This window comes from Mogibacterium timidum ATCC 33093, assembly GCF_000525775.1.
Taxonomy (GTDB): Bacteria; Bacillota; Clostridia; order Peptostreptococcales; family Anaerovoracaceae; genus Mogibacterium; species Mogibacterium timidum.
Genome location: NZ_JALU01000010.1, coordinates 1 through 57,671 on the forward strand (window position 1 = coordinate 1; position 57,671 = coordinate 57,671).

Consider the following 57,671-nt stretch of genomic DNA (forward strand, 5'->3'; position numbering starts at 1 on the left):
AAAGTCGCATGCACGGTGTGAAGTGGGGGAAAATCCGGAGATAACATCAAAGGATTACCTATCACTATCCGGTGCTAAGAGCCAGGGTATTAAGCAGCTTATGGCTGGAGGAGGTATCGTTCTTATCGGACTTAAGCTCATTCCACTACTTGCCAATGTACTCAATTAAGAAGAAAAGGAGAGCTTAGATGTTTGGAATATTCGACAAGATAGAAGAATTCTTTAAGGAGCTTCTACTGGGCGGTATCCAAGCAAACTTAGAGTCCATGTTTCTTGATATCAACGACAAAGTTGGTGCGGTTGCAACAGATGTAGGCAAAACGCCTATGGGGTGGAACGGAGATGTATTTGCCTTTATCAAAAGCATTAACGATTCCGTCATTATTCCCATAGCAGGGCTAATCATCACAGCAGTCCTTTGTATTGAGCTTATCAACATGGTAATGCAAAAGAACAATATGCACGATGTTGTATTCTATAAGAGAAGTTATTCCAATATAGAATAACCTCAAATATAAAATACAAATTATCAAGCCTACTTACGATTATTAAAACTTAATGGATTAAAGAGTTTTTGCAAACTATTTTTTTCTTTTTCTAAAATTGACACCGGAGTTTTTAATGATAGGAGATTTTTTGAATAATTTTCTTAATAACTCCTTTTCATCTTCAGATAACCTTTTATATTTTAGCTGAAAGGAATTACAGAAAATCTCAATGAATTTGTCCATGTTATTTCCGGAAGAAATCATAATCTGACGAATTTTCTGTAATGATAAGGCAGTATCATCTTCAGGAATACTGTCAATATCCTGTTCATGATTTTTACGAATATCTTTTATAATACTATCCCATGTTTTATGGGTAATATGACAAAAGAAGTCCTCTTCACCTACTTGAGCAGCCGATAGAGTTCTTAAAGTATGGTCATTAGATACATTAGGATTTTGGTTTATGATTTCAGCCCTTACAGTTTCAAGAGAAGAATTTAAGTCATTAAATCGTTTAGTAGCAACACCGTCAACAAAAATCTCCGTATCAGCCATAAGCTCCTTAAACTTATCATGTGTAGCAATTTCACAAAGTAAACGGTTATTGATAGAACCACTTAGTAATAAATCAATCATATTATCACTCAAGTGTAGATTAGTTAAATCTGTATTTGAGTGATTTTTGTTTTCTGTAAGACAAAGCAAGTAATCAGTGGATACCTTATAAAATTGTGCAAGTGTAACTAAATTCCCATGATTTATTTCTTTATAATCATCATTTTCATAGTTACCTAAAGCAGATTTTGAAATGCCTGTTAGTTTAGCCAATTCCTCTAAATTTAGATTATGTGCAACTCTTAAATCTTTTAAGCGCTCCTGTAAGGTTATTTTACACTTCATAATAGATAACCTCCTTGATACAAAATATTCTTATAAATATTATACCATACCATTTCCACAATTATGGAAAAGTGGGAACAAAATGAAATATTCCAAGATTTAGGACATACGGGAAGAATAGCAAAAATACAATATCATACAGACATAAAGAAAATTGTTCTTTGACAATTGAATGAGCGGTCTGTAAGGATATGTATCTATGGGGAAGTAGGCGATGACTTTCTAAACTTTAGAAGAGAGCCTGCCAATTAGAAGAAAACGTCGCTATGAGATTCGGGGATAGGAACTATATCAGGTGTAACCGACAATTATTTAATGTTATACAAGTATTACTTGTATATTGTCAAACTATATGGTATAATTCAAACAAAAAAAGGGGTTTTAATTATAATGGCAAATAGAATTGCAGAATTAAGGATAGCTAAAGGTATAAGTCAAAAATGTTTGGCGGAGATGATTGGGGTATCTCAACAATTCATTAGTAGTGTAGAGAGAGGGGGAGCAACACCCTCCTTGAAGTTAGCGTGTAAAATAAAGAAACTTTTAGAAGTTAGTTTGGATGATCTTTTTATATGCGAATAACTTAAATGACTTCTGAATAGTTATTATTGCTTGCATTATTTATATAAGAGTTCCGGCACATTTGTTTTGCTAGTCGCCAACAGTGTTAAATTAAAATGTGCCGGATGTTATTTGTAAAATGAAATGAATCAAAAATCTATGAGAGGGGCGACTTGAAAATGAGTGAATATATATTACGTACTGAGGGATTATCAAAAGAATATGATGGGCATTTAGCCGTTAATGATTTAGATTTAAATTTATGTAAAGGAGATATTTATGGTCTAATAGGTAAAAATGGAGCGGGGAAAAGCACCTTGCTTAAAATGATTTCCGGGTTATCGAAACCAACTTGTGGGACGATTACTTTAAATGGCGATTTATTGCAGGGAAATAATATCAATGCTCGAATTGGAACTTTAATAGAAAGACCGGGTTTAATCTCTAATATGAGTGCCTATGACAATTTAAAAATGAAAAAAATTTTTGTAAATGAAAAAAATTTTAATGATATAAATGAATTACTTAAATTGGTTGGTTTATATAGTGAAAGAAATAAATTGGTAAAGTCTTTTTCAGTTGGAATGAAACAACGTTTAGGAATAGCAATGGCATTGGTTGGAAAGCCAAATTTAATGATATTAGATGAACCTATAAATGGGTTAGATCCTCAAGGAATTGTTGACATAAGAAATTTAATTATCAAACTCAATGTTGAAATGGGAATAAGTATGATTATTTCTAGTCATATGCTGAGTGAGTTATCAAAAGTGGCTACGAAATATGGAATAATAAACAGTGGAAAACTTATTAAAGAATTTACAAATGAAGAATTGCAAAATGAGTGTAAGAGATTAGATGTAGATATTGAGAGTTATTTTTTGAAGATTACAGGAGGACAGGATAATGTTTAATTTTATAAAAATGGATTTTTATAGAATGACTAAAAACCGTATGTTTTGGGTATGTCTTCTTGCGACTATAGTTATAATGTTCTCCTCTGTGTTATTAACTAAATCTGATATAAATTACTATGAACAGAATCCAAAATTATTAGAAGCTGTTGAGGAACAAATGTCAGGTACTGAGGATTGGGGTGTTTATATCGGTAGCACATTGCCAGAATGGTGTAAAGGGGAACGTGTTGCTACAGATATTTTAATAGTTAATAATATACAGAGCAAGTTGCTATTGATATTTTTGGTTGTTTTCTTGGTAGGTTATATAACTGCTGAGACTAAGTCGGGATTTTTGCAGCATATTGCAACAACGAAAGAAAATCGTAGAAAAATAATGCTTTCAAGTATGATTATGGCTTTGATTTTTACAGTTTTACAGTTTATATGTGCAGTAGCAAGTATAGTAATCACATCGAATTTTGCATTTGGATATTTAAATATTATTAATTTTGATAAGCTAATTGCATTTTTAGTCATGGAAATTTTATTGCAAGTTTCATTTGCAAGTTTTATCCTTATGTTGATAATTGTAACAAGAAATAGAATAGTCAGTGTTGTAATAGGGCTTTTATCTAGTGCAGGTTTGTTACAAGTTATAGACCCTCTTGTTCAGACTATTATAAGCAGAACAAGAGACTTCAGCATTATGCCATATTCAATTGTTGGCAATATAGGGACAGTTTCTATAAACAGCACAACGGAAGTTTTTATTAGGGCTATAGTTATTATGTTAATGTCATTATGCATCTATTTGTTGATTAGTGTCTATTGGTTTGAAAAGAAGGATATTGAAACGTAGAGGTGAAAAATTATAAATTTTAGTTAGCGATACTTATAATTTTCATCAGAATATTATATAAAAGAATAAGAGTGGTAAGAAAGTAACGGGGACGAAGGTTGTCTCCGTTTTTATATATTATATTTGAATGATGAAAGAAAGGAGAATTTAAAAGTGAAGAAATTAGAAAAAGTAATGGAACAAATAGAGAAAGAAGCAGATAGAATTGAAAAAGCACAAAACAGAAAGAAACTTCTTACTCAAAAGAAAAACCAATTAAAAAGAAAAGCTGAGACGCAAAGAAAAATTCAAAAGGGTGGAGTATTTGAAGTCTTTGAAAGAGAAATTACGGGTAGGCAAGAAAATACAAATAATGATTTAATCTATGCCTTTTTAGACTATGTTTTATCAGATAACAGAAACAGAGAAAAGTTAAAGGAACTTACGGAAATTCATCTTAAAGATAAAGAGATTGATGTAGAAGAAATTAATAATTCTGATGATAAAAATGACAGTGTAGATAATCTAAAAGAAGAAAACTTAAATGAAGATATGGAAGCTGATTTTTTAGAAAGTGAAGATTAAAAATAAGGATTAGACAGGCGGCTTTTATGAAAAGCAAATATGAGAATTGATGGTGCAAAGTGGAGAGAAATTTTAACACTTTGCATTTTTGTTGATTATCATAATCTACAAAAAACAAAGTCCACAGGGGTTTAAGGGGGAGTAGCCCCCTTGAATAACAAAAATGCTTTAGCGTTTTCGTTTCCTTAGCGGAGCGTATAGCTTTCTGCAAGAACGCAAAGCACCGAATGTAGTCGGTGTATCTTTGCGCCCTTTGAAAAAGGGAGCGAAGATACCTATCATCATAAAGATACTAAAATATGAAAATTAAATATTAAATAAAGAAAAGCAGATAGAAAAATTTTAAGAAAAATCTATCTGCTTTTCTTATGCCTAAAAATATAAAAATCATAAATGGAAAGGAGCGAAAAGAATGGAAATCAAAAGTTTACATACCCATGTAGATATAGTTTCAAGGTCAAAAGGGCATAGCGTAATTGCAAAGGCTGCATATAATGCAAGAGATAAATTAAGAGATGAATACTATGTAAAAGTCCATGATTACTCTAAAAAAGATGACCTTTTTTTTTCAAAAATATTCTTGCCGGAACATATCCCAAAAGAGTTTTCCAATAGAGAGTATCTATGGAATAGCGTGGAGAAAATAGAAAAAAGTAAAAACTCACAGCTTGCAAGAAACTTACTCTTTGCACTTCCAAGAGAATTAAACGAAGAAGATAGGATAAAACTCATCAGTGAGTTCATAGAAGAAAACTTTACCTCTAAAGGGATGATAGCAGATTGTAATATTCATAATCCTACAGCCAGTGATAATGAAGAACAGCCACACGCCCATATCCTACTTACCCTTAGAGAAATTGACGAACAAGGAAAATGGAAACCTAAAAGTAGAAAAGAATATATCCTTGATGAAAATGGAGAAAAGATAAAGCTAAAAAGTGGAAACTATAAATCAAGAAAAGTAAATCTAAATGATTGGAACGAACCTGACAAAGCAAAAGAATGGAGAGAGAATTTTTCAAAGAAAGCAAATGAGTATTTAGAAAAAAATAACATAGATAAAAGAATAGATCCACGCACCTTTGAAGAACAAGGAAGAGAAGAACTACCACAAATTCATTTAGGGACAAGTAGTTATCAGATGGAGAAAAAAGGTATACAGACAGAAAGAGGAAATCATAATAGAAAAATCATAGCCTTAAATAAAGAGTTCAAAAAATTAAAAGAAGAAATTGCAGAAATAGGCAGTTGGATTTTAAGTTTGGTAAATATGGTAAAGGGACTGTTGAAAGGATTTTCTAAAGAAAAACAGGAAGAATATAACCTAACTCCAGACCTTTTTAATGTCTATTCCTATCTTGAAACCTACTATAACATTCAAAAAGAACTATCTAAAAATTTAAGTTATGACAGTAGAATGAGAAAGGAACATTTTGACTCTAAAAAGTATGTCAAAGCTCTATCCTATATGAGCAGTAATAATCTAAAGACAAGCATAGATATACAGTGTAAAAAAGATGAAGTATTGACAAAGCTGAAAGAAAATAAGGAAAGCATAGCGGATTGTAACAAGCAAATTAAAAATATAGAAACTATAATCAAACAGGCTAAAATAATGAGAGAACATAAAACTGTCTATGATAGATACAAAGGAGCTGATAATTCTATCTTCAGTAAAATAGCAGGAGCAAGTAAAGAAGAATATTACAATTCCCATAAAGAAGAAATTGATAAATATATTAGAGCAAAATCTATTCTAAAAAAATTAAGTGGAAGTGAAAAGATAGAAACAAAAAAATGGGAGAAAGAAAAAAGAGAGTTACAGACTGATATAAATCATCTCACTTTCAACCAAAAATTTATAAAAGAGGAAATCTCTCAAATAAACCATATCAAATATGTAGTAGGTGAAGTAAATAAAGACTTTGGAATAGATATAAATATTGAGATAGAAATAGCCTATAAAAAAGCTATTGCAAGAGGAGAAAAACCAAGCGTAAAAATGGCACTTGAGGAATTTCAAAGACAGATTAAAAAAGAGGATAGGCAAAAAGCATGGGCTAAGGAGCATTATAAAAAGAAAGACCATATCCATAAGGAAACTGAGAGATAGAAAATAAGTGATATTTTTGGTATAATTATATCAATTAAACTAAATTTGTAATGATAAAATGGGTTTATAGGCTGTAAGCTGAAGATAATGATAAATACATGATCAACGGGCTGTTGACTTAAAAGAATATATTGGAGGTGCATTTTGTGGCAGAACAAAATAAAGAAATTGTAGTTATAGATGAAACTACAATTAAAAGTAAGATTTACTATATAAGAAATCAAAAGGTTATGCTCGATTTTGAACTTGCTGAAATTTATGGGTATACGACGACAAGATTTAACGAACAAGTAAAAAATAATTCGGAGAAATTTGATGATGATTTTATGTTTCAGTTGACGAAGTCAGAGTTTGAAAACTTGATATCGAAAAAATCGACATCAAGTTGGGGCGGGCGTAGAAAACTACCTTATGCTTTTACAGAACAGGGAATATATATGCTTATGACTGTATTAAGGGGAGAGCTTGCAGTTAAACAGAGCAAGGCTTTAATACGAATGTTTAAGCAGATGAAAGACTTTATTATTGAAAATCAGGATTTTATCGGTTCAAAGGAATTAGTACAAATTGCTATTCAAACCAACCAAAACACAAATGATATTGCAGAAATAAAATCTCAAATGGCTACCAAAGAAGATTTGAAAAAGGTAATGGATAATTTTATAGACCCGGAAACATATAAACATTTCCTTTTGATGAACGGAGATAAGATAGAAGCTGATGTTGCCCATACGAAAATATATAAATTAGCAAAGAAAAGTATTTATGTTATAGATAACTATATAGGGCTTAAAACACTTGAACTTTTAAGAGCTGCAAGAGATAAAACTCAAATTATAGTCTTTAGTGATAATGTTAAAAATAAGGATATGCTTACAAAAAATATTTTAGATGATTTTAGAAAAAATTATCCTAATATAGACCTGAAGCTAAAGATAGCCGGTAAAAAGTATCACGATAGATACATTGCCATAGACTATGGAACAGAAAATGAAGCCATTTATCTTTGCGGAGCTTCATCAAAGGATGCAGGAAATAAGGTATCAAGCATTACCAAGATAGAAGAATCTTCTAAAGATATGTACCATGATATGTTTAGCAAGATGTTGAATAATAAAGACTTAAAAATTTAATATATAATTATGAAAAAATCATAACAATATGCAAGGCGGTAGAAGTGAAAATCTATCGTCTTTTTTAATTGAAGAAAGGTAGGAATAAATGGCAGAAAACCGAAGATATTATTGGTTAAAATTGAAAGAAGATTTTTTTACAGATAAGAGGATAAAAAGATTAAGGAGAATATCCGGAGGAGATACTTATACAATTATCTATCTTAAATTATTGTTATTAAGCCTAAAAGATAGTGGAAAGCTATATTATGACGGAGTGGAAACAGACTTTATAAAGGAACTTGCCTTAACCATTGATGAAAAGGAAGATGATGTAATGGTTACAGTAAATTACCTTATAGCACAGAATTTAATGGAAATAATTGTAGAAAATGATGAATATTTTCTAACAGAAATTCCAAGTCTTATAGGTTCAGAAACAGCTTCTACAAGGCGTTCAAGAAAATCAAGGGAACAAAAAATGTTGCAATGCAACACTACTGCAACGCTTATGCAACAAAACTGCAACACAGAGATAGAGAAAGAGATAGATATAGAGTTAGAGAAAGAGGGAGAGAGGAAAAAGCGACCCCTACCCCATAGTTTTTATGGAGAATATAAAAATATCCGATTAACCGATGAAGAATATAAAAAGCTACAAGATAAGCTGCAAGCTAATACCGATATAATGATTGAAAAACTGTCAAGGTATATCAAGAGTAAAGGGACAGACTATAAAGACCATTATGTAACAATCCTTAATTGGTATGAACAGGACAAAGAAAAACTAACACAGAAAAATATTCAAAATAAAATTTCTAAAACCTATTCAACCAACTATGAGGATAGCGACAGCCTATAAATATCATATAACGAGGTGGAAAGGTGTTTTTAGAGCATTAAAGCTAAAAGAGGTATCAGAGTATACCCAATATAAAAAATAAGCCTTAAAACGCATTCCACCACTTAACAGGAAAAAGGAGAATGAAAGTTATGAATAACAGAGATAATCAAAATATGATAACTACAAAAATAGAGGGTATGGATTTTACCTACAACAAAGAAACTCACTATGAAAAAGACGGACATATCTATTGCAAGGCTTGTAATGAAAGAATAGATGGCAAGCCTATTCCGATGTTAGACAAGCTGATGATTATTAGAATATCTTGCAAATGTGATAGAGATAGACAGGAAAAAGAAAAATTAAGGGAAAAGCAGATTGAACAGGATAAACTTAGAAAAAACTGCTTTATATCCAAAAATCAAATAGCCTATACCTTTGAAAATGCTGATGAAGATACCGATAAAGAAATCATCAAAAAGGCTAAAAACTATGTAAAGCATTTTGAAGAAATGAGAAAGGACAATGTAGGCTTGCTTTTATATGGAAATGTAGGTAGTGGCAAGACCTATATAGCTTGCATGGTAGCAAATGCCATAATCACAGAGTATTCCTATACAGTTAAAATGAGAAATTTTGCACAGATACTAAACGACCTACAAAAAGGCGGCTTTAACCTTGATAGAAACGAATATATCGAGCAGATAACAAATCCTACCCTACTAATCCTTGATGATTTTGGAATAGAGAGAAATACAGAATATGCCTTAGAACAGATTTACAATGTGATAAATGCAAGGTATTTAAAGGCAAGACCAACCATTATAACCACAAACCTTAACTTTAAGGATATAGAAAAAGAACAGGAATATATAATGCTTGGCAGAATTTATTCAAGAATAATAGAAATGTGCTTACCTCTTAGGGTAACGGGACTTGATAGAAGAAAAATACAAAGCAAAGAAAAGTTGAAGAAAGCACAAAACTTAATAGATGAGTAAAGGCGATTGGAAAAGTAGAAATTCTAATCGCTTTTTTATTACAAGGAAAGGAGAATTTATGAATACTATACAAACAGAAAGCACAGATAATAAAAAGACTAAAGTAATTCAAAAAGAAATTGGAAATACAAAATACACCGTTAATATCTTCTGTAAGAAAAATGGAAAAGAGCTGAAAGATAAGATGAAATCAATCATTAAGCAGGAAGTTATAAAAAATAACGACAATTAACGGTGGAAAAAATTATGAAAAAGGAGTATAATACAAATATCGTAGGTAGGCTTGATAGACAGGAGGAAAAAATGTCTATTCAAGCTAACAGAAAAACAGCTCTTTATTGTCGTTTATCAAGAGATGATGAACTTCAAGGAGAAAGCAATTCCATTACAAACCAAAAGAAGATTTTAAGCCAGTTTGCCAAGCAGAATGGCTTTTTTCAGTGTGAATTTTTCATTGATGACGGTTATTCCGGAACGAATTTTGACAGACCTGAGTTTCAAAATATGATAACAAGGGTTGCAAACGGAGAAATAGGAACGGTAATTGTAAAAGACCTATCAAGATTTGGAAGAAATCATCTTCATGTAGGTATCTATACAACGGAGTTTTTTCCAAAGTATAATGTAAGGTTTATTGCCATAAATGATAATGTAGATACCTTTACTACCGATATGGAAACAGATATAAGTATTCCAATTAAAAATATTATCAATGAAATCTATGCAGTAGATACCAGTAGGAAGATTAAGGCGGTATATAGGGCAAAAGGACTTGAGGGAAAGCATACAGGAAGCCATGCCATTTACGGATATAAGAAAGACCCAGATAACAAAGATAAGTGGATTATTGATGAAGAAGCTGCAAAGGTTGTAAAGCGAATTTACTCTTTAGTAGTAAGCGGACTTGGACCCTATCAAATAGCAGATTTATTGTACAAAGAAAAGGTATATTCACCCTCTTATTATATGGCTATGAATGGTTATGGAAATCGTATCAATAAGGAATTTGACACTCCTTATCGTTGGTGGGGAACAAGTATTTCGTGTATTGTAAGGCGTGAAGAATATTTAGGTCATACTGTAAATTTTAAGACCATAAAACCAAGTTTTAAGGATAAGAGAAGATATACCAATAAAAAAGAAAATCGGGCTATTTTTGAAAATACTCATGAAGCCATTGTAGATAAAGAAACATGGGATATTGCCAATTCACTTCTAAATACGACAAGAAGGCAGTCAAGAGAAGGAACGGTAAATCCACTTACAGGTAAGCTGTTTTGTGGAGATTGTGGAGAAAAACTATATAATTCAAGAGGGATAAATTATAAGGATACAGGGCATTATAAAAAAGATGTCAGGTATGATAATTATATATGCTCAACCTATCAGAAACATAGAAATGAATGTTCCGCACATTATATCAGAACAGAAGTAGTCAGGGAGCTTATTTTAGAAGCCTTAAAAGATATTAGTAAATATATTGAGAATAATGAGGAAGAATTTAAAAATATCGTTATATCAGCAAGACTTGAAGAAAGGGAGAAAAGTCAAAAGGAAAATATAAAGAAATTAAAGGCGGATAAAAATAGGCTTGCTGTGATAGATAGGCTGTTTGTAAAACTGTATGAAGATAATGCAAGTGGCAGAATAAACGATGAAACCTTTAATAAGATAGCTGTTCAATATACAGAGGAGCAAAAGACACTAAATACTGAAATAGTTGAACTTGAGGAAGTAACGGAGAAGCTACAATCTGTTAGTGATAATACAGAACAGTTTATAAAGATCATAAAAAGTTTTACTGATTTTTCTATACTTACAACCTCAATGATAAATCAATTGATAGATAAAATAGTAATCTACCAAAAGCAAAAACTAAAAAGATATAAGTTTACCCAAAGAATAGATATTTACTTTAACTTTATCGGTAAGTTTGAGATAGGAAAAGATGATGAAATAAAGGAAGATACTTATATAGAAAAAACAGAGGATAAAAAGTATATTCATAAAGACAGCAGATTTTTACCAATAACAGAATATCTGAAAGGGCAAGATAGAGAAATAGAGCTTGATTTTTCAAAGGTGGAAGAACTTATAGGCAGAAAACTTTGTAAATCAGCAAGGAAATATCCAAGCTATTGGTATGCAAGTGAAGATAGACCTATGGGAAATTCTATTTATAATGCGGGATATGATATTGTAAAGGTAGATGTAAAAAAAGAAACAATAAGGCTGATAAACTATGATAAATAAAATATAGATGAGATTAGAGGTAACTACTACAAAATGGTGGTTATCTCTTTTTTTATTTGTAAATATTTGAAAAACTTTGTTGACAAATATCAACCGATACAGATACCTTTGAATTTTTCAAGTACATCATCAAGATGTGGATTGCTGTATGGTTAGTATCCCATGCCTTTGAGTTTTCAATGGCAGTTTTTGATGTGGCACAGCACATGGTAAATAAGGCGGCAGGGGTGATAAATACCTCTGCCACCGTTTCCGGAGATCAGATAGTGGCAATGATGGATACCCTAAAAGAAAAGGGACTTGGAGAACTTGTCATGATTCTCTTTGAAACCTCACTCATCAAGGTTGCTATACAGGTAATATCCGTTGTGATCATGCTTGTAGTTTACGGAAGAATGTTTGAGATTTATGTTTACTCATCGGTTTCAGCCATTCCATTTGCCACAATGGGAAACAAGGAGTGGGGACAGATTGGAACAAACTACATCAAAGGATTATTTGCACTTGGACTACAGGGACTCTTTTTAATGGTTTGTCTTGGAATATACGCAGTATTAGTTAAGACAATTAAGATAACAGATATACACACAAGTACCATGACGATACTTGGCTATGCGGTTTTGCTGGGGTTAATGATGCTAAAGAGCGGAACACTGGCCAAAAGCGTATTAAATGCACACTAAAAAAGAAAGGAAAGATAGTATGAATAAAAGAAAAACAGTATTTACAACAGTAGTAATTGGAGCAGGTATTATGGCGATAATTGATAGAATCAGACTTCATAACAAGGTAGAAGAATTGGAAGAAAGGACACAGGACATTGGTCGCTGCCATAATGATTTTTGCTTAATGCAGCAAAGATATAACAAGAATACAGATGAACAGCTTGCGACTATTCAGGAAGAAATCGGATCTGTATATGAACACTTTGAGGAGCTGTCAAAGGACAAAGAAGATGGGAGGTAAGTTATGGCGTATGTACCAATACCCAAGGACTTAAAGAAGGTAAAGACAAAGGTAGCCTTTAACCTTACAAAAAGGCAGCTCATAGGATTTACCATTGCAGGACTTGTTGGAATACCTGTCTATTTATTTATGAGAAAGGTAGTACCAAACGATATAGCCGTTATATTTCTCATTGTGTCCACACTTCCTATCTTTTTCATCACACTATTTGAAAAGGACGGACTGACCTTTGAGAAATATTTTAAGCACATCTACCTTCATAAGTTTTATCAGCCAAAAAAGAGAGTGAGAAAGGAGGTTTACCTTGAACAAGAAAAGAAAAATTCAGCAAATAAAACTCATGCAAAACGAAAAGGCATTGAGAAGTCAAAAGCGGGACTTAAAGAAAAGTAATTGCAAGTCAAAAAAAGATAAGGGAGGAATCCTTGACCTTATCTTTAAGAAAGAACCGAAAAGATATACGGTAGAAGATACCATTCCCTATCTAAGGCTTTTAAAAAGCGGAATATGCCAGCTTGATGAAAGGCACTTCAGTAAAAGTATAGCCTTTCAGGACATTAACTATCAGCTTGCCTTAGATGAGGATAGAGACCTTATTTTCAATCAGTTTGCAAACTTTCTAAATTCCTTTGATCCGAGCATAGCGATTCAGTTTTCCTACATCAATCAACTTGGACGAAACGAGGAAATGAAATCGGCAATTCAAATACCGGATAAAAAAGACGGTTTTGACGATATACGCCTTGAGTTTCGAGAAATGCTTAAAAGCCAGATTGTAAAGGGAAATAACGGACTTAAAAAATCAAAGTATGTAACCTTTACAGTGGAAGCGGATAATTTAGAACAGGCAACATCAAAACTTGAAAGACTGGAGATAGATATATTATCTAATCTAAAGAGCATGGGTGTGAGAGCAGAAAGCCTAAACGGAGAAGAAAGGCTAAAGATACTTCATGATGTTTTAAATCCGAATAAGACCTTTGAATTTTCCTACAAAGACCTAAAGAAAAGAGAAAGCACAAAGACATATATTGTGCCTGATGAGTTTAACTTTACACCGAGTAGATACTTTAAGTTTGGCAAATTCATTGGAGCAACAAGTCATTTTCAAATCCTTGCCAGTGAGCTTTCAGATAGGATGTTATCCGAGTTTTTGGATATTGACGATAACATCAATATTTCATTTCATATTAGGGCAATCGACCAATCGGAAGCCATTAAGATGGTAAAACGAAAAAACACTGATATTGATAAGATGAAGATTGAGGAAAATAAGAAGGCGGTAAGAAGCGGTTATGATATGGACATTCTTCCATCGGACTTAATTACCTATGGTGAGGATGTAAAGAGCCTCTTAAAAGACTTGCAGACAAGAGATGAGCGAATGTTTGTAGTAAGTATCGTCTTTATGAATTTTGCAAGGACAGTGCAAAAGCTTGATAACACGATTGCTCAAATAAGCTCTATTGCAAATAAGCATAACTGTAAGCTGAAAAGACTTGACCATACGCAGGAACAAGGTTTAGTGAGCGTGCTGCCTCTTGGTGTAAATAAGATTGAGATAGATAGAGGACTAACAAGTTCCTCAACAGCAGTATTTATGCCATTTACCACAGAGGAGCTTTTTATCAATTCAAGTAATAGTCTTTACTACGGACTAAATGCCCTAAGCCATAACCTGATTATGGCAGATAGAAAGAAATTAAAGAACCCAAACGGTCTAATCCTCGGAACTCCGGGCAGCGGTAAATCCTTTAGTGCCAAAAGAGAAATGGCAAATGCGATTTTAGTAACAGATGATGATGTGATTATCTGCGATCCGGAGGGCGAGTATGGAAACCTCGTAAGGCAGTTTAAGGGAGAAGTCATTAAGGTCAGCAGTAAGTCAAAGGATTACCTGAATCCCCTTGATATAAACATGAACTACGGTGATGGGGATGCACCGCTGAAAGACAAGGCAAACTTTATCATGAGTATGCTTGAGCTTGTAGTAGGCGGTAGTGGTCTTACAGCAGAAGAAAAGTCCGTTATAGATAGATGCCTGCCAAAGATTTATGAAAAGTATTTTGAAAATCCGACTCCTGATAATATGCCAATACTCCAAGATCTATACGATATGTTAAAAGGGCAGGAAGAAAAGGTCGGTAAGAAGCTGGCAACAGAGATGGAAATCTATGTATCAGGTTCTCTTAATGTCTTTAATCACAGGTCAAATGTGGATTTAAATAAGAAGCTGCTTTGTTTTGATATTAAAGAACTTGGAAGTCAATTAAAGAAAATAGGAATGCTTGTCATTCAGGATCAGGTGTGGAACAAGGTATCCCAAAACAGAGGAAACAAAGCGACAAGATACTATATCGACGAGTTTCATTTACTTTTAAAAGATGAGCAGACAGCATCGTATTCGGTTGAGATTTGGAAGCGCTTTAGAAAATGGGGAGGTATCCCGACAGGTATCACGCAAAATGTCAAAGACCTACTTATGAGTAAGGAGATAGAAAATATCTTTGATAATACGGACTTTGTCTTAATGCTAAATCAGGCTTCGGGAGATAGAGAAATCTTAGCAAGGAAACTTAAAATCTCACTTCCACAGCTCAGATATGTTACTAATTCAAATGAAGGTGAGGGACTACTTTTCTTTGGAAATACCATTGTGCCTTTCATTGATAAGTTTCCGAAAGATACAATTCTTTATCAGAAGATGACTACCAAGCCTGAAGAAGTGAGGTAGCTTATGGATAGGAAGCTGAAAAAGGATTTTAGGGAAAGGCATAAGGCAAGTCTTGAAAGAGAGATGCTTCATAGTAAAACAGATACGATACCTGAAGAAAGTAAACTAAAGCATAACGATGATTACAGAGAAAAAATCATCCATGACAAAGACAGATTTCAGGACAAGGTTCATGAGAAGATAAGCAAGGTAAGATCTGAAAATGAGCAGATAGAGGGGGCTTCTAAAAGAAATGCAAAGTATAGGGTTTCCGATAAAGTCAGCGTAAATTCTTTAAATGAAACAGGGAAAACCGATTATGATACTGAGGTAAAGAACGGGAAAATCTATGATCCTTTGGGGCAAGACCTTGATAATGATGGAATCATAGACAGGTACGATAATGACTTTAGGGACAGCGACGACTTTGAATCGACCTATGATGTAGATGACAATCTCCATAAAAAAGATGAGTTTATTGGAAGTTCCTCTAAAAATCATAAGGCTCAAAAGAGCAGGTATAAGAGGAAAAACTACACCGATAGCCTTTATACAAGAAAAAAAGAAGATGTGCCAAAGGAAAATAAATCTGAAGGTAAAAAGACAGGGAAAGATACTATAAGCGAAAAAGAACATAGCAGTCTTTCAAAAGACCAAAAGAAAAAGGTCAAAAAGGATATGGTAAAGGTATCTGCCCTGTCAGGACTTGCCAAAGGAAGTGAAACCGTAAGAGATTACCTTTCTCATGGAAGTGATGAAAATAAAGGGGTAGAAGCAGGAGAAAAGACGGCGGATGCAAGCTCGAAACTCATTCATGGCATAAAGAAATATTCTGATAAGAAAAGAGCTAAAAGAGGCTATGACCTTACAAATAAGAACTATAAAATCAGAAAGCGTAAGTCAAAGTTGGAATTTCGTGATGCTAAAAAGGAACTGAAAAAGACGGATGAGTATAAAAGAGCAAGTGCATATAAAAGATTTCAAAAGAAAAATCAGGTAAAGGCAGCAATTTCTCGTGAGAATAAGTCAAGGCTTAGAGATCGAATTAAAGAGGGACTTATCGGAACACTGAAAAGTTCAAAGGATATGATTATCCGAAAAGCAAAAGGACTAATGCTTATTTTCATAGGTATCATTATCTTAGGGACTTTTGTGATTAACTTTGCAGGAACGGGAATGACAGGCTTTATGAATTCTACAAGCTCTGTGCTTACAACAAGCTATTTATCAAAGCCAAATGTCCTAAGTGAAATCAATCAGAAATTTTCAGATATGGAGGGTGAGCTTCAAAGTGAAGTTGACCATGTGAAAGAAAATTATCCCGGATATGATGAATATATCTTAAATAATACAGAATACATCGGTCATAATGTCCATGAGCTTTTATCCTACATTACATCAAGGTGTGGAGAGGTAAAGAGTGTATCGGAAGTAGAATCCATATTAAAAGAATTATTTGAGTCCATGTATGACCTTGAGTATAGGGAAGAAATTGAAATCAGATACAGGACGGTTACAAAAACCTATACCGATGAAGATGGCAATGAATATACCGAAAGCCACGAAGAACCTTATGAGTATAAAAAACTCATCGTAACGCTTAATAAAAAAGAGATGGACAGTATTATCCGAAAGGTCTTTGCAAACTATCCCGATAATCTAAAGCACTATGAAGCCTTGTTCCTTGCACAAGGCAATATGGGAGAAGCCTTTGGTAATTCTGACCTTATCAGTGCAAATGGAGGTATCGGCGGTGGAAAAGAGTATGAGGCATCTACGGAAGTACAAAAGAAGATTGTTAATGCTGCATACATTACGCCATCTCCGGGTGCAGGCTGGTGTGCCATGTGGGTATCACAGGTCTATCAAAATGCAGGACTTGGATATATAGGCGGGAATGCCTGTGATATGTACCGAAACTATACCTTTACATCAGACAGGTCAAAGCTCAAGGTCGGAATGCTTGTGGCAGTTGAAAGCAGCAGTAGCGGAAGCAGTGCAGGGCTTACCTATGGTCATGTAGGTATTTACATTGGAGATGGAAAAGTGATTGATAACATCGGTCGAATAAGAGTAACTACCTTAGATGATTGGATAGCAACATTTTGTAAGCACCATCCCGTAGGATTCGGTTTTCCGCCAAATGTAAAGAAATAGGAGGTAACAATTTGAAAAAGGAACTTACAACAGTAAAAAACAGAATAAAGAAGTTAAAGGATAAAAAGGCTCTGATTGATGAAGAATTGGAGCCTTTATTCATTCGTGAAGAAGAGCTTGAAAATGAAGAAATCATTGCCATTTGCAGAAAGAATAACATCACAATCAGCGATTTGATGGCAAAGGTAAACAGACAAAAAGCAGAAATGAAAAAGGAGAAAACAAATGAAAACCAGTTTGAAAAAGAATAATAAGTTTTGGACGGTAGCACTTGCGGTAATTGTAAGTATTAGTTGTATTTTAGGTCTTTGGACGGTTGTTTATGCACAGGAGCAAAAATCTGAAGCTCCAACAAAAAACGAAGCTGTTCAAACGGAAGTTGAAGTAAATGTAAGGTATATCTTTGAAGATGAAAAGGTCTTTAAGGAAGAAAAGATAAAGGCTGAGAAAGGACAACCTATTGATAGCGGAGATCTTCCAATGCTCCCAGATGATATGAAATTCATTGATGAATTTCTGTTTTATGAGGTAAAGGGAGATGGAAAAGATGAGATTATCCGTAAGATAGCAAAGATAGAGGTTAAGAATAAGGAAACGCAGACGGAAGAAGAAAAGCCAAAGCAGGATAAATGCACTCAGACGGAAGATAAGGGAACGCAGACAGAGCTTTCTAAAGACGATATTTCAAAAATAGAAAAAGAGGCAAAAGAGCTTCAGGATAAACTTGATAAGTTAAATTGCGAACTTAAGGACAAAGACAAATTAAGTGATAAGCAAAAGAATAAAATTAAAGACCTTGAAGATGAAATTGATAGCCTGAAAGAAAAAATGAAGAAAGATAAGGGAAATAAGGACTTATCAGAAGATATGAAAAAGGAAATAGATAAGCTGACGGAAAAGGTGAAAGAGCTTGAGAAAAAGGCAACTGAAACAAATAAAGCTCCTGTAACATCACAATCAGTTACACCGATTAGTCCTATTTCCGGAATTAAGACAAGTTCAGGTATTTCTCCTCAAACACCACAGACTTCTGTAAGTAGTACCGGTAAAGGCTCATCGGATTCGGTAAGCTCAGGTAATACTACAAAGGATACCGGTAAAGGCAAAACGGAAGTAAAGGAGAAAGAAAAGGAAGTTCGCTATCCCAATAAGTTAACGGCAAAAGCTCCTGCGAATAACAGTCAGGATTCATCAATGGGGTCTGCAAGTAAGAGTGTAAACACCAACAAGGGAGTAGCTTCATCTCCGTCAAAGGCGAGAGCATCCGTTACGGAGAATAAAGATAATGCAAATAAGGAGTATCCGATTCATCATGGAGATAGCAGCGATAACAAAGAAACGGATCAGTATTCGGCAGATGCAAGGCAGTTTATTACCTTTCAAACGAAAAACGGTAAGACTTTTCATTTAATCATCAATCATGATGAAGATAGTGAGAATGTAATGCTTCTTACGGAAGTATCTGAAGATGATTTGCTTAACATGGTGGAGAAAAAAGAAGCACCAAAGCAGGAAGTAGTAAAAGAAGAACCTGTTAAGGAAGAAGTAAAGCCTGAGAAGAAGAACGAAAAGAGTAATTTAGGAACCTATATTATTTTGCTTCTTGTAGTAGGTGGTGCATTAGGAGCAGGCTACTATTTTAAGGTTGTGAAAAAGAAAGAAGATAAAGAACTTGAAGCCTTAGAGGAGGAAGATGATGATTTCTTTTCTGAATCTGAAAGCGAGGAAGAAATAAATGATGCAGATGAAGTAGAAGATGAAGAATAAACGCACCTAAAAACATATTATTTTGGGTGCAAAGTTAGGGCGGGAGAGTAACATCTTTCGCCCTATTTTGATTTATAACAGGAGGAAAACATAGATGAAGTTAGTTATTGCAGAAAAGCCGAGTGTTGCAATCTCCATTGCAAAGGTTATTGGAGCAAATAAAAAGAAAGACGGATATTATGAAGGAAACGGATATAGGGTGAGCTGGTGCGTTGGACACCTAATTCAAATGGCAAATCCGGATGCTTATGATGAAAAGTACGCCAAGTGGAATATGGCTGATTTACCGATTATTCCGAGCGACTACAAGTATGAAGTAGCAAAGGCAACCAAGAAGCAGTTTAACATTCTTAAAAAGCTGATGAATGATAAGGAGGTTGATACGGTTATCAATGCGTGCGATGCAGGGCGTGAGGGAGAAAGTATTTTTAGACTTGTATATAATCAAGTGAATTGTAAAAAGAAGATGAAACGCCTTTGGATTTCTTCTATGGAAGATAGTGCGATTAAAGAGGGTTTTGATAACCTAACAGACGGAAAAGACTATGATAATCTCTTTGAATCGGCACAGGCAAGAGCTATTGCGGATTGGTTAGTCGGAATTAATATTAGTAGGCTCTACTCTTGTCTGTATCAGCAAAATTACAGTGTTGGCAGAGTGCAGACACCTACCCTTGCCATGATTGTAAAAAGAGATGATGAGATAGCAAATTATCAGAAAGAAAAATATTACACAGTAGAGCTTTCTATGAATGGATTTACACTCTCCACAGACAGAATTGATGATGAAGTTGCTGCTGAACAGCTCTTAAATTTAGTAGGCGATAAGATTGAAATAACCAATATTATTCAAAAAGAGAAAATAACAAAGCCCGATTTGCCTTTTGACTTGACAACACTTCAAAGGGAGTGCAATAAATATTTTGGATATAGTGCCAAGCAGACACTTGACTATGCTCAAAGCCTGTATGAAAAGAAACTGATTACTTATCCAAGAACGGACAGCAGGTGTTTAACAGAGGATATGATTACAAGTACCATCAATAACATTTTGGGCAAAAATGACTTTGATACAGGGCGCATCAAGACGGTATTTAACTCTAAAAAGGTTACGGATCACCACGCTATTATTCCGACAATCAGTTCATTAAAGGAAGATGTTTCTAAGCTTCCTCTAAGCGAAGCTAAAGTTTACTTTCTTATATCCGATAAATTTCACGCAAGTGTAGGTTATCCACTCATTGAAAATACAACAAAGATTGTAGCTTCATTTGACGGTTTTGAATTTACAAGTTCAGGCAAGGTAATTAAGGATGAAGGCTTTAGCAAATACCTTAAAGAATACAAATCAAAAAAGAGTGAAGATGCTGTATTGCCCGATGTAAGTGTTGGTGATGTTTTGAGCGTTGAAAATAAAGAGGTTAAAGAAAAATTTACCCAACCTCCGAAACACTTTACTGAGGTTATATTCTATGAAGTGTAGATTAGAAAAATAAAAAGGGGGAAAAGTCAATGGCTACAAACAAAAAGATAACTGCCCTCTACGAAAGACTTTCTCGTGATGATGAAATGGTAGGGGACAGTAATTCAATTATAAACCAAAAGAAAATGCTTGAAGATTATGCTAATAAAAATGGCTATACCAATATCTTGCATTTTACCGATGACGGATATTCAGGAGGCTCATTTGAAAGACCGGCTTGGAAGAAACTCATTGAGGGAGTGGAAAATAACATCATAGATACTGTGATAGTTAAGGATATGAGTCGTGTCGGTCGTGATTATCTTCAGGTAGGCTTTTATACCGAAGTGATGTTCAGAGAAAAGGGAGTACACTTTATAGCTGTCGCAAATAGTGTTGATAGCAATAAAACAGAAAGTGCCGAATTTGCTCCATTTCTAAATATTATGAATGAATGGTACATCAGAGATACCAGTAAAAAGATAAAGAGCGTATTAAAGTCAAGAGGATTGGAGGGAGGACATCATACATCAAACCATGCTATCTATGGCTATCGTAAAGATAAAGACAATCCAAGCAAATGGATTATTGATGAAGAAGCTGCTGAAGTAGTAAGACGCATATTTCAGATGAGTTTAGAGGGAAACGGTCCGTATCAAATAGCCAAGATTCTAACAGAAGAAAAAGTTGAAAGACCGTCATATTATCTTGCTCAAAGAGGAATGGGAAACCATATATCTAACTATAACTCAACAGAGCCATATCTTTGGAGAGGAACAACCATAAGCAATATTCTAAGTAGACCTGAGTATATGGGACATACTGTGAACTTTCGTACCTACAAAGAGTCCTACAAAAGTCATAAAAGCAAGAAAACACCCAAAGACGAATGGATAATCTTTGAAAACACACAAGAAGCCATTATTGATGAAGAAACCTTTAATACAGTTCAAAAACTTAGAAAGACCATTAGAAGAACAGATAGCGTAGGGATAGCAAATCCATTAACCGGACTTGTTTTTTGTGCAGATTGTGGAGCTAAAATGTATAACCATCGTGGAAAAGCAGGATTTAAGAGGGATTGGTTAGGAAGAAAAACAGATAAAAGGCGTCCTCTAAAAGATGAATATATTTGTTCAACCTATAACTTGGCAAGAGGAAATTTTGAAGAAAAATGCTCATCACACTATATCCGAAGTGAAGTTATCAATAAATTAGTTTTAGATACCATAAAGGAAGTAAGTGAATATGTAAAATTGAATGAAGAAGAATTTATTAAAAAAGTATATTCAACATCAAAGGAGCAACAGGAAAAAACATCAAAGCTATTAAAGAAAAGATTAGCAAAAGAAGAAAAAAGAATATCTGAAATAAATAGTTTAATCCGAAAGCTATATGAAGATAATGTAAGCGGAAAACTTTCTAATAAGCATTTTGATATGATGTTAAAAGATTTTGAAACAGAACAAACAGCATTAGAAAAATCAATAGAGCAAACAAAAGACACATTAAGAGATTTTGAAGAAGACAGTATCAGAGCCGACAAGTTTATCGCACTTGTAAAGAAATATACTGACTTTAGCGAACTCACAACCCAAATGATCAATGAATTTGTCGATAAGATAGTAGTTCACGAGGGGAAATGGGAGAATTGTGAGAGGATACAGGAAGTTGAAATATACCTAAATTTTATTGGTAAGTTTGAAATGCCGAAGAAAGAGCCTACAAAAGAAGAACTTGAGGAACTCGAAAAACTAAGGAAAAAGAGAGAAAAGAAGCGTGAGTACAATTATAGGTATATGAAAAAGGTAAAGGATAGAATTGAAGCAGAGGGAATATGTGAAGAGATGCAAGGCAAGAGAGTAACTCAAATAGGAGAAACTTAAAAAGATGAAAAAGAGCGGAATACAACTAAGTGAGTATAAGGGTATTAACTTAATAGTTAATATTTGATTTGAGTAAAAAAAGATTCGAATATTTTCGAAATAGAATTGACATATTTTGCTTGTGGTAGTACAATCTATTTAGAAATATATCGAAATAGTTTTTGGAGTTATTTAAAAAATTAGAAGAGGTAATTTTAGTGGGATTTCCGAATACATTTAAGGCATTAGCAGATCCCGTAAGGCGTGATATTTTACTTTCCTTAAAGCAAAAATCACTTACAGCGGGAGAGATTGCTGAGAAATATGATTTATCTAATTCAACCATTTCTTATCATTTATCCTTGCTAAAGAAAGCGGAGTTAGTAACGGAGAGGAAGTATAAGAATTTCATATATTATGACATAAATATATCTGTATTTGAAGAATTGATAATTTGGTTGTCGCAGTTTCAAGGGGTGGAAAATGAAGAATAAAAAATGGTATGTGGTAATTATACTGATTAGTTTTTCAGGAAGTATATATCTACTAACTAATGGAAACGGAGGAATTAGTTTCTATAAGTTGTTTATATTACCAATGATAATCTCAGTATTTAGTATAGTTTTAGGTATTATATCTGGCAGACTTGCAGAAAAAGATAGGTTACCGCATAAATTAGTATTGCCTATTGCGATGAGCGTTCCTGTGCTATTCGCCATATCACAATATGGGAAGTATATTCTTAATCAATCGAATGAAAACTATACTCAGAAAATAATTCATGTATTAGTAGCTTTAATTATTATCGCAGTTGGAAATTATTTGCCTAAAACAAAGCCAAGTCGGTTTGTAGGTCTAAAATTTTTCTGGCTTTTAGATAAACCTGTACTATGGTTTAAAGTGCATAGGTTGGCAGGTTATTTGTGGATTTTATCTGGCGTTTTGATGCTCTCTCTTGGAGTTTCAAATAAATGGTTTTGGATAGTGAGTTACGTAATGTTGCTATATGTTATTCCGTTGATATATTCCATTGTGTTATTAAAAAAAGAAAAGGAGAAAAAAATGAAATCATCAAAGATTAAGCACCTAATTATCAGTAGTATTTTATGCTTAGCCACAGTTGGCATTTTCTTGGTATTTGGCAAAAATTTACCAGATGTAGTACCGGTACACTGGGATTCATCTGGAAATGTTAATGGTACGATTGCTAAAAATTATTTAACTTACGGAGCCCCATTTGCATATTTACTTATTAACTTTATTGCATTTGCGAAGTTTCAAGGAAGTGAAAAAGCAACATGGAAATACTATCTTGTACCATTAAGTGTAATAGCAATTAGTTTCTTGGTAATATTTTTAGCTTTGAGATAAGAACATAGTGCAGAGTAAAATAGCTCCAGACAGATTATTCTGCTGGGGCTATTTTTAGGAGGAATTATGCTGAAAATAAGTAATTTTTCGAAAACCTATAGTAATGGTCATGTTGCAATTGCTAACTTAAATTTAACAGTAGAAGCGGGTGATATATATGCTTTTATTGGCTCTAATGGTTCAGGTAAGACATCAACTATAAAGGCTATCGTGGGAATCCATGATTTTGATGGTGAAATCATTGTTAATGGTAAAAAAGTAAACAGAAAAAATGAAATTTATAAAAAAGATATCGCTTATATACCGGATAATCCGGATGTATATGAAAACTTGACAGGATTTCAATATGCCAATTTTGTATCTGATTTATACGAGGTCGAAAAAAATATAAGAGAAGAAAAGTTAGAGTATTTCTCAAACTTGTTTGAAATGAAATCCTTTCTAAACAATAGAATTTCATCCTATTCACATGGGATGAAACAAAAAATTGTAATTATCTCAGCATTGATTCATTCCCCTAAGTTATTAGTAATGGATGAGCCTTTTGTGGGATTAGATCCTAAATCATCATATTTGCTAAAAGAAGAAATGAGAAAATTAGCGAGAAATGGTGGAGCAATTTTCTTTTCAACACATGTTTTAGAAGTTGCAGAAAAGTTGTGTAATAAGATTGCCATGATAGATAATGGACATTTGATTGTTGAAGGGGAAACAACAGAAATATTAAAAAATTCTGATGGATTAGAGCAATATTTTATGGAGATGATTAAAAAATGAAAAATACTATCATACTTGTAAAAAATCAAGTTATTAATCTCCTTAATATCGGAAACGAAGAGAGAAATAAAAAAGAAACATTGATATATACTTCATTAAGTTTATTTTCTGTATTTTTGTTGGTTTGTTTGTATAATTTTTTTTCAATAAAATCGATTATAGAAATGGGTTTATATAAGTATGCTGTATCATATGGGGTCTCCATATCATTTTTCTTTGTGGTTTTAGCAACGATTTTTAAAAGTAATTCTATTTTCTTTTATAACAAAGACTTTGAAATGCTTAGTTCTTTCCCGGTAAAAAAATCTGAAATCATTGCAAGTAAGTTTTTTATACTATATTTAATAGATTTAATTATATGCGAAAGCATATTGTTACCGGATGTGATGTTATTAGTATTTAAACAATACATCTCAATTGAACTATTTTTTATTTTTTTAGTAACAAGCATAATTATCCCTATCATCCCTATGTGTGTAGCTTCTGGTTTAGCGATTTTAATCGAGATGTTAGGTAGTTTATGTAAAAGAAAAAATATTGTGAATATCATATTATCATTCTTGCTTTTCATGGGATATTTTATAGCTATATCAATGAATCGTGGGGCGAAATATTCAGCATTAGAAAAAATTATTGAGAATAAGCTTATAAAAATATTTCCTTTAGCAAAGTTATTTTATATAGGAGAAAGTTTATACATTGGAATTGCTATTTTCGTGTTAGCTTCAGCTGTAATATTCGGTTTGTATTGTACTTTGACGATGAAAAATTATGATAAAATACACCTGTTTCTAAATAGAAGTTCTCAAGGGAAAAGAGATGCTAACTTAACTATTAAGATAAAGACACCATTTAGAGCATTGTTTGAAAAAGAATTGAGACGGTATTTAGGCTCAAGCAGTTATGTAATAAATACTTCTTTGGGAATTATGGTTTTGTGTTTTGTATCGTGTGGATGTATTCTATTTGGAATTTCTAATATAGAAAATCTGTTTGGAATAAGCTCATTGGAATTGATCCTTACTCAATACGGATCATTGGTTATTGCTTCGTTTCTAATAATGTCTTGCACTACATCATCCTCTATATCGTTGGAAGGCAACAACCTATGGATATTGCAATCATCACCAGTGTCTATTGTAAAAGTTGTAAACAGCAAAATAGCAGTAAATATTTTAATACACTTTATAGGATATTTTTTCGCAGTTACAATGATTTTCTTGAAAGTTAAATTAAATGTGATTCAAATGATTTCGGTATTGGTTGTTCCGATATGTTACTCGTTATTTATTTCTGTAGTAGGACTGTATCTTAACATAAGGTATATGAAATTAAAATGGAATGATGAGATAAGTGTAATAAAGCATAGTACAGCAGCCATACTAACCAATCTTATTGCAATATTTATGATTGCAGTTCCTGTTATAATGATGATTTTCTTGCATTTGTCATATCAAGTAACGATGCTTATAATATGCACCTTAATGCTTATTGTTTGTCAAAAATTATATAGAGTTAGTCTATCTATAAATTTTTGCAAGTGATGTGAAGAAAATACTAATGAACTAATAATAAAATTAAATATAGGGATATTTTCAAGAGGATATTTTACACCAAAGTGTAGAAGTCCTCCTTTTTTATTCTCAAAAACCAAAATCAGAGAGCAGAAAAAGGAGGATTACACAATGGACAAAAAAGATTACTACCTTTATGTCAAAGGAAAAGCGGTTAAGGTCAGTGAAGAAGTCTACAAAGCCTATTGGAAGATAACCGAGCATGAAAAATACCTTATCAAGAAAGATTGGAAAAACAATGTAATACCGTTTTCAGCACTGGATTATGACGGACACTTTGTAGACAACATCATAGATGAAAGAATAGACTTAGAAAAAATTGTAGAAGTCAAAATGCAAATTGAAGAATTAAACAAGGCATTAGCTACACTCACAAAAAAAGAAAGAGAGCTGATAGAAGCCATTTTCTACAAAGAAGAAAGTCTAAGGTCGATTGGCAAAAAAGAAAAAGTAAGCTATCAAGCAATCGGAAAAAGGAGGGATAAAATTTTAGAAAAACTAAGAAAACTTTTAGAAGATAAATTCTAAAAAATGCTGAAAGGTTAAGTATCAAAGAAAGGTGCTTAGCCTTTCTTTATTTGGAACGCAACAATATTGAAACGGAGGAATGAAAATGAAAGAGTTAGAAAAAGCGATTGATCAATTAAAAAAAGAAAACGACAGAATAGAAAAGGCACAGAACAGAGCGAAGTTACTCAATCAAAAGATAAACAAACTTAAAAGGAATGCTGAAACAAAAAGAAAGGTACAAAAAGGTGGAGTATTTGAAGCCTTTGAAAGAGAAATTACAGGTAGGCAAGAAGATACAAATAACGATTTAATCTATGACTTTTTAGACTATGTACTATCAGATAACAGGAATAGAGAAAAGTTAAAAGAACTTACAGAAATTCATTTAAGAGAAAAAGAAATCTCCTTAGAAGAAAATTCAAGTCTTGGAGAAGAAAACGGAAATGATGATTTTGAAGAACCGACTGATGAAGAATAAGAAAAACAGAAAATGTATTAGGAATTGAGATAGCGCAAAGTGAGAAACATTTTAACACTTTGCTTTTTTGTGGATTTGAAAAATCTACAAAAAGCAAAGTTCACAGGGGTCTAAGGGGGAGTAGCCCCCTTGAACAAATAAAAATGCTTTAGCGTTTTTGTTTCCTTAGCGGAGCGTATAGCTTTCCGCAGGAACGCAAAGCACCGAATGTAGTCGGTGTATCTTTGCGCCCTTTGAAAAAGGGAGCGAAGATACGACCTGAACATTAGGATAGTAAAATCCCAAAATTGAAAATAGATAAAGGAGAAAAAGACAGTGGAAACCAAAAGTTTGCATACTCATGTAGATATAGTTGCAAGGTCAAAGGGGCATAGCGTGATTGCAAAAGCTGCATATAATGCAAGAGATAAGTTACAAGATGAATACTATGGAAAAACACATGACTATTCTAAAAAAACAGACCTTGTATTCTCAAAAATATTCTTGCCGGAACATATCCCAAAAGAGTTTTCTAATAGAGAATACCTATGGAATGAAGTTGAGAAAATCGAAAAAAGTAAAAATTCACAACTTGCAAGAAATCTACTCTTTGAACTGCCAAGAGAATTAAATGAACAGGAGAGAATAAAGTTAATCAGTGAATTTATAGAAGAAAACTTTACTTCTAAAGGTATGATAGCAGACTGTAATATTCATAATCCTATGGCAAGCGATCATGAAGAACAACCACACGCCCATATCTTACTTACCCTAAGAGAAATGGATAGTGAGGGAAAATGGAAACCGAAATGCAGAAAAGAATATATCCTTGATGAAAACGGAGAAAAGATAACACTGAAAAGCGGAAACTATAAATCAAGAAAAGTAAACTTAAATGATTGGAACGAACCGGACAAAGCAAAAGAGTGGAGAGAAAACTTTTCAAAGAAAGCAAATGAATACTTGGCAAGGAACAGCATAGATAAAAGGATAGATCCACGCACCTTTGAAGAACAAGGCAGAGAAGAACTCCCTCAAATTCATTTAGGCACAAGCAGCTACCAAATGGAGAAAAAAGGCATACTGACAGAGAGAGGAAATCATAACAGAAAAATCATCGCCTTGAATTTAGAATTTAGAAAATTAAAAGAGGAGCTATCCAAACTTACATCTTGGATAGGCTCGTTACTTGGAAGTCTGCAAGTAAAATATGATGAATACAAACAGGAGAAAAAAGAAGAATATGAGAATAAAGCGGAACTCTTTAATCTCTATGAGTACATCAGTATTTATTATGACTTACAGGGAGAAAAAGCAAGAAAGTTAAACCCTTATGCAAGCAACAAAAAGATAGGTGCAGACTTAAGACGATTTTCAAAAGCAAGGATATATTTATCAGATAACGGATTAAAGACCATAGCAGACCTACAAGAAAAGATAAGTACATTACAAGCAAAAAATAAGAAGATTAGTCAAGGCATTAAGGCAAAAACCGCAAGGATAGAAAGCTTAAATAAATGTTTTACCTATGCGGACATCATCAAAGATAACAAACAAGTCTTTGAGGAATGGAACAGTAAATCCCTATTCAAAGATAGCTTTTACAATTCCCATAAAGATGAGATAGATAAATATAAAAGAGCAAGGGCAATCCTTGAAAAGATAACAGGCTCATCGGCGATTAAGTCTAAAGATTGGGAAAAGGAAATTCAAAGCCTTGAAAGTGAAATATCAAAACTCAATAGACAATCTCAAAAAGTCAAAGAAGAATACGAAAGTATCAATCATATCAAGTATGCCGTAAAAACAGTCAATGAAGATTATGGTATAGACTTATCTATTGAGATTGACAAGGCAATCAAGAGAGGAGAAAAACCAAGTGTCATTGCACAGATTAAGAAGTATCAAGAGCAACTAGAAGCTTATGAAAAACGAAAGGAAAAGACAAAGAACTATTACAGAAAAGAGGAAAGATGAAGTCCCAAAATGGGATAACATCATAAATAAGATAAGCAGACGCACTGTTTCGGTGCATAAGAGGAACGAAAGGAGAGAAAAATGGCAGATAAAAGAATGTTTTCACTAAAGATAGTAGATAGCGATTTATTTTTAGATATGCCACTAAGTAGTCAATGCCTATATTTTCATCTATCAATGAGGGCAGATGATGACGGCTTTGTAAATAATCCTAAGAAAATCATCAAGATTATCGGAGCGAATGAAGATGACCTGAAAATACTTATTGCCAAAGGCTTTGTGATTGTCTTTGAACAAGGGATTATTGTCATTACCCATTGGAAAATCAACAACTTTATCCGTAAAGACAGATATAAACCGACCCTTTATGAAAATGAGGTGCAAAGCCTATCCCAAACTAAAAACGGAATGTATATCAAAGAGGTTGGTTGTCATTTGGTTGACCAAAGGTTGACAAGTGGTCAACCCAGTATAGATAAGGGTAGATTAGATAAGGTTAGTATAGATAAGGGGAGAGAAGAAAGTACCCCGCCCCCCAATTCAAAAACCTATGGAGAATATAAAAATATCCGATTAACCGAAGAAGAATACCGAAAGCTGAAAGAAAAGCTGCAAGGTCATACCGATATGATGATTGAAAAGCTGTCAAGGTATATCAAGAGTACCGGAAAGACATATCAAGACCACTATGTAACTATCCTTAACTGGTATGAGCAAGACAAGGATAAACTATCACAGAAAAAGACCGACAAGATTCCAACTTTTGAAGATTATGACAAGGGGGAACATTTATAGCTATCATACAAGGTAAGTGTAAAGGCATTTTTAGAGCGTTAAGACTAAAAGAGGTATCAAAGTATATCCAAGACAAAAATCAAGCCTTAAAACTCAATTTATCCCTTAAACAAACAAAAACATTTAGAGCGATTAGAGAAGTAAAAGTCTAATCGCTTTTTTTATTGTAAGGAAAGGAGCAATGCAGATGACAGATGAAAAAAGCAAAGCTGAAAATACATTCCATAAAAAGATTGGAAAAACTAATTATAAAGTTACAGTATATTTCAGCGAAACAAGTAATGAAACAATCACAGATAAAATAAATAGGCTCATTCAGAAAGAATGTGAAGATATGAGTTATAAAAAAGATAAAGAAATTTCTTAAATACCCTTGACAAAATGTATCAGAAGATACACTTCTAAAGTCTATGGAGATTGCAGGAAATGAAGCCTTAGAAAAAGGTGTAGAAGTGGAAAGAAAGGGACTTGGAACACCTGCAACAAGGGCAGGAATTATTGAAAACTTAATCTATAAGGGTTTTGTCGAAAGAGATAAGAAAAATTTGATTGCTACGCATAAAGGAATCAGCCTTGTAACGATTGTAGCTGATAACTTTAAGTCGGCAGAAACGACAGCAAAATGGGAAATGGAATTATCGGATATTGCTCAGGGAAAATCTTCAAAGGAAGAATTTTTAGAAGCGATTGAAAATGATATAAAAGAGGCGGTTTTTACATATACAAAGTAAGAGGTAACTAATATCAGAGTGGAAAAAATACCCTAAAAGTGCTATAATATATTGAAATATTTTTTTGAAAAGGAGGTATTATGCAGCTTTTAGATATAAAGAGAATGGCTCATAACATTCTTGAAAATCAAAACATAGAAAGCAGTTTTATCGAATATAAAAAGTCGGCAAATTTTAAAGATAAAATTCTAAAAACTGCTTGTGCCTTTGCCAATAACTATATGAACAATGAGATTGGATTGTTGTTTGTTGGAATTGAAGAAGTTGACGATAAAGAAACGGGAGAAAAGGCAATTCCGAAAAGACCGATAGAGGGGATAAAAGAGTCTAAAGTTGAAGGGATTGAAAATGAATTAAAATCTCTTCTTTCCAATATCCATCCTAAAATAAACTACCATATTATTACGGACAAAATTGATGATGAATATTATATTGTCGTTGCGGTAGAGAGTGGTAGTAACGGTCCGTTTCAAACAAGTGAAAGAGCAGAAAAAGATAAAGATATTAAGTTAAAGGCAGGAAGATACATTAGAATCGGTAGAGATTCAAGACTACCAAATCCAACTGAAGAATTTGAGCTTTTGAAGAAATTTGCAAATTTTTCTTTTAGCTCCAATTTGAATGATACAGCTACCATAGATGATTTAAGCTATGAATATATGAAAGAATATCTGCTTCAGACAGGAGCAAAGAAAGATATTAGAGAAATGTCTAAGTTGGATATGGCAAAGAGTATGGGACTTGTCAGTGAAAGTGAGTATGGTGGTTGTAGAGCTAAAAATTTTGCTGTGTTGATGTTTGCGGAAACACCGAATAAATTTATTCCAAATGCCCATGTTGAAATCATAAGAGAAATTGATGGAACTGATAAAATGGAATCAAAAAGATTTGATGGGCCGGTTTGGATACAGGCAAAACAAGTCAGCAAGTATTTTGAAGATAATATTATGGCTTCATACACCATAAGGGAAGCTGATAAAATTGAGCATAAGATTATCTATAACTATCCTCTTACTGCATTTGAGGAACTTGCTACTAACGCTATTTTGCATAAAGAATATGATACGCCTGAATATGTAGGAATCTATATTTACAAGGATAGAATTTCTTTTGTAAACCATAACAGACCACTTCCTCCTGTAACTATCGAAGCTCTTAATAGGGATAGAAGTTTTGATAGAAGGCAGTATCTTAATAAAGAACTTAAAGATATGTTCTTTTCCCTTAATCTGATAGAGTCTTACGGATCAGGAATAAGGCGTGCAAAAGATGCACTATTAGAAAATGGTTCTCCTGAGCTTAAGTTTTATCCAGACAATGAAGAAGATAACTATACCAATGCAGTGATGGGAGTGAATGAAGAATTTTTGAAAGTGTTTAATGGTAGTACTACCAAAGAAACTACCAAAGAAACTACCAAAGAAAAAAACAGCATCCAAGAACAGATAGTGCTTCTTATGAAAGACAATCCAAGTATTACTGCGGAACAGATAGCAAATGAGATTAAAGAAATAACAGCAGATGGAGTGCGATACCATATAAGAAATCTTAAAGCTCATGGAGTTATTAAAAGAGAAGGCTCTACCAAATCAGGTAAATGGATAGTGCTGAAATAGAATAAATAATATCATAGAACCAAAAGGTGATTAGAGTAAAATCTAACCGCCTTTTTTGTTTGTAAAAAAGAAGGAGGTAAAAATGCGAATAAATGATTTTCATAACATTTTGGAGCTTGTAAAACAGGATATTCTGCAAAGTGAAGCAGAATATCTGAAGCTCTTAAAAGTTGTCGGAAACAATCAGAGATACGACTTTAGAAGTCAGTTAAGTATCTATGATAGAAATCCTGAAGCGACAGCCTGTGCCAAGTTCGACTATTGGAGGGAACGCTTTAACCGTACCGTTATGAGAGGACAAAAGGGTATCCCAATTTTAGAGGACTACGGCACATACAAGAAGGTGAACTATATCTTTGATATAGGTCAGACAGTTTCAAGAAACAGAGATGTCAATGAAGTAAATCTTTGGAAGTTTGACAAAGAAGTTCATAAGGATGTCTTAAAGGAAATGATAACAAGTGAGGGCTATGAGGAAAGTGAAAGTATCTTAGAAAATATCTTTTCTTTAAGCAGGCTTTACGGAGATGAAAAGATAGATAGCCTTATGAATGATCTTAGAATAGCGGATGAGGATAGAATATCTTTTACCAAGTTTGTGAGGGACTCAATAAGCCATGCAGTTGCTTCAAGATTTAAGGTAGACTATCCGATAGATAACGAACTTCTAAGAGAGAATTTTGAAAGACTTGATAGTATTTCCCTTATGAGTCTTGGCGAAACCATATCGGATATTAGCGGAAAGATTATTGATGCAACCATTCAGAAAAGTAAAGAGCTTGATAAAGAAGTTTTAAGAGGAAAAGAAGCAGGATATAATAGGATTAAGGAAGAATTAGAGGAGGTAGAAGAAAATGTACTTCGACGAGATGATCAGAAAAGAAATGAAAATGAGCGAGTTCTCCGAAATGGAGAGTACGGACGAGATAATAGAGAAAATCAGGGAGAATACGCTGAACAGCTTGGAGGAACAGACGGACTTCATGAAAGAATTTCCGAATCCGATATACGCAGTGATGAGGCTCACTTACCTTTCACAGAGCGAGGAGCAGAGCCACTTCGAGATGTTGGTAGACCTATACAAGGAGAAGAAGCTGACAAATCACCTGATGGATATTCAAAAACAAGCGATAGAGTTCATGAGAACAGAAAAGCCGAAACTGATGACAGCTTGGAAGATAGAGGACGAGAACAATCCACAGTATGGGGCGATGATTTCAGCACTGAAAGAGATGACCGTCAAGGAAATCGTGGAAATCTAAAAGAAAATACTGAAGCAGAGATAAGAGAAGCTGATAAGGCTTCTTTTTCTTTACCCGAAAATTCTTATGGACAGATAAGCCTTACTATTCCGCTAACTGATAAGGATATTGATGCCGTCCTTATTAACGGAGGAAACCATGATGGTGGTAGGCTTCCCGTTATATCAGAGTTTTCCAAAGGAAAGAGCAATGAAGAATTAGGAGAATACCTCAAAGATACCTTTAAGGGTGGAAACGGACTATATATTGATGAAAGAGAGGTATCTTCCTGGTATTCGGATAAAGGCATTCACTTAGCGTATGGGACTTCGGCAAGAGAAGATGATACGCAAATTTTAAGCTGGAATGATGCAGCAAGTAGAATAAACGGGCTTCTTAATAGCGGTGAGTTTGCCACAAATGTAGAACCTTCTGAATCCCTTGATTATGAAAGGGACAGAATTTCAGAATCCCTATGGTATCTATATCACGATTTAAGCGAAGAAGGAAAAGCACAGGGGTATTTTGATTTTATAGAAAGAGGTGGTGGCTTTCCGGAAAAAACGAAAAGATTGTCTGAAGCATTAAAAAATCATGAATACCTAAAGGAAACAATCAAAGAATACAGTAGGTTCTTAGCAGGCTACAAAGAAAACAGAGGTATACTAAGATTTCATTATCACAAGGTAGATAGCCTTTATCAGAAATTACAGGAACTTGAACTGCCACGAAAGGAATATAGTACCAATCTGACAGAATTTCCTAAAGTAAAGCCGTTTATTACAGAAGATGAAGTCAAAGCTACTATTTCAAGAGGAAGCGGAATAGATAAGGGAAAAGAGCGAATTACAAAATTTTTCAAAGAAAATCATACGCTTCAAGAAAAAGCTAACTTCTTAAAAGATGAATATGGCATAGGTGGAAGCTCTCATGCTGTTTCAGGTGCAATGGGAAGTGATGAATGGCACGATGCTAAGGGACTTAAATTACAGAAGAAGAATTGCAGTGATGTATTTCTTACTTGGTCAAGTGTGGCGAAACATATTGAAGAGCTGCTTTCTAAAAATCTTTATCTTGAGGAAAAGAAAATAGAAAGTAAGGTAGAGATAGAAGAAGCAAAAGAAACACAATATTATTCTAAAGATGATCCTGAAAATTTAATGACCGATGAAATGCTTGAAAGAGTTCCTGAGCTTTACGCACAGGAAGATGTACCTTTAGCAGATAAGGAGGTTCACGCAGTATATATCATTCCTTTCCGTTCAAACTGGACTTGGTATATGACGGAGTATGACAGAGAAAGTGGCAATGCTTTCGGACTTGTACTTGGGATTGAACCTGAATGGGGATATTTCAATCTTGAAGAATTGAAAGAACTAAACGCACAAAGGCTCATTTTAGAAGATTTTCCAAAGACCTTTAGAGAACTTAAAGACAGTGAACTTAAAAAGCAGATGGATGAGCAGGAGCTTCAGTTTGTCTTTAATGGAGAACTTAGCTTTGAAGATAAAGTAGAGCTTGAAGCACCTGAAGAAACAGAAGAAGCTACAAAGCGTGATACAGTTCAAGCTACCTTATTTGATTACCTCAAAGAAAAAGAAGAAGTAGAACTGAATGAAAAAGAGGACAGCCTTTTAGAAGAGTTTGCAGTTAAAGCAGGCGATACCGTCTATTTTAATCATGAAGAATATAAAGTCAGAGAAATTTCTAAAAATGAAATCACAGGAAGATATGATTTGTGGCTTGATCCTAATAGATCCGGCAATCATCAGATACCGATTGTAGCTTTTGAAGATAATGAGGACTTGCTGAATAAAATAAGTCTTGAAAGACCGAACTTTATTGTCGGTGATGAAGTTAAATACAAGGACAAAAACCATACCATAACATGCTTTGATGATATGGGAAAGAACCTAAATACGGTAACGGTGAAGGACAACACCGAGTATTTTGGCGGGATGATAACAAGCTCCGATGTCATTCCTTATCGTCTGGAAAGGGACCTTGAGAGGGTATTTGAAAATCTGACATATAAACAGCCAGAGCAGACTACTGAAGAAACTCAAATAAGGAAAGCGGAAGCTCATAACTTTAAAATTACAGAAGAAACGCTCCCTGAAAAGTTAAGTCCAAGCGAAAGATTAAATCAAAACCTTGAAGCAATTTCCATGCTTAACAGAGTGGAGAGCGGACAAAGAGAGCTTGACAGTACATCTCAGGAAGTTTTAGCAAGGTATGTAGGCTGGGGCGGACTTTCCGAAGTCTTTGATGAAAGCAAGGGAGGTCAGTGGAAAGAAGCAAGGGCTTTTCTAAAGGAGAACTTATCACATGCAGAATACGAAGCTGCAAGAGAATCTACTTTAACGAGCTTTTACACACCGAAAACCGTAATTGACGGAATATATAAGACGCTTTCGGATATGGGATTTAAACAGGGAAACATTTTAGAACCATCAATGGGCATCGGAAACTTTATAGGCAATATCCCTGATGAAATGAATAAGTCCAAGTTTTATGGCGTAGAACTTGACTCGGTAAGCGGTCGAATTGGAAAACTACTATACCCTGAAAGTGACATACAGATTAAAGGGTTTGAAGAAACGAGCTTTTCCAATAACTTCTTCGATGCTGTGATTGGAAATGTGCCGTTTGGCGAGTATAAGGTAAATGACAGAGAGTATAACAAAAATAACTTCCTTATCCATGATTATTTCTTTGCCAAGTCCATTGATAAAGTCAGAAACGGCGGTATTATCGCCTTTATCACATCAAGTGGAACAATGGATAAAAAGGACGAAAGTGTAAGACGCTATCTTGCAGCAAGAGCCGAATTTTTAGGAGCAATCAGGCTTCCAAACGATACCTTTAAGGGCATAGCCGGAACAGAAGTAACCTCAGATATTATCTTCCTAAAGAAAAGGGACAGTATCAGAGAAAGAGATGAGGACTGGATTCACCTTGCTGAAGATGAAAATGGTCTTACCTATAACAAATATTTTGTAGATCATCCTGAACAGGTACTCGGCACAATGCGTGAAGTGTCAGGAAGATTTGGCAAGACACTTACTTGTGAACCAATTGCATATTTAGGTACAGAAATAAATATGGCTTCCTTAAAGGATAGACTTGAGATTGCGGGAGAAAGAATTTCAAAAGATGCAAGGTATGAAGAAATAGAGCTTTTAGATGATGAAATTACTTCAGTTCCTGCAACCGATGATGTCAAAAACTTCTCATATACCATTATTAACGATGAAGTCTATTACAGAGAAAACTCTCTTTTCATAAAGAAGGAAGTAACGGACAAAAACAAGGAAAAGATTAAGGACTATCTTGAACTGAATACTGCCCTTAAAGATGTTATCTACAAGCAGAAAGAGGACTATTCCGATGATGAGGTAAAGAAAGCTCAAGAAAAGCTCAATGAAGTCTATGACAACTTTTCAAAGAAGCATGGCTTTATAAATAATTTAAGCAATACCAGAGCCTTAAAAGAAGATAGTAACTTCCCACTTGTTTCCTCAATAGAAATTCTTGATGAAGAAGAAAACTTTAAGGCAAAGGGAGATATTTTTTCAAAAAGAACAATAACAAAGGCAAAGACAATCAACCATGTAGATACTTCTCTTGAAGCTCTTGTACTATCTATGTCTGAAAAAGGTTATGTGGACTTTGAGTATATGGGAAGCCTGACAGGAAAAGACAGACCGACTTTGATAGAAGAATTAAGGGGAGAAATCTACCTAAACATCAGGGAAGAACAAAACTTTTATAGACCATTATCCTTTAACCTTGAAGATGGAGATTTACCTTTTGCCTGTGCAAACGGCAGTAATTCGTATAAGTTCGGCTATGTAACAAAGGATGAGTACCTAAGCGGAAATATTAGAGATAAGATTGCCATAGTAGACAGCTACCTTGCAAAGCTAAGACAGACCGAAAGAGAGTTACCTCATCTTGGCTATGCAGAAGATGGCAAAGAAAAAGAGCTGATAAGCTATGAGATGAACCGATTGGAATATCAAAAGGCAGAGCTTACAAAAGTTTTACCAAAGGAGCTTGAAGCAAGTGAAATCAATGTAAGGCTTGGTGCTACTTGGATACCAATAAAAGATATTGAAAAGTTTATCTTTGAAACACTGAAAACGCCGGGCTGGGCAAGATGGGATATTAAGGTTAAATTTTCAAATCTTACAAGCGAATGGAATATTGAGGGAAAAAGCAAAGACAGAGGAAATGACCTTGCTGAAATGACTTATGGTACATCAAGGGTAAGTGCCTATAAGCTGATTGAAGATGCCCTAAATTTAAAAGAAACAAAGGTATTTGACCAGATTGTAAATTCGGACGGCTCAAAAACTTCTGTGCTAAATAAAAAAGAAACGCTTCTTGCAGGACAGAAGCAGGAGCTTCTAAAAGAAGAATTTAAGAATTGGATATTTAGTGATCAGGAAAGAAGAAACAGGCTTGTAAAGCTATATAATGAGCGTTTTAACTCCATCCGTAACAGAGAATATGACGGAAGTAACCTTTCTTTTGAGGGAATGACTACAGAAATTGATTTAAGACCTCATCAGAGAAACGCTATTGCAAGAAGTTTGTACGGAGGAAATACGCTGCTTGCCCATGTGGTAGGTAGTGGTAAGACCTTTGAAATGGTGGCGTCTGCGATGGAAAGTAAAAGGCTTGGAATGTGCAGTAAGTCCTTGTTTGTTGTCCCCAATCATTTAACAGGTCAAATCGGTCGTGAGTTTATGCAGCTATATCCGTCAGCTAACATTATGGTTGCAGATAAGAAAGACTTTGAGCCGAAAAACAGAAAAAGATTTATCGGAAGAATTGCCACAGGAGAGTATGATGCCGTTGTAATCGGGCATACACAGTTTGAAAAGATCCCGATGAGTAAGGAATATCAGGAAAAGCATATTCAGGATCAGATTGATGAAATTATAAACTATGTGGAGGAATATAAGCATGATAGAAATCAGAATTTTACCGTAAAGCAGCTTGAAAAAACAAAGAAGAAACTTGAAACAAGGCTTGAAAAGTTAAACGATGATTTTAAGAAAGACGATGTCATTACCTTTGAAGAATTAGGTGTAGATAAGCTCTTTATTGACGAGGCACATAATTACAAAAATCTCTACCTTTATACCAAAATGAGAAATGTAGCAGGTATCGGGCAGTCTGAAGCCTTTAAGTCCTCCGATATGTTTATGAAGTGTAGGTATATGGATGAAATGACGGGTGGGAAAGGTATTGTATTTGCCACAGGAACGCCTGTCAGTAACTCGATGACAGAGCTTTATACGATGCAGCGTTATCTTCAGTATGAAAGCCTTAAAAAGAATAATTTGGAGCATTTTGATAGCTGGGCTTCTACCTTTGGTGAAACACAGTCTGCCTTTGAATTATCTCCGGAGGGAACAGGATACAGAGTTAAGACAAGATTTTCAAAGTTCTATAATCTTCCGGAGCTTATGTCTATGTTTAAGGAAGTTGCAGATATTCAAACAGCGGATATGCTTAACCTTCCAACACCTGAAGCACACTATGAAGTTATTAAAACTTTGCCAAGTGAGGAACAAAAGGAAATCCTAAAGAGCTTATCCGAAAGAGCTGATGATGTCAGAAACAGGGTAGTAGAGCCTGATGAAGATAATATGTTAAAAATCACCAATGATGGTAAGAAACTTGCTTTAGATCAGCGTTTAATCAATCCATTACTTCCTGACAATCCTGACAGCAAGGTCAATGTCTGCGTAAAAAATGTGTTTGCCATTTGGGATAAGACAAGAAAAGATAGGTCAACACAGCTTCTATTTTCCGATATGTCAACTCCAAAAGGCGATGGAGAGTTTAATATCTATGATGATATTAGAGAAAAACTTGTAGCAATGGGGATACCGAAAGAAGAAATAGCTTTTATCCATGAGGCGAATTCCGACAAACAAAAGGATGAATTATTTGCAAAAGTTCGTAAGGGAGATGTTAGGATTTTGCTTGGCTCTACTCAGAAGATGGGAGCCGGCACGAATGTGCAAAATAAACTGATTGCACTCCACGACCTTGATGTCCCTTGGCGTCCTGCCGACCTTGAGCAGCGTGCAGGTAGAATTGTAAGACAGGGAAATGAAAATAAAGAGGTAAATATCTATCGTTATGTTACGGAGAATACCTTTGATGCGTATTTGTGGCAGACCATAGAGAATAAGCAAAAGTTCATATCTCAGATTATGACAAGTAAAACACCTGTCAGGGTTGCTGAAGATGTGGACGAAAGCTCACTTAATTATGCGGAAATTAAAGCGTTGGCTACTGGCGATCCAAAGATTAAAGAGAAGATGGACTTGGATAATGAGGTTACAAAACTTAAAATGCTTGAAGCAAACTTCAAGTCCAATCGTTATAGGTTAGAGGATAAGGTCGCAAAAAACTATCCTGAAGAAATTGCAAGGACGGAAAAGCTGATTGAGGCTGTAAAGAAAGATATAGCAAATGTAGAGCCTAAAGCAGAGGGTGAGGAAAAGTTTACTTCGATTACCATAAAAGGCGAGAGAATATTTGATAAAAAGGTCGCAGGAGAAAAGTTACTTGAAGCTATCAAGACCATAAAAATCAATGAAAGTAAGATTATGGGAAAGTATAGAAATATGGATTTGGAAGTAAGCTATAACTTCTTTACCAATGCTCATGATTTCAGCTTAAACGGTGCTGCAAAGCATTCAGGAGAGCTTGGAACAAGTGCGGACGGTAATATCACAAGACTGGACAACGCCCTTGAGAAAATGCCTGAAAAACTGAAAAGACTGGATGAGAAGCTCGTCAGTACAAAAGAACAGCTTGAAAATGCCAAAGAGGAACTCAAAAAGCCTTTTGAAAAGGCAGATGAACTAAAGAATAAGGTGTTAAGGCTTGCAGAACTCAATAAGCTGCTTGATATGGGAGAAGTAGAAGAAAAGAGAAATGATAGTCCTCTTGCAGAAGATGTAAAAAGAGCGATTATTGACTTCTGTAACAGAGAGTATGATGAAAATTATAGCTATGAGGAATTTAATACCTTGTATCCTGATTTGAAGCATATAGGTATTGCATATACTGACACACCTGATGAAAGGCATGGAATACAGTTTGAGTTAGATCTTGAAGATTATACAGCTACTCAATATGTAAATGATGTTGTAGTAAGTCATTATGATTATGTCAAAGAAAATGGCAGTGTTGAAAAAGCTCTTGATGTTATGAAGTTTGAAATAGAAAACGGAGAATTCAGCACTTTCGTTGCAGTTGATGAAGATGAACTAAGAAAAGCTACTGGAATGGAGATTGATGATGAAGGTAACTTTTATGATCCACTTGCAAAAGACTTAGATAATGATGGGATTGCTGATCGTTATGATAATGACTTTAAGGACAGTGATTATTTCGAGTCAACTTACGATGTCGAGGATAATCTTCATAGTAAAGGAGAAACTATACAAAAATCAGAGGACAAGCCGTCTATTTTAGGCCAGATAAGAGCCTATCAAAATGAAAGCAAAGCAGAAGAAAAACAAACAACAAAAGAACAGGAATATGTACGATAAGGGAGCGAAAAGCTCCTTTATGCCATGAAAGGAGATAAAAACATGGATTACAAAACAATGAGAGATAGAATCGAAGATATGGTAAATGATAATCATAAGGACTTTGTTAAGGCGATTATCAGCATGGAAAAGGGTATTAACGATGAAAGTGCTTTAGATAAGCTCTATGATGCATATATGGACAATGACACCATCAATTTACTACATGAGGAATTTGACTATATGATTGAAGATTTAAGAGAACAGCGACAGATTAAAGATTTGCCGTATGTTCAACAAGAGAAAGACAATCTTGTAAATATCGTAGGTAATATTGCGGGCAATGTCGATGTTGTAGAAAGAGAAAATAAGAATGGAGAAGCCTTTAAGGTGGCAAATTTCTCTGTAGTATCCAAAGATGATGAAGGGAATAAGGTGTATCATAATTGCTCTGCTTATGGAGAGAAAAGTGATACTCCAAAAGACTTTAAGCAGGGAGATTTCGTAAAGCTCTTTGGACAGATGAGAACTTCCATTGATGATAATGGTAAGGAGCATAGCAATGTAAGGATACTTTCCTCTAAACTCTTAAAGGCAAGAGAGCAGATGAAAGGGCAGGAAGAAAAGAAAGAATCTGTACTTGGAGCTATCAAAAAATATCAGGCTGAAGATAAGGAAAAGCCAAAAGAAAAGAAAGAAGCAAACAGAGAGGCTGAGAGATAAATTTATGGTCGGTGCGGTTTTAGGACTGCACCGGCTCTTTTTTATTTTGTAAAGAAAGAGGAGATAAAGATTATCTCTCTATCTCCTTGCCCATATAAATTCCATAGTTTTTTCGTATCTGATAAAGCTCGTCCATAGTCGATTTTGAGAAAGAATACTCCTGCATAAGGATATTCTTTTTTTCTTGCAATTTATCAAGCTCAGATAAAATATCCCTTGAATTTGGCAGCTTGGAATAAGACTTTTTAAGCTCGGAAAGAGCATTTTCATAGAGGGTAATCTGAGCTTTGTATTCCTCGAAAAATGCCCTATCAGACGGATTCGCCTTATATTCCTTGTAATAGGCACGATATTTTTTGACAATATGAACTTGCTCCATCGTAGTGGATAACTGTTCCATTTCCTTATCAATCGCCTTGATTTTATCCTGTAAATTTTGTCTTTCATCAGCACTTTTCTTGATAAATTCATCAAGTTGCTGAACGGATTTTATGCCATGTTCTCTGATAAAGATAACGGATTCTGCCATTGTATTAAGGTTATGTTTCGTTGCCCAATATTCATAGCCTTTGCTCTCTTTTACCTTTGCATTGGTGTTCATATCAATGATATTTCCGATGCGTTTTTTAACAGGAGGAGTCTTAATCATTTCTTTTTCTGCTATGCGTTCTTTTAATCGTTCTTCGGTATAATCTTCGCCAATCGTCTTCGCTCTCGTAAACTTTAGTTTATCTTTTGGCTTAAAGGCTATATGTTTTCCATGCTTTATTTCATAGCAAAGCTCAGCCATTTTCTTTAGAAATTCGTCCCAATCCTTAGACTGTTTTATCATTCTGTCAATATCAAATTGAAGCCTGCTTTTCCAAGAAGTACCTTTCTTTGTCTGTTCATTTTCATACCAAGACTTACCGTTTGTCCTATACTTTTTCTTATAACTTTCGTAGTGTTCATCAATGACGGAAAGGTTGTTTTCTTTGCATAGCTTATCACTCTGATACCTTATTTTATGGTAGCTTTTCTTGTTCGACTGATAGCACTTGCCACTAACCATATTCACATTGTTGAAGATGATATGATTATGGATATGTCCTTTATCTATGTGCGTCGATAACACAAACTCATACTCATCTTTGAGTATCTTTTTACATAACTCAAGACCGATTTGATGTGCCATTTCAGGGCTTGTTTCTCCCGGTAAAAATGATTGAATAAGATGTCTTGCAAGAACAGTTCCTTTTGTTCCTGCATCATTTCGTGTTCTTAAAAATTGTGTATGAGCAGTTTCTTGATGACATTTATGTGTACTTACCAAGATTTGTTCATCTGTTTTTTCTCCATTTACGATGTAGTCAATAGCAAGATGAAGGGTTGATTTTATAGGGTGTATTTTTGTGATCGCCATAAAAAACTAATCACCTCCCGAAGTCCTGTTAAGCAGCAGAGAATGAATTTGCCATAGCTCTTTTGAGAAGTGTTCAATCTCTTTCTTTATATCACTGATGTCATCTTTATAGATTACACCTGTCGAATTTACTCGCTTTGCAATCTGATTGATGTTATTTGTTGCATTGGAAAGTAAACCTTGTAAATCTCTGAAAGGTTCTAAATCTACTTGATAAATTTCCTTTTCTAAAACGCACTTGCGAATAAAATGGCTCATATTTCTGCACTTTGCAAGTTTTCTTTTCTCCTCAAAAAGAGCTTTTTCTTCTTCAGTTAGTTTAATTTCAAGTCTTTCATTTCGTATTCTATTTGCCATAGGTATTTTCTCCTTTAGGTGTATTTCGGGGTCTTAGGGTTCTCCCTAACAAGCTAAAAATTGATAAAAAAAGAAGCAGATTCCAAAGGGCTGCTTCATCAATTTTTCCGTAAGTGTCCGTACACTTACTGTGCTTGCTACAAAAGTGTGATTAAGGTAGCAAGCATTAAGCGTGTATTTGATTTGTGTTTTATATTATACCATATAAAAGTAAAATATTACAACTTTTGTTCTTGAAATTTGAGATGGCAGGTAGTATAATATAACTAAGTTATATTTGGAGAAAGGAGGAGTAAATCGTGGCTAATGGTGATTACGAAGCAACTCATAAAAAAATATTGGATTGTGGAAAGAATATTTTTAAAACACAAGGATTTGAAAAAGCTAATTTAAGAGCAATCTGCAAAGCGGCGGGTGTAACTACAGGTGCTTTTTATGGTCATTTTGAAGATAAGGAAGCTCTTTTCACCGAATTAGTAGAGCCAATCGTGAATCAGATACAAAGTTCTTATGCCATGTATGAAGATGAGAGTTTTGATGTTTATAAAAGAGAAAATCATATAAAGAAAGAAACTATTTCCAAGATTTTGGAATCAAAAGCACAAGGTGCTATTAAAATGGTTCTATATTTCTTTGAACATAAAGATGCATTTGAATTACTGGTCTTTGGTTCTTATGGAACAAAATTTAACAACTTTTTAGACGGAATTATTGAGAAAGAAGATAAAAATCACTTTGAAATTTTAAGTATGATATACGGAGCGGATCATGTAAATAATGTGATAACTAATAGAGGAATTCATCTAATCAACCATGCGTACTTTTATGCATTATCGGAAGTAGCAGTTCATTCTAAAAGTAAAGAAGAAGTGAAATTGAATGCAACTTTGATTTCGGAGTTCTTTAATGAGGGATGGAAAAAGATACGAGGAATATAGACAAATTTTTTTACCCGAAACATAACTTAGTTATATTTCGAGATCTCAGAAGAATAAAAATAAAACCGGATATTGTTTCTGTATGAAAATAGAAATATATCGAATTGAAAAAACAAGGAGGACAAAATTATGAATTTAAAAGGTATTGTAAAAATAGCAGTATTTTCTGTTATTGGGTTTGTATTAACAATGGGATTAGGTTTTTTGACGGGATCGTTTGGGATGCTTCCAAGTTTATATTTATCATCAGCCCTGCCAACAATTATTGTAGCACCGGTCTTTGTTATTATGTGTAAGCAGGTCGGGCAAAGAGGTACAGCATTTTTATACTTCCTATTGATGGGTGTTTTCTATGTTCTCATGGGAATGTGGCCAGTAATTGCTGTTTGTGCTATTGCAGGACTTTTAGCAGAACTTGTAATTGGTAAAAAGGAAAATTATGAGAATAAGAATATGAAGATTGGGGCTGCGTTTGGAGCAGGTATGTTCATATATTCCTTACATGCTATGTATTTTACGTTTGTATTTGGCGTAGAAGGACTTACAAAGCAATTTCCAAAGATGTTTACAACCGATTACGCAACATTCCTTTACAATTTTTACACACCTAAAAATATCTTGATTTGTTTATTGATTGCAATTGTGGCTTCAGTTATAGGTGCCTATTTTGGAACATATATTTACAATAAATTTTTTAGTGATAGGAAGAAAAAAAGTGTTTTGTAGAGATGAAAAAAATAATATAAACAAATACCAACTATCAGACAAAATCAACCCGCTTACTATAGTTGGGTTGATTTTGCTATTTTCTGTTGTTTTAACAATAGGAGAACAAACCCAATACTTATTTTCCCTTATTTTTGTTTTAGGACTGTTATCCTTATTTTCAATTAAAAAAGCATTTAGAACAATATTTTCATTGCTTATAGTATGGGGACTTATTTATTTACTAAAACCCCATTTAGGAAATGTTTTGATTGGTTCTATATATACAATGCTACTTATAGTGTTGAAATTTGCTCCACTTTTCATCTTGGGAAGAGTTCTGTCTTCATATAGCTCTTCGCATCTAATTGCTGCATTTAGAAAAATTGGAATTGATGGTGGAATAGGTATAGGAATCACAGTATTTTTTCGTTTTATTCCGGAAATCTCTATTAGGATGAAGGAAATAAATAATGGTATGAAAATTAGAGGATTTAAAGCAAGCATTTTCAAACCAATTAGAACATTTGAATTATATTTTGTTCCTCTTATGTATAAGTGCATAGACATAAGTGATACCTTAACTTGTTCAATTATATCAAAAGGAATTGAATACGATGGGAAAAAAACAAGTTTTCATGAGGTGAAAATTACATTTATTGATATCTCAATGATAGTAGGAGGGATGATTTTGTTGGGGGCGAGTTTATGGAAAATATTTTAGAGGCAGAAATAAGATCCTTTCATTATGGAGAGGAGTTGATATTAAAAAATTTAAAAATGTCTATAAAGAAAGGCGAAATTGTAGTCTTAACAGGTCTTTCTGGATGCGGAAAAACAACACTTTTAAGATTACTAAACGGGCTTATTCCATCCTTTTATGATGGTGATTTTGACGGAGAAATCAAGATTTTAGGGAAAGATATAACGGCATATAAAAAGGGAGAGTTAGCTAAATATATTGGCAATGTATTTCAAAATCCTAAAGATCAATTTTTTTGTGATGTGGTTGAAGATGAAATTGCTTTAGTTGGTGAAAATTTAGGGTTAGAGAAAAAAATCTTAAGAGAAAAAGTTGACGAAGCAATGCAGTTACTTGAAATAGAGTATCTAAGAAAAAAGTCTATCTTCGAGTTATCAGGAGGGGAAAGGCAAAAGGTAGCTATAGCTGGAACTCTTATCTATGATACGGATATTATTTTTTTTGATGAGCCATCAAGCAGTCTTGATTACGATAGTATAAAACACTTCAGTGAAATACTTCTCAGATTGAAGGCGATGGGAAAGACAATAATTATAGCGGAACATAGGCTCTATTATTTAAAAGAGATTTTTAGCAGATTGATTTATATAAAAGACGGTACAATATGTGATATTTTTCCGAATGGGAGTCTTAGTAATAATAAATGTAAGGAGCTTGAGTTAAGAACGCTTAATGAAAGAGAATTGGTATCAAAAAAAGAACCGATTGTGGCTAAAAGCTACATAAAATTAAATAACGCCTGTATCCATCAAGGGAAAAGAATCTTGATAGAAAACTTAACCTTTGAGATTGGTGAGAGCGAAATAATGGGAGTGATTGGGCCTAATGGTATTGGAAAAAGTACCTTAGCAAAAGCATTATGCGGATTATCTGAAAAATATTTAGATGTCAGCTATGGACAGAAACAAAAGGAAAGGCTTAGAAACTCGTATTGTGTATTACAAGATGTAGATGCTCAGATTTTTTTAGACACAGTAGAAAATGAATTGATATTTTGTAAAGATAAAAACTCGGAAAGTGATTTAGAAAAAATACGAGAATATCTAAAAGATACAGACCTGTGGCATAAAAAAACCAATCATCCGCAGAAATTATCCGGTGGACAAAAACAACGATTGGCGATTATTACTTCGTTTTTATCCGGTCGTAAGTTGATAATTCTGGATGAACCAACATCAGGTCTTGATTATAAAAGTATGAAAATTATGTCCGATTTAATGACAGAAAAAGCAAAGGAGATTCCAATTATAATAATTACTCATGACTTAGAGTTGTTATTTAAAACCTGTCATTCCGTCTTAATGCTCGGCGATAAGGATTATAAAAAAATATCTGTAAAGGGAAATGAAGCGTTGATTATGGATTTTATGGATAAAAAGGGAAATTTATTGAAGGAGAAAAACTATGTTAAATAAGGTTTTTGAATATGCAGGTTCGCATAAAAAATCAATTCACTTAGCAAGTTTTATTATGCTTATTAGTGTAATTATGGGTGTGCTACCCTTTCTATTTGCATATCAGATTATCAATCCACTTATTTTAGGTGAGCAATTAGAATTTGAAAGATTTGCTATTTTATTGATCAGTATTTTAGTTTGTTTAGTGTTGCAAGCTGTCTTAGGAGGTTTAGGTCTTAATGTATCCCATAAAGCAGCATACAACACGCTGCTTGGACTTCGAACATCCTTACAGAAAAAAATGGAAAATCTTCCATTGGGTATTGTTGAAGAAAAAGGGACTGGTACAATCAAAAAAATGTTTGTGGATGATATTGGCAGTTTAGAGGTGCTTTTAGCCCATTCACTTCCTGAAGGAATAGCTAACCTAATTGTACCTATTATGGTTTATGTTTCAATGTTTTTTATTGACTGGAGATTAGCGTTAATGTCATTAGCTTCTATTCCGGTTAGCATTCTTGCAATGATGATTATGTACTCTGTAGGTATGAAACAAATGGGACCATATTATATGGCAAGTGGAAAAATGAATAATACCATTATTGAGTATGTAAACGGTATGGAAGTTGTAAAAGTATTTAATAAGCAAACAGAGTCTTATGAGCGCCTTTCTAAAGATATCAGTAATTACAGAGATTATGCACTCGCTTGGTATAAGACGGCATGGCCATGGATGGCGTTATACAGTGCTTTACTTCCATGCACGATTATTTTAACATTGCCGCTTGGTGGTTACTTTGTATACATGGGCTATGCAAGTCTTTCTAACTTAATACTGATATTATGCCTTTCTTTAAGTATAGGATTACCACTACTGAAAGCTCTTGGGTTTTTACCAACTATGCCACAGTTAAATTATAAGATTTCTGCTTTAGAACAAGCCTTAAATATGGCTCCTTTAAAACAGGGAGAAAATGATTTTAAGGGAACAGGGCATACTATTTTATATGACAATGTTACCTTTGGCTATCAGTTAAGCAAGATGGGAGAAAACGGACAGCCTGAAACCTATATTAAGAATGTTATTCATAATGTTAGTTTTACGGCAAGAGCCGGTGAAAAGACAGCGATTGTTGGCGAATCCGGTTCAGGAAAAAGTACTTTGGCTAAACTTTTAATTCATTATTATGATGTTTTAGATGGAAGCATAAGTATTGGTGGACAAGACATACAAGACATAAGATTGGAATCACTCAACAAACAAATTTCTTATGTAGCACAAGACCAATATCTATTTAATACCTCGCTTTTAGAAAATATTCGCATTGGTAATTTAGCTGCCAGTGATGATGAGGTTATTGAAGCAGCTAAAAAAGCCCAGTGCATGGAATTCTTAAATAGACTTCCGGATGGTATTTATTCTTTGGCTGGAGAAGCAGGAAAGATGCTTTCAGGTGGAGAAAGGCAAAGAATATCATTAGCGAGAGCTATTTTGAAGAATGCTCCGATTGTTGTACTTGATGAGGCAACAGCCTACGCAGACCCGGAAAATGAAGAAAAAATGGAAGCGGCTATTCGTGAACTTGTGAAAGGAAAAACCTTAATTGTTATTGCACATAAGCTGCCATCTATTGTAGATGCAGATCAGATATTGGTTATGGATCATGGTCATTTAGTTGCGAATGGAAAGCATAAAGATCTATTAGAATCTTCAGCAGAATATCGTAAATTATGGGATGCGACACTATTTAGTAAAGATTGGAAAATCAGCAGAAAGGAAGGTGAAATGAATGTTTAGACTAATTTCAAGAATTTTAAATTTATCAGGTAAATACAAAAACAGAATAAAGTCTGCATTTATATTTGCCTTTATTGAATCTATATTAAGTAAAATGCCTATATTTATTGCATTTACCGTTTTGATTGGATTTTATGAAAAAACGAATACCTCCAAAACTTTTCTATATGTAGGGGTGGGACTTGTTTTAGTGGTTTTATTACAAGCTGTGGTTCACTTCTTAAGCGATAAATTACAAAGTGCAGCCGGCTTTATGATTTTTGCTGATAAAAGAATGGAGCTTGGGAATCATCTTAGAAAGCTTCCGATGGGATATTTTACAGCAGGTAATTTAGGAAAAATAAATTCTGTTTTAAGTTCGGACATGGCTTTTATTGAAGAAGTTTCCATGAGTACGATTGCCAATATGATGAGCTATGTATTATCAACACTTGTACTAACAGTATTCATGTTTGTTTTAGATTACAGAATTGGACTGATTGCGGTGTGTGTAACACTGGTTGCAACATTGCTTGCAAATAGCATGAATAAAATGTCTTTATCTGAAGCGGTTATTAGACAAGAACAAAGTGAAAAACTCACCGATGCAGTTTTGTCATTTGCTGAGGGGATCAGTGTTATTAAAAGTTACAACCTTTTAGGCGAAAATTCTAAATCTCTTACAGATAATTTTATATCCTCAAAGGACACATCTATAAAATTTGAAAATAAAATAACACCATGGACAACCGGTTTAAATATTATTTATGGAATTGGGATTACATTTATTTTAGCAGTGGCTTTATATCTTAATCATCAAGGAACTTTGGGACTTCCATATATGTTGGGGCTTATTTTGTTTGTGTTTGACTTATTCAGCCCTTTAAAAACACTTTATGGAGAAGCGACAAGGCTTACTGTAATGAACGCTGCATTGGATCGTATTGAAGAAGTGTTAAATGAAACTGAACTGCAAGATGTGGGCAAAAAACATATTTCAAAATCTGATACCTCAGAACCTGAAATTTGTTTTAATCATGTTAAATTTTCTTATGGTGAAAAAGAGGTCTTGCATGATATGAGTTTCAAAATGAATAAGAATACAATGACGGCTTTAGTTGGACAGTCCGGGGGAGGTAAATCCACAGTAGCAAATCTTTTAACAAGATTTTGGGATGTGGATTCCGGTGAAATTTTGATTAGAGGAGTGAATATAAAGGATGTTTCACTATCTGAATTGATGTCGGAAATCAGTATGGTTTTCCAGAGAGTTTATTTATTTCAAGATACGATTTTTAACAATATTGCCATGGGGAAAGAAAATGCAACGAAAGAAGAAGTTATAGAAGCAGCCAAGAAAGCAAGATGCTATGATTTTATTATGGCACTTCCTGATGGATTTGACACAATGATTGGAGAGGGAGGAGCAACTTTATCCGGTGGTGAAAAACAAAGAATTTCTATTGCCCGTTGCATGTTAAAAGATGCTCCTATTGTAATTCTTGACGAGGCAACAGCAAGTGTTGATGTGGACAATGAAAGCTATATACAGGAAGCAATTAGTGAATTGGTAAAGAATAAAACATTATTAGTTATCGCCCATAGATTAAATACTATTAGAGATGCCGACAATATTATTGTAATCAAGGAAGGTAATATTGCAGAACAGGGAACCCATAATGAGCTAATTGCTTTAAATGGGATTTATAAAAATATGGTAGAGCTGCAAAATAAAAATAATGGCGTAAAAATACTGTAAGAATATATTTATTATAAATGGAGGTAAGTACTTGAAACAGGATATAAAAGAACAACTATTAACAAAAAGACCGATAGATTTACTCTTTCAGCTATCTATTCCGGCGGTTATCGGAATGATAGTAATCGGTTTGTATCCGTTAATGGACGGAATATTTGCAGGGAAAATTATAGGACAGACAGCAATGACTGCCTGCGGCGTTGCAATGCCACTTACTTTTTTTAACAGCGGTGTTTCAACTTTACTTGGTGTAGGTTCTGCTTCTGTACTTTCAAGAGCAATCGGTAAAGGAGATCAAAAAACTGTAGATAAAATTATGGGGAACTTAATCTTTTGGGTGATTTTGTTCTCTGCTATCATCACAGTCGGAGGAATCCTCCTCGCACCACACTTTTTAGATATGGTGGGTGCGACAGGTGAAATCAAAGCCTATGGAATCAGATACCTTAGAGTAATTTTCATCGGTTCTCTATTTGTGAACTTTACACAGTCTGCCAACATGGTAATGCGTGGCGAAGGACTGATGAAAAAAGCCATGCTGATTATGGGATTTGGTGCTGTGCTTAATATCATCCTTGATCCAATTTTAATGACCGTTATGGGTGAATATGCCATTGAAGGTGCTGCACTTGCAACGATCACAGCCCAATTTGTTCAAGCTGCTGTAACACTACATTATTTCTTGAAAAAGAGTAAGGTTGTTAAAATTCATAAGATACAGTCGGATACGGAAATCAAAAAAGAAATGTTTTCTGTTGGTTCATCCGCTATGATGATGCAACTTCTGTTTATGATACAGCAGACCATGCTTTATAAAATGGCATTTAAATATGGTGGAGATACGAACGGAATTTTGATGGCGGCATCGCTTCGTGTATATGCCTTTTCCTTTATTCCGCTTTGGGGAATGAGTCAGGGGTTGCAACCTGTGGTTGGTACAAACTTCGGAGCAAAGCAATTTGACAGAGTAAGACAAGGTATGAAGGTGTTTTCTATTGGAGGACTTATCCTTGCAGCAATCTTTTGGCTTCCATCTTTACTGTTTTCAAGTCAGATCCTTTCCTTGTTCGGTGTAGAGGCAAGCATTATTGCACAAGGAGTAGGAAATTTCAGATTGTTCTACTGCGTATTTATCTTGTACGGCGTGATGGTTATGACGATTACATTCTTCCAATCAATCGGAAATGGAAAGAAAGCCGGAACGATTGTTATGCTTAGACAGTTATTCTTATTTGTTCCTGCAATGATCTTTTTACCAATGATATTTGGAGTAAAAGCGGTATGGTTCACACAACCACTGGTGGATTTCATTATGATTACTGTTGGAATGCTTATGATGCTTAGTGAACTTAATAAAATGGGAAAAGACAAAGCGTAAATGCAAGAAAATTTGATATAAAACCTGAAACAATCAGAGAGGCTGTGGGTATGGATACTATTTATCTATAATGAATGGAGGGAGAGGGAGATGAACAAGTGTATGAGTTTCCTTGTAGAATTGAAATGGAATAAAAATACTCCTTTTTTCTATAATCCTTGTAGTTGTCTGTGCTTACGCATACTCTCTTAAACAATTAAATACATTTCAAAAAAGAACGAAATTCGTTCATTTTAGAGGACTTCTTATGCCCGGATGCAGAAGTCCTCCTTTTTTTGTCTGAAAAACAATCATTCAAAAGAAACGGAGGACTTCGAAATGAAAAAAGAATTTTATCTATATGTAAACGGACAAAAGGTAAAAGTCAGTGAGGAGATATACAAGGTCTACTGGCGGGAAAGAGAACATGAAAAGTATTTAGAGCAGGTGGACAGAAAAAACCACTTGCTCTTTTTTTCATCCTTGGATCAGGATGGACATTTCGTGGATAGTATTATTGATGAGAGTGTTGATGTAGAAAAGATTGTGGAAACTCAGATGATGATTGAAGCAGTCAGAAATGCTATATCAAGGCTCAATGCAGAAGAAAGAGATATTATTGAACGCTTGTATTTCAATGATGAAACTTTATCAAGTGTTGCAAGAGATAAGGGAGTAACTTATCAGACTATACAATGGCGAAAGGATAGAATTTTAAGAAAGCTCAAAGAGATTTTAGAAAAATTATTGTAGAAAATACTCTGTATGTGAGGGCGGATTTTCCTTTATAAAGTGAAGGGAGATCTGTCCTCTTTAATTTTTTAGAAGATAGGAAATGAAATTCAAGATATTTAAAGGGAATTCTCTCTTATAGCCATTAGGCAGTTGTTCTTTGACAACTGAATAGACCAAGACGGGACTTTTAATTACTTAGTGAGCAAAAGATATTTACGCCATAACTTTCCTGCTGATTAAATTCGGTTTAAATGAATACTGCCATAAGCGAGGATATAAGGAAACGAGCGATAGATAAATATTCTAAAGCAAAGAACAAGGATAACTTTGTGAGCCATGATCTAAGTGATGATAATGATACTTCTTTAGTGAAAGCCGGCTCATCTTAACAGGGGCGGTGGTGAGATTCCAATGTTGCTGATCCAAAGCACCCGTCAATGTCATAAAACTTAAAAATGAATTTTAACGAGGAGGGTTTAGAATGAATAACGAATTACTAAAATATAGCCTCCAATTATCTATGCTATCTATCTTACTTTCCGAACATTTACTAAACGATATTGAATACAGAAAGATAAAGTTAAAACTAATGAAAAAGTATAACATTTCGACAGAATTATATTTATAATGTTTTGTAAGTGTGGTATAATTAAACTGCATAGAAAGATACAAATAAGGAGGCGGATGCAGTGAAGAAAGATGTAAAAGTTATTAAAGGTGATATCACACTGAAAAGAACTGCATCAGGCTGTGTTGAACGCTCAATAAAGCGAGTGGCAGCTTATTGCAGAGTTAGTACAGATACTGAAGATCAGATTAACAGCTATAATTCTCAAGTAGAACACTACACAGAATTTATAAAGAAAAATAATGAGTGGACACTTGCTGGAATATATGCTGATGAAGCAATAACAGGAACACAGGTTGATCGAAGAATTGACTTTCAAAGGCTGATAAATGACTGTATGAATGGCGATATAGATATGATAATTACAAAGTCTATATCAAGATTTGCGAGAAATACATTAGACACTTTAAAGTATGTAAGAAAGTTAAAAGAGTTTAATGTTGCGGTATTTTTTGAAGAAGAAAACATAAATACTCTAACAATGGATGGCGAATTGCTTTTGACTATTTTAAGTTCAGTTGCTCAACAGGAAGTAGAGAACATTTCAGCTAATGTTAAAAAAGGCTTGAGAATGAAAATGGAAAGAGGAGAAATGGTCGGCTTTCAAGGATGTTTAGGTTATGACTATGATCCGGAGACAAAAAGCATTTCTGTAAACGAAAAAGAAGCTGAAATTGTAAGATATATTTTCAGAAGATATATTGAAGGCGTCGGTGGGATGGTAATCTCAAGAGAGTTGGAAGAACAGGGATATTTATCACCAAGAAGAAATAAAAGGTGGACTGAAACAACAGTTTTAGGAATTATAAAAAACGAGAAATATAAAGGAGATCTCATGATGGGAAAGACCTATACGGTTGATCCTATTTCAAAGAGGAGATTGGATAATTTTGGAGAACAGGATAAGTTTTATATAGAAAACCATCACGAGCCAATTATTTCGAAAGAAGATTTTGAAAAAGCTCAAGGCATTAGATTAAGAAGGTCAAAAAATAGAAATACCATTGCTAACAGTGGTGGTAAAAGAGAAAAATATTCAAGAAAATATGCTTTTAGCAGCATGCTTGAATGTGGATTTTGCGGTCATAATCTTTCAAGAAGAAATTGGCATTCAAGTTCAGAATATACAAAAGTGATATGGCAGTGTGTCAATGCTACTAAAAATGGGAAAAAGTATTGTCCGCATAGCAAAGGAATTGAAGAAGCAGCTATAGAAAAAGCATTTATGGAAAGTTATCGTCAAGTATGCCACAATAATGTAGAAATTACCAACGAATTCCTTAAAACTGTTGAAGAAGAATTGAAAGACAACAGTTTAGCTAAAGACTTGAAGAAGATAAGCAATCAACTTGATAAAATAATAAAGAAAGAAAAAGATCTTGTTGAATTAAGGCTGAATGAGTCAATCAGCATGGATATATATCAGGACAAGTATAATGAAATAGCCAGTAGCAAAGAGAAATTACTTGCAGAAAAAAGGACTTTAGAAGTAACACTTACTGATGAAAAAGCATTGAAGAAAAGGCTTGAGGGTTTTAAAAAATTACTTGAATCCAATAAATACCTTGAGGAATTTGACAGAGCTGTATTTGAAAGTATAGTAGATAAGATAATTATTGGTGGGACTAATGATGATGGCGAAATTGATCCGGCAATGATTACAATCATATATAAAACAGGTAAAAAAGATTCCCAAGACGGACGATTATTTAAAAGCAGAAGAAAAAATGCAAAAGAAGTTGATGGAGAAAATGACAACAAATTGTATCCTCAATCAAGTAACGAGGCAAATAAATTGTGTTCCTATCAAACAGACAACACATGTGGAGTGCATAGTTCTTCTGTCACGGGAAACGAAGTAAAAGTACACAAAAGGCTTGAAATCAAGGGATTCCGAAGATGAGGCAATAAAAAATACCTTTCCCGGAATTCCTTTTTTATCGGTTCTGACAATAGTTGTGAGCACTGATTTTTTGCGAAGTGTAACAAGGCAACTACTGTTTTTGAGGTTTTCGGAGGGTGTGTAACAAGGGAACTGTTGTCAGGACACATATTGTAAAATTGCCCAGACATCATTATAATAAATAAGAAACTTAATAGGGCAAAAAGGAGAATGTCATATGGATGACATTAAGAATGTCGTACGCATAGAGAAAACCCGTGTCATCAAAGACTACAGTGTCGGTATCTATGCCCGGGTCAGCACAAACAGTAAGGAGCAGCTCGACAGCCTTGCCAATCAGATATCGGGGCTTACTCGTCTTGCGGCAGCACACCGGACATGGTTCGTTGCGGACATCTTTATTGATGTAGGTACGGCAAAGACAGGATCCACACGAGAAGAATTCAACCGCATGATCAGAGAGTGCGAGAATGGGCATATCGACATTGTTCTTACAAAGAGCATCAGCCGCTTCGGACGGGATACGGTCGAAACTTTGGAGGCGATACGAAAGATCAAGGATGCCGGAAAGAGGATCATCTTTGAACGTGACAAGATCGATACGGAAACCGTGGACAGCGAATTACTCCTGTCGGTGATCGAAGTCTGTGAGCAGACGGAAAACGAGTGGCGCAGCGAGAATATCAGAATCGGTCTGAAGCAGAGAGCGGCTAACGGCACGTCCGGTTTATATGACAGACCGTGCTACGGATATTACAAAGACAAAAACGGCATGCTTGCCATCGATGAGAAAAAGGCGGAGGTCGTCCGGAACATCTTTGACTGGTATCTGGAAGGGGCAAGCGCGGTCGGCATCAAGAAGCAGCTGGAGAGCAAACAGATCAAAAGTCCCAGAGGGAAAGATACATGGAGCAAGCATACGATAGAATCCATCCTGACCAACATGAAATATACCGGGGATGTAGCGATCGCGGATTCCGGCGGCTCCGGGAACCAGTATAAGCTTGGCGATCACCACACCGGAATCATCTCCAAGGAGAAATTTGAGGCGGTGCAGATCGAGCGGGCGATGCGCAGCAATATGGAAATCACGGAAGATGGCTTGAAACGCAGAAGTACGAAGTACAGCTCCAAACGGAAGAAATAATAGGAATTTAAGCAGGCAGACAACATTGTCCGGCAGCAAAACACGGCATTTCTCGCTTTGTGTCGTGTTAAAGGATGATTCCGGATCGTATCATGGCATGGAAAGGAGGTCACCCATATGGATCAGGTCAAGATAGGCTCTTTCCTGAAAGAACTGAGGAAGGAAAGAAATCTGACACAGGAAAGTCTGGCTGAAAAGCTGAATGTCTCCAACAGAACGATATCCCGATGGGAGACAGGAAGCAATATGCCTGATATCGGTATGCTGGTCGAGATCGCAGAGTTCTATGACGTGAGCATACCGGAAATCATCAATGGAGAAAGGAAAAGCGAGAACATGAATCAGGAAACAAAAGAAACCGCTGTGGCTATGGCGGAGTACAGCCGTAATGAATTAAAAACAGGAAAGCAGAGAATCATCGGCGCATTGCTGTCGGGCTTCGGCATCTTTGTTATTGTATCGGCATTATCGGTATTTCCGAGTGAAAGCAGCTGGGGAAGTATCTACTCTGTGATCGGGAGCATTATACTGATTACGGGCATCTATTTCCTAACGAGAAGAATCCTGGCGAAGAGGGTGCAGCGTATTATTTGCATAGCTGCCTGTGCTGTCATTTTATTCGGGATATTCAGTGTCACCGACTATGTGGCCATTAAACATTTTAATCAGGTGCCGAGATTCAGATATGAGACAGGATGGGATTCGAGCAATCCGGATCAGCTGGTCTATAAGACGCTGTTTTTTACTGCTGTCCGCAAGAACCCCGGAACGGAGAATGAAGTGGTTGAAATTCTAAAATAGCCCCGTTGAGAATGAAATGCGCGAGACAACAGAACCGCTGAAAAATACTGTATATATGCGGCATTTGTGCACATGAACGACAAATTCACAGATAGCCCCCGTATTTCATGTGGAGACGGTAGTACTGCTTTCCCACAA

Annotated in this window: 44 protein-coding genes and 5 pseudogenes (1 of these 49 running past the window's edge); 46 read left to right on the plus strand and 3 right to left on the minus strand. The window is 34.6% G+C overall.

The genetic code is table 11. The features are described 5' to 3' along the window. Nucleotides 1-70: 70 nt before the first annotated feature. Together HMPREF0581_RS08490 and HMPREF0581_RS02590 are read left to right on the plus strand one after the other, a co-directional pair. Nucleotides 71-169: pseudogene (locus HMPREF0581_RS08490) on the plus strand (Maff2 family mobile element protein); the annotation flags it as partial. A gap of 19 nt (nt 170-188) precedes the next feature. Continuing rightward, nucleotides 189-467 (plus strand): annotated as a pseudogene (locus tag HMPREF0581_RS02590) (VirB6/TrbL-like conjugal transfer protein, CD1112 family); the annotation flags it as partial. Nucleotides 468-581: 114 nt separating this feature from the next. On the opposite strand, the gene HMPREF0581_RS02595 reads toward HMPREF0581_RS02590, so the two are convergent. Further along, nucleotides 582-1,391: a helix-turn-helix domain-containing protein gene (locus HMPREF0581_RS02595; RefSeq protein ID WP_036380123.1), complete on the minus strand. Its 810-nt coding sequence runs from the start codon at nt 1,389-1,391 to the stop codon at nt 582-584. A 390-nt stretch (nt 1,392-1,781) separates the two neighbouring features. Between HMPREF0581_RS02595 and HMPREF0581_RS02600 the strand changes: the two genes are divergently transcribed. The 32 genes and pseudogenes from HMPREF0581_RS02600 to HMPREF0581_RS02755 all read left to right on the plus strand — a co-directional run bounded on the left by HMPREF0581_RS02600 (nt 1,782) and on the right by HMPREF0581_RS02755 (nt 41,864). Beyond that, entirely contained in the window at nt 1,782-1,973 is a 192-nt protein-coding gene (locus HMPREF0581_RS02600) for a helix-turn-helix transcriptional regulator (protein ID WP_036380210.1), read from the plus strand. A gap of 158 nt (nt 1,974-2,131) precedes the next feature. Next, on the plus strand, nt 2,132-2,866 hold the full coding sequence (locus tag HMPREF0581_RS02605) for an ABC transporter ATP-binding protein (protein WP_051426903.1): 735 nt from the start codon (nt 2,132-2,134) through the stop codon (nt 2,864-2,866). Continuing rightward, nucleotides 2,859-3,710 carry a hypothetical protein gene (locus HMPREF0581_RS02610; RefSeq protein ID WP_036380126.1) on the plus strand — a complete coding sequence of 284 codons (852 nt, stop codon included), beginning with the start codon at nt 2,859-2,861 and terminating at the stop codon, nt 3,708-3,710. Before HMPREF0581_RS02605 ends, HMPREF0581_RS02610 begins: the two co-directional genes overlap by 8 nt. A 153-nt stretch (nt 3,711-3,863) precedes the next feature. Continuing rightward, nucleotides 3,864-4,274 (plus strand): hypothetical protein, encoded by a 411-nt coding sequence (locus tag HMPREF0581_RS02615; RefSeq protein WP_036380129.1) that lies wholly within the window; start codon nt 3,864-3,866, stop codon nt 4,272-4,274. Nucleotides 4,275-4,686: 412 nt separating this feature from the next. Further along, entirely contained in the window at nt 4,687-6,387 is a 1,701-nt protein-coding gene (gene mobQ / locus HMPREF0581_RS02620; RefSeq protein ID WP_036380132.1) for a MobQ family relaxase, read from the plus strand. Between the two features lie 146 nt (nt 6,388-6,533). Then, nucleotides 6,534-7,520, plus strand: coding sequence for an ORF6N domain-containing protein (locus HMPREF0581_RS02625; protein ID WP_036380134.1), 987 nt, complete (start codon nt 6,534-6,536; stop codon nt 7,518-7,520). Between the two features lie 88 nt (nt 7,521-7,608). Beyond that, on the plus strand, nt 7,609-8,361 hold the full coding sequence (locus tag HMPREF0581_RS02630) for a phage replisome organizer N-terminal domain-containing protein (protein WP_036380136.1): 753 nt from the start codon (nt 7,609-7,611) through the stop codon (nt 8,359-8,361). A gap of 131 nt (nt 8,362-8,492) precedes the next feature. After that, complete coding sequence (locus HMPREF0581_RS02635) at nt 8,493-9,344, plus strand: ATP-binding protein (RefSeq protein ID WP_156918800.1); 852 nt, start codon at nt 8,493-8,495, stop codon at nt 9,342-9,344. 58 nt (nt 9,345-9,402) lie between these two features. Further along, a complete protein-coding gene (locus HMPREF0581_RS08710; RefSeq protein ID WP_153297310.1) occupies nt 9,403-9,576 on the plus strand; it encodes a hypothetical protein in 174 nt (57 codons plus the stop codon). Between the two features lie 14 nt (nt 9,577-9,590). After that, nucleotides 9,591-11,597 carry a recombinase family protein gene (locus tag HMPREF0581_RS02640; protein WP_084645319.1) on the plus strand — a complete coding sequence of 669 codons (2,007 nt, stop codon included), beginning with the start codon at nt 9,591-9,593 and terminating at the stop codon, nt 11,595-11,597. A gap of 95 nt (nt 11,598-11,692) precedes the next feature. Beyond that, nucleotides 11,693-12,280, plus strand: a pseudogene (locus HMPREF0581_RS02645) (VirB6/TrbL-like conjugal transfer protein, CD1112 family); the annotation flags it as partial. A 19-nt stretch (nt 12,281-12,299) separates the two neighbouring features. Beyond that, complete coding sequence (locus HMPREF0581_RS02650) at nt 12,300-12,563, plus strand: hypothetical protein (RefSeq protein ID WP_036380138.1); 264 nt, start codon at nt 12,300-12,302, stop codon at nt 12,561-12,563. Nucleotides 12,564-12,566: 3 nt separating this feature from the next. Continuing rightward, nucleotides 12,567-12,956, plus strand: a complete 390-nt coding sequence (locus tag HMPREF0581_RS02655; RefSeq protein WP_036380141.1) for a PrgI family protein — start codon at nt 12,567-12,569, stop codon at nt 12,954-12,956. Continuing rightward, nucleotides 12,868-15,297 (plus strand): VirB4-like conjugal transfer ATPase, CD1110 family, encoded by a 2,430-nt coding sequence (locus HMPREF0581_RS02660; protein WP_036380143.1) that lies wholly within the window; start codon nt 12,868-12,870, stop codon nt 15,295-15,297. Before HMPREF0581_RS02655 ends, HMPREF0581_RS02660 begins: the two co-directional genes overlap by 89 nt. A gap of 3 nt (nt 15,298-15,300) precedes the next feature. Then, nucleotides 15,301-17,433, plus strand: a complete 2,133-nt coding sequence (locus HMPREF0581_RS02665; RefSeq protein ID WP_036380145.1) for a CHAP domain-containing protein — start codon at nt 15,301-15,303, stop codon at nt 17,431-17,433. Between the two features lie 11 nt (nt 17,434-17,444). Further along, nucleotides 17,445-17,684, plus strand: a complete 240-nt coding sequence (locus HMPREF0581_RS02670; protein WP_036380148.1) for a hypothetical protein — start codon at nt 17,445-17,447, stop codon at nt 17,682-17,684. Continuing rightward, nucleotides 17,659-19,200: a CD1107 family mobile element protein gene (locus HMPREF0581_RS02675; RefSeq protein WP_036380150.1), complete on the plus strand. Its 1,542-nt coding sequence runs from the start codon at nt 17,659-17,661 to the stop codon at nt 19,198-19,200. Before HMPREF0581_RS02670 ends, HMPREF0581_RS02675 begins: the two co-directional genes overlap by 26 nt. A 94-nt stretch (nt 19,201-19,294) precedes the next feature. Beyond that, nucleotides 19,295-20,662, plus strand: a pseudogene (locus HMPREF0581_RS02680) (DNA topoisomerase); the annotation flags it as partial. A gap of 50 nt (nt 20,663-20,712) precedes the next feature. Continuing rightward, nucleotides 20,713-22,548 (plus strand): recombinase family protein, encoded by a 1,836-nt coding sequence (locus tag HMPREF0581_RS02685; RefSeq protein WP_036380152.1) that lies wholly within the window; start codon nt 20,713-20,715, stop codon nt 22,546-22,548. Between the two features lie 197 nt (nt 22,549-22,745). Continuing rightward, complete coding sequence (locus HMPREF0581_RS02690; RefSeq protein WP_036380154.1) at nt 22,746-23,021, plus strand: autorepressor SdpR family transcription factor; 276 nt, start codon at nt 22,746-22,748, stop codon at nt 23,019-23,021. After that, complete coding sequence (locus tag HMPREF0581_RS02695; RefSeq protein ID WP_084645321.1) at nt 23,011-23,898, plus strand: SdpI family protein; 888 nt, start codon at nt 23,011-23,013, stop codon at nt 23,896-23,898. Before HMPREF0581_RS02690 ends, HMPREF0581_RS02695 begins: the two co-directional genes overlap by 11 nt. A gap of 66 nt (nt 23,899-23,964) precedes the next feature. Next, nucleotides 23,965-24,675, plus strand: a complete 711-nt coding sequence (locus HMPREF0581_RS02705; RefSeq protein WP_036380156.1) for an ABC transporter ATP-binding protein — start codon at nt 23,965-23,967, stop codon at nt 24,673-24,675. Further along, on the plus strand, nt 24,672-26,219 hold the full coding sequence (locus tag HMPREF0581_RS02710; protein ID WP_036380158.1) for an ABC transporter permease: 1,548 nt from the start codon (nt 24,672-24,674) through the stop codon (nt 26,217-26,219). Before HMPREF0581_RS02705 ends, HMPREF0581_RS02710 begins: the two co-directional genes overlap by 4 nt. Nucleotides 26,220-26,360: 141 nt before the next feature. Continuing rightward, nucleotides 26,361-26,777 carry a sigma factor-like helix-turn-helix DNA-binding protein gene (locus HMPREF0581_RS02715; protein ID WP_032462565.1) on the plus strand — a complete coding sequence of 139 codons (417 nt, stop codon included), beginning with the start codon at nt 26,361-26,363 and terminating at the stop codon, nt 26,775-26,777. 85 nt (nt 26,778-26,862) lie between these two features. Continuing rightward, on the plus strand, nt 26,863-27,237 hold the full coding sequence (locus HMPREF0581_RS02720; RefSeq protein WP_036380163.1) for a hypothetical protein: 375 nt from the start codon (nt 26,863-26,865) through the stop codon (nt 27,235-27,237). Between the two features lie 315 nt (nt 27,238-27,552). Beyond that, nucleotides 27,553-29,193 (plus strand): MobQ family relaxase, encoded by a 1,641-nt coding sequence (mobQ, locus tag HMPREF0581_RS02725; RefSeq protein WP_036380165.1) that lies wholly within the window; start codon nt 27,553-27,555, stop codon nt 29,191-29,193. 81 nt (nt 29,194-29,274) lie between these two features. Further along, nucleotides 29,275-29,988, plus strand: coding sequence for a hypothetical protein (locus HMPREF0581_RS02730; protein WP_036380167.1), 714 nt, complete (start codon nt 29,275-29,277; stop codon nt 29,986-29,988). Nucleotides 29,989-30,175: 187 nt separating this feature from the next. Beyond that, nucleotides 30,176-30,355 carry a transposon-encoded TnpW family protein gene (locus tag HMPREF0581_RS02735; protein WP_036380222.1) on the plus strand — a complete coding sequence of 60 codons (180 nt, stop codon included), beginning with the start codon at nt 30,176-30,178 and terminating at the stop codon, nt 30,353-30,355. 10 nt (nt 30,356-30,365) lie between these two features. Continuing rightward, a pseudogene (locus HMPREF0581_RS02740) lies at nt 30,366-30,719 on the plus strand (DNA topoisomerase); the annotation flags it as partial. Nucleotides 30,720-30,799: 80 nt separating this feature from the next. Further along, on the plus strand, nt 30,800-32,335 hold the full coding sequence (locus HMPREF0581_RS02745; RefSeq protein WP_036380172.1) for an AlbA family DNA-binding domain-containing protein: 1,536 nt from the start codon (nt 30,800-30,802) through the stop codon (nt 32,333-32,335). Between the two features lie 82 nt (nt 32,336-32,417). Then, nucleotides 32,418-41,162, plus strand: a complete 8,745-nt coding sequence (locus HMPREF0581_RS02750; protein ID WP_036380175.1) for a helicase-related protein — start codon at nt 32,418-32,420, stop codon at nt 41,160-41,162. Nucleotides 41,163-41,204: 42 nt separating this feature from the next. Then, entirely contained in the window at nt 41,205-41,864 is a 660-nt protein-coding gene (locus HMPREF0581_RS02755; protein ID WP_036380177.1) for a hypothetical protein, read from the plus strand. Nucleotides 41,865-41,934: 70 nt separating this feature from the next. Here HMPREF0581_RS02755 and HMPREF0581_RS02760 read toward each other — a convergent pair whose 3' ends face one another. Further along, a complete protein-coding gene (locus HMPREF0581_RS02760; protein WP_036380179.1) occupies nt 41,935-43,266 on the minus strand; it encodes a relaxase/mobilization nuclease domain-containing protein in 1,332 nt (443 codons plus the stop codon). Nucleotides 43,267-43,272: 6 nt separating this feature from the next. Beyond that, the gene (locus tag HMPREF0581_RS02765) at nt 43,273-43,623 is read right to left on the minus strand and encodes a plasmid mobilization protein (protein ID WP_036380180.1); all 351 of its coding nucleotides are present in this window, start codon (nt 43,621-43,623) and stop codon (nt 43,273-43,275) included. Between the two features lie 299 nt (nt 43,624-43,922). Here HMPREF0581_RS02765 and HMPREF0581_RS02770 point away from each other — a divergent pair, with 299 nt between their 5' ends. The 12 genes from HMPREF0581_RS02770 to HMPREF0581_RS09020 all read left to right on the plus strand — a co-directional run. Beyond that, the gene (locus HMPREF0581_RS02770) at nt 43,923-44,561 is read left to right on the plus strand and encodes a TetR/AcrR family transcriptional regulator (protein WP_004804327.1); all 639 of its coding nucleotides are present in this window, start codon (nt 43,923-43,925) and stop codon (nt 44,559-44,561) included. A gap of 129 nt (nt 44,562-44,690) precedes the next feature. Continuing rightward, nucleotides 44,691-45,287 carry an MptD family putative ECF transporter S component gene (locus HMPREF0581_RS02775; RefSeq protein ID WP_004804330.1) on the plus strand — a complete coding sequence of 199 codons (597 nt, stop codon included), beginning with the start codon at nt 44,691-44,693 and terminating at the stop codon, nt 45,285-45,287. Next, nucleotides 45,277-45,990: an energy-coupling factor transporter transmembrane component T family protein gene (locus HMPREF0581_RS02780; protein ID WP_036380183.1), complete on the plus strand. Its 714-nt coding sequence runs from the start codon at nt 45,277-45,279 to the stop codon at nt 45,988-45,990. The genes HMPREF0581_RS02775 and HMPREF0581_RS02780 overlap by 11 nt, the downstream gene beginning before the upstream one ends. Next, nucleotides 45,975-47,444, plus strand: coding sequence for an ABC transporter ATP-binding protein (locus HMPREF0581_RS02785; RefSeq protein WP_036380185.1), 1,470 nt, complete (start codon nt 45,975-45,977; stop codon nt 47,442-47,444). Before HMPREF0581_RS02780 ends, HMPREF0581_RS02785 begins: the two co-directional genes overlap by 16 nt. After that, nucleotides 47,434-49,224, plus strand: coding sequence for an ABC transporter ATP-binding protein (locus tag HMPREF0581_RS02790; protein ID WP_036380188.1), 1,791 nt, complete (start codon nt 47,434-47,436; stop codon nt 49,222-49,224). The genes HMPREF0581_RS02785 and HMPREF0581_RS02790 overlap by 11 nt, the downstream gene beginning before the upstream one ends. After that, nucleotides 49,217-50,962 (plus strand): ABC transporter ATP-binding protein, encoded by a 1,746-nt coding sequence (locus tag HMPREF0581_RS02795; RefSeq protein WP_036380190.1) that lies wholly within the window; start codon nt 49,217-49,219, stop codon nt 50,960-50,962. Before HMPREF0581_RS02790 ends, HMPREF0581_RS02795 begins: the two co-directional genes overlap by 8 nt. 31 nt (nt 50,963-50,993) lie before the next feature. Next, nucleotides 50,994-52,340, plus strand: coding sequence for an MATE family efflux transporter (locus tag HMPREF0581_RS02800; RefSeq protein ID WP_036380192.1), 1,347 nt, complete (start codon nt 50,994-50,996; stop codon nt 52,338-52,340). 318 nt (nt 52,341-52,658) lie between these two features. Then, entirely contained in the window at nt 52,659-53,072 is a 414-nt protein-coding gene (locus HMPREF0581_RS02805) for a sigma factor-like helix-turn-helix DNA-binding protein (RefSeq protein WP_036380194.1), read from the plus strand. A gap of 671 nt (nt 53,073-53,743) precedes the next feature. After that, a complete protein-coding gene (locus HMPREF0581_RS02815; RefSeq protein WP_036380199.1) occupies nt 53,744-55,585 on the plus strand; it encodes a recombinase family protein in 1,842 nt (613 codons plus the stop codon). A gap of 217 nt (nt 55,586-55,802) precedes the next feature. Then, entirely contained in the window at nt 55,803-56,732 is a 930-nt protein-coding gene (locus HMPREF0581_RS02820) for a recombinase family protein (protein ID WP_009644204.1), read from the plus strand. A gap of 117 nt (nt 56,733-56,849) precedes the next feature. Beyond that, complete coding sequence (locus HMPREF0581_RS02825) at nt 56,850-57,533, plus strand: helix-turn-helix domain-containing protein (protein WP_009644209.1); 684 nt, start codon at nt 56,850-56,852, stop codon at nt 57,531-57,533. A gap of 109 nt (nt 57,534-57,642) precedes the next feature. Next, nucleotides 57,643-57,671, plus strand: the 5' portion of a protein-coding gene (locus HMPREF0581_RS09020; protein ID WP_009644201.1) for a hypothetical protein. 160 nt of this gene lie beyond the right edge of the window; 29 of the gene's 189 nt are visible here — the first part of the coding sequence; the start codon lies at nt 57,643-57,645; its stop codon lies beyond the right edge, outside the window.

Coding starts and splice junctions, on each gene's coding strand:
- HMPREF0581_RS02775 (WP_004804330.1), top strand. CDS start 44,691: ATGAATTTAAAAGGTATTGTAAAAATAGCAGTATTTTCTGTTATTGGG.
- HMPREF0581_RS02635 (WP_156918800.1), top strand. CDS start 8,493: ATGAATAACAGAGATAATCAAAATATGATAACTACAAAAATAGAGGGT.
- HMPREF0581_RS02745 (WP_036380172.1), top strand. CDS start 30,800: ATGCAGCTTTTAGATATAAAGAGAATGGCTCATAACATTCTTGAAAAT.
- HMPREF0581_RS02715 (WP_032462565.1), top strand. CDS start 26,361: ATGGACAAAAAAGATTACTACCTTTATGTCAAAGGAAAAGCGGTTAAG.
- HMPREF0581_RS02790 (WP_036380188.1), top strand. CDS start 47,434: ATGTTAAATAAGGTTTTTGAATATGCAGGTTCGCATAAAAAATCAATT.
- HMPREF0581_RS08710 (WP_153297310.1), top strand. CDS start 9,403: ATGAATACTATACAAACAGAAAGCACAGATAATAAAAAGACTAAAGTA.
- mobQ (WP_036380132.1), top strand. CDS start 4,687: ATGGAAATCAAAAGTTTACATACCCATGTAGATATAGTTTCAAGGTCA.
- HMPREF0581_RS02785 (WP_036380185.1), top strand. CDS start 45,975: ATGGAAAATATTTTAGAGGCAGAAATAAGATCCTTTCATTATGGAGAG.
- HMPREF0581_RS02765 (WP_036380180.1), bottom strand. CDS start 43,623: ATGGCAAATAGAATACGAAATGAAAGACTTGAAATTAAACTAACTGAA.
- HMPREF0581_RS02600 (WP_036380210.1), top strand. CDS start 1,782: ATGGCAAATAGAATTGCAGAATTAAGGATAGCTAAAGGTATAAGTCAA.
- HMPREF0581_RS02630 (WP_036380136.1), top strand. CDS start 7,609: ATGGCAGAAAACCGAAGATATTATTGGTTAAAATTGAAAGAAGATTTT.
- HMPREF0581_RS02760 (WP_036380179.1), bottom strand. CDS start 43,266: ATGGCGATCACAAAAATACACCCTATAAAATCAACCCTTCATCTTGCT.
- HMPREF0581_RS02685 (WP_036380152.1), top strand. CDS start 20,713: ATGGCTACAAACAAAAAGATAACTGCCCTCTACGAAAGACTTTCTCGT.
- HMPREF0581_RS02675 (WP_036380150.1), top strand. CDS start 17,659: ATGAAAACCAGTTTGAAAAAGAATAATAAGTTTTGGACGGTAGCACTT.
- HMPREF0581_RS02755 (WP_036380177.1), top strand. CDS start 41,205: ATGGATTACAAAACAATGAGAGATAGAATCGAAGATATGGTAAATGAT.
- HMPREF0581_RS02595 (WP_036380123.1), bottom strand. CDS start 1,391: ATGAAGTGTAAAATAACCTTACAGGAGCGCTTAAAAGATTTAAGAGTT.
- HMPREF0581_RS02640 (WP_084645319.1), top strand. CDS start 9,591: ATGAAAAAGGAGTATAATACAAATATCGTAGGTAGGCTTGATAGACAG.
- HMPREF0581_RS02705 (WP_036380156.1), top strand. CDS start 23,965: ATGCTGAAAATAAGTAATTTTTCGAAAACCTATAGTAATGGTCATGTT.
- HMPREF0581_RS02730 (WP_036380167.1), top strand. CDS start 29,275: ATGGCAGATAAAAGAATGTTTTCACTAAAGATAGTAGATAGCGATTTA.
- HMPREF0581_RS02825 (WP_009644209.1), top strand. CDS start 56,850: ATGGATCAGGTCAAGATAGGCTCTTTCCTGAAAGAACTGAGGAAGGAA.
- HMPREF0581_RS02735 (WP_036380222.1), top strand. CDS start 30,176: ATGACAGATGAAAAAAGCAAAGCTGAAAATACATTCCATAAAAAGATT.
- HMPREF0581_RS02820 (WP_009644204.1), top strand. CDS start 55,803: ATGGATGACATTAAGAATGTCGTACGCATAGAGAAAACCCGTGTCATC.
- HMPREF0581_RS02655 (WP_036380141.1), top strand. CDS start 12,567: ATGGCGTATGTACCAATACCCAAGGACTTAAAGAAGGTAAAGACAAAG.
- HMPREF0581_RS02610 (WP_036380126.1), top strand. CDS start 2,859: ATGTTTAATTTTATAAAAATGGATTTTTATAGAATGACTAAAAACCGT.
- HMPREF0581_RS02795 (WP_036380190.1), top strand. CDS start 49,217: ATGTTTAGACTAATTTCAAGAATTTTAAATTTATCAGGTAAATACAAA.
- HMPREF0581_RS02695 (WP_084645321.1), top strand. CDS start 23,011: ATGAAGAATAAAAAATGGTATGTGGTAATTATACTGATTAGTTTTTCA.
- HMPREF0581_RS02605 (WP_051426903.1), top strand. CDS start 2,132: ATGAGTGAATATATATTACGTACTGAGGGATTATCAAAAGAATATGAT.
- HMPREF0581_RS02650 (WP_036380138.1), top strand. CDS start 12,300: ATGAATAAAAGAAAAACAGTATTTACAACAGTAGTAATTGGAGCAGGT.
- HMPREF0581_RS02805 (WP_036380194.1), top strand. CDS start 52,659: ATGAAAAAAGAATTTTATCTATATGTAAACGGACAAAAGGTAAAAGTC.
- HMPREF0581_RS02720 (WP_036380163.1), top strand. CDS start 26,863: ATGAAAGAGTTAGAAAAAGCGATTGATCAATTAAAAAAAGAAAACGAC.
- HMPREF0581_RS02710 (WP_036380158.1), top strand. CDS start 24,672: ATGAAAAATACTATCATACTTGTAAAAAATCAAGTTATTAATCTCCTT.
- HMPREF0581_RS02665 (WP_036380145.1), top strand. CDS start 15,301: ATGGATAGGAAGCTGAAAAAGGATTTTAGGGAAAGGCATAAGGCAAGT.
- HMPREF0581_RS02750 (WP_036380175.1), top strand. CDS start 32,418: ATGCGAATAAATGATTTTCATAACATTTTGGAGCTTGTAAAACAGGAT.